Raw genomic sequence first — 57,671 nt, forward strand, 5'->3', positions numbered from 1 at the left:
CGTTAACCCGATTAATCCGTTAATGAATCGAACTGCCTTCTTGCTTTACTTACCGTAACGCCATGCTGACTCACGCGCCTACCGCAAGTAAGCCAACCAGATAAGGGCTTAATCCCCACTAACATGACACTTGAACATTAAGCATGGCATTGGGATCGTTAATGCTAAAGTAAGCCGCTCACCACAGCATTCACGGTTCATAACACAAGGTCACATTAAGGGGAAAGGATAAATACAAAAAAACCCTAAGCTAAAAGCCTAGGGATTTGTGTATAAAAGACCGATTATCGCTTCCCTTTATTCGTCATCACTTTTTAGTAAAGATCTCGGACGCATATAGATTGTATGAGAATCACTCTTACCTTGATATGTACCCGTTATACTCACCTGAGCATTTTCGTGATCTGCACCGTCAATTTGAGACGTCACTAGTCCACAATTCGATACCGTCGCCCTGACAGTGTTACCTGATCGCCATTGAGCATCACACGTGTTTGACAGCCCTGTGAATGTCCCATCAGTAAACCATATGGTCATGTATAACTGTGCAGTACTTCCCTTACCAAAAATCTCAGTAGGACCGTTAACGACAACACGCTCAACTACTTTATTTACTTCTTTAACCGTTACGTTATGGAATGCGATTTTTTGATCATATACACTAGAAATAGTGGCCGTTCCCTTTTTAACTCCTGTCACTTCACCTGATTGATCAACCGTTGCATAACTAGGGTCCTCAGATGTCCAGACTGGTCCCTCTTCGATGGGATGAACTTCTCCCGACGCCATATTCAACTCTGTTTGAAGCTGAATTGTCTTTTTTTCATCAACAGATGTTGCTCCAGAGATAGTGATCGAGTTGATATAATCTTCAAAAAATTCAACTGTCGTTTGTAGTGTTTGGTTGTAGTAATTCGCCATAACATTGAATACACCGACCTCGCTTGAGGAAACCTGCACTGTCGCTTGGCCGTTTTCATCGGTTAACGCTGCATTTTGTGTAAAGGTTAACGCTTCAGCATCAGAATAGAATGCCACGTATTGAGCAGGCAGCGGCACACCATCCGTCTCATAAACCGTTGCTACAACAGAATGAAGATTGCTCTCAGATGTACCGGCAAATATAGCGTCTCCCGCCGTACTATTAACGAGACTGCTGAGGAAGCCCGGATACACACACGTCGCGTAGGATGGCGTATTTGTATCGACATCTTCCTGATAGATTCCTGTTGCTAAATCAACCTGATTACCTTCACTATTGGACCAAAATGCCCGTTCAGCAGGCCAGTTATCTGAAATATTAACATTACCTCGTTCTTGGTATAGTCTATTCAATTGGTCAATGGTCGGTGTCAACATGCCATATGAGCGGCACAGCGCATCCGTACCGAGCTGGTTAAAAGCAGCAATTGCATACTCTTCACCGTCGACATCTTCATAGTTGATACCTTGATAAGGTTTACTTTGTTCCTGTGCATCTTCTATTGTCAATGGTGCGGTATAGACGGTACCATCAGCTAGTACAATATCATCCCAAGGTCCTTTACCTGATACGTTAATGCGAACCACACCCAAAGCATAGCCACCTTGATGATCCGATATATAATACGTCACATCATGGACTCCTGATGTATCTGAGACGAAATCAAAAGACAAGTTATTAATATCTTCAGGGTCCGATACCGTCGCTAAACTGTTGTAACTGACAACGCCCAACAACTGAATAGGGTCGATCTCTCCATCACCGTCATCATCTGATGAGGCTACGTGACAAAAATCGCTAGTTTCAGTCCCCACCACTCCAGGCATTTGACCATCAGCTGCCGTACAGACATTAATTGTTATCGACTTACCCGTTTGGATGGTTGGGCCTAAGAAGTTTTCAGCCACTGGTGCGGAATTATGCAAAGAAGAGGTCGCAATACTAATATTGCCCTGCAGAATATCCGTGCTATCTTCTTCAGCATTATAACGCTCTAGCGTATAGATCACATTTGCGGTACCCGCATCGTCGCTACAGTAGTTGATCATACCTGTCGAAGGTTCGTTAGCTTTTGCATTACCAACACCAATCACCGCGAGGTTGTCATGCAGTGTAAAACCAGAAACATCGTAGCCAAACTCATTCCCTACAATGTCCATTACCGCAAAGTCTTGACACTCACCAATGGCGTTCGTCGCACTGACCGGAGGTACAATATAGCTGCTTGAGAGCGCATCCGATACCAACACGCGAGCCAGTGAATTGGCACTTGTTATCGATGTAGTTTGATTCGCTGCTTCACCCTCGGTCATTGTATTTAAATTTGTAGCTGCATTGACATCTGTTTTGACATTTTTATCAAGTTCGGCTAGCGCAACTTGCACATCGAAAACACAAGATGCCGGGTTTCTTGTATCAACTACAAAACCCTGTGAGTCTATGTCTGTGATGATGCAGTTGTCACTGTCCACAAGCGGTGTGACAGAAACAACTTCAGCTTGGCGATCTTTTGATGACACATGCATACGACTACTCATATCTACATAGCCGTCTGTATTAAGTTCCATTCGAGACAAGGCATGTTCAACAACGACTGAGGCTTGTTGTGGCACAACCGGCTCAGAAGTATCAACTTGAGTCGCCTCTTCATTACATCCCGACAAACCGATTAAACCGCTAATGGCTAGTAAAGCCAACCTCTTTTTAAACAGCTTGGTTCTTATATATATATTCATAAACATCACTTATTATTTCTTTTCTCTACTCATGACTTCCCAGTGCAGAAGTCAAAGGGCCATCACCCGTTCCCGTTAAAACAAATAGCGCTACCCCTTCAGCGTAAATGAACTTAGAACTTAGCTCATTGCCCCTCCTCCCGTAAGCAGAAAGAGCATTATTCGCTGAACCCTCTGCCTGACATCATTTGATGTGTAAGTAAAATGAGATAAACAAACAGAACTGTTCTAGATTAACCTCCACCCACAACAAATTCCGTTAACAATGATGAATCGAAATGAAAAATACTTAGACCCAAATGACTTCAAGATGCAAGATTCAGAGCATTATCATTGGTATGAGTTCAGGCCCCTATTTGTCAAAGACCTGCGCGTGAAATAGCGAACTCCATTCCAAGTTGTTTTCTCTAGACCTTGCGTTTCGAGGCGCATTAACCTTAAAAAAGGCAGCAGGGATAAACACCATTGCTGGATCTTTTATTATATTTAACGTTTCAACACAGGAATTAGCTTATGTTTAACGTATAAAACGATAAGGATTGATTCGATAGTGTTCTAATGTTAATCACACTGTCTCGGAAGCTTAATCGAGTCACCAGGGTAGACCAAACTCCAACCTCTGTCTGAGCCGTTCAATTCAAGGAATGTGTTATAAGAATCCATTTCTTCGATTAGGATCTGTCTTACTCATTGTCTAGGCTTAATCATATATTCGTATGGCTCACTGGCACTACATTTGTCTACTTGGACTTCCTTTATAACTTCCTTTTCTTTTACAACCTCTTTTACAATCACCTCAAGCTCTGATTGTGAATAGTATTCGTATAATTCTTCGATCTTCTCTTTCTCAATTGGGTCAAATAATGAACAGCATCTTTGAAGAACAATGTTCCTGCTCAGCTCGCCCTATCAAAATAGCGTCATTATTTTCACCAAAAAGAGAAAACACCAATCAATAAGCATTAAATCATATAATCTTTTATTTTATAAAAATTAAACCAAAAAAAGTGAATACTAATAAAAATACAACTGATATATATCACTAGGCTTTACAGATCTTATATAATCGTTCATATTCAACAACAATATATCTTCTCAGTTTTTTTCAAGATCGATAGAAAATAAAAAAGCCAAGTAATGAATTACTCAGCTTAAATTTCAAAACGAGATATAACACTTGCAATAATTTAAATTTCGCTACATTTTAAGTAATTAAATAGCAGGAATCAGCATAGGAAAACGTGCATAAAAATACCCATTATTATAACTATCCCCACCGGAGATATTAACTCTTCCACTTCTAGCACCTTCTGATAGATGTACTTTACAAGATAATCGATACCAACCTGTGTTTAACAACTCTAATTTCGTTGTGTCACCATCGGTATTAGTTGTATTTTCGGCACTACAAGTTTTCGAACTATCCATATCCAAATACTTGACTCTAATCGTACGGTTCTTAAACGGATCAATCCCCGCACTAACTAAGTCATCATCTAGCCTAAAATCTATGGACACCCAATAATCACCATCATAGGGTATATCAAATTCATATTGGCTATTATCATTTGTTGCCAAATAAAGATACATGTTGTCTGCAGAATAATGGCCGACATTTCCAGCTTTTAATTGCATATATAGCAATGGCTCACCATTAGCAGTTTGTAAATCCTCTGAGCTACAGTTTTGTAATAGGTAAGAGCGGACTTTACCCCCGGAGGCATAATAATAATCGGTACCTTTAAGATCTATGCCCGTGGCAAAAGAGATTTTGTCATCACTAAGAGTGATTTGTTCACAAGCGCTGGCTGTGGGATCATTCGCCGACAAAAAATTAGGATCTGCACCGCCAGAAGCAAATAAATTATATAGCACCTCTATGTCTTTCTCTGTACTCAAGTCACCTAGGGGCGTTTCTGCTTTAATGTGAATAAACCCTTCTTCGGTAGCATAAAAATCACCAGAATATTTATTCAACTGCACATTGTTTTCAATATCTGGCATTGCTTCTAATGTGTCATCTTCAGGCTCAGATGCATACCAATATAAAGGCTTTGTATAAGGAAAGCTAACACCCGAAGCGGTCGCAAAAGTTGCAGATAGAGTTTGATCTACCTCCATCAACAATATTTCATTTTCTATTGATAAACTCTTAGGTGTTTTGTCAATACAAGTTAAGTATCCTAAATAAGGTTCAGACACTCCATCAATACCCGAACTCACATAATCAAAATAACTGTAGCCATTTTCCGGATCAACCTTCATAACCCACACTTGATTTGGGTCATCTGTATTAAAGTCGCTGGTAAAATACGCTCTTGCTATCGGCCAACCTGAAGCCATCTCATGTTCATTACCATCGCCCTCTAGAAATGGGTTTTGTTCTTGAGTTATAAAATTGCTCAGTTGTTCATAAGTCGGCAACGAACCACCACGCGCCTTACATATACTATTTGCCGCATCCCACGTGTAGGTTGGTACATTGCTATAGCCATTACCATTAGGAGCACTCGCTTCTGCAGCAATGCCTGCGACATCATAGCTAGCAATGGTTGCCGCTTCTAGGCTGAGCGGAGCTGCAAACACATCTCCGGTTGAATCAACAATCACATCTGGCCATGTGCCCTGTACATGGAACTCTACAATACCTGACGCATATCCGCCTTTATGATCGCTGACAGTGTAAGTGACATAATAATTACCAGCACGTGATGCAGTAAAAGTGAAGCTTTTGTTATCCATGTCAGCTTTATCTACAAAACCGACATCAGCATTAAATACTTGTAAGTTGATCAGTTGTAATTGATCTTCTGAATCCTCGTCAGAAATTAAGCTTCCTTGAATATCTTGAGCTAAGTAGACTTGCTCTAGATCAACCGTCACTTCTTCCTGCTCTTTAATCGCGGTATAAGATTGGCCAAGCGCTAAGTCTTCGTTTACAACATAAGTCCAATCATTCGCTTCTGGAGCTTGGTTATACGTATCCGTTGAAACCGCAACATCAATATTGCCCATTCGAACGAAATCGTCCTCATCGTAATAGCTGTAGAAAATACGAGTAATCCCCGCATCCAATTCGCTACTGCCTGCTGTGTAAGTAATGCTGTTTGCATTCACATCAACATCAGAAACCACTCCAGCACCCAAGACCGTTGTGCTTGTAGATAAGGTCATTTTATCAACCCCATTGGTAGCGGTTGGCGGAGTTAGTTGAATAGTGATTGATTCGCCAACCTGAGCGACAGCACTTAAGGTTGGTAAATTATTGTTCGAAACTAATGGCGCATCAGACCCAGAAATAGCAACTTGTGCGTAAGCGTGTGCCGAAGTAGAAGCATCAACATCTTCTACCTCATATTCATAAATACAAACCCCTGCTGCTTGCCCATTAACGGTAAAGTTCATATTGCCCACAGTATAATTATTACATTGTGAATCTTCTGTAACTGGGGTAACTGAAGCGAGTACAGCAGGAGAGTTATCACTCGTCATAACGGAAGATTTTAGATTCACAACAGCAGGCTCTTCTACATACACGGCCGTCGATACATCGAGAGCCGATATTGCTACTGTGGGGGTCGGTTTGTTCTCTGTTGGACTATTTGAGGTAGATTCGTTAGAGCTTCCTTCTCCGCATCCTACCATTAACAACAAAGTGAAGGCAGTAAAGGTATAGTTAAATAATTTCATTTCTATCTCATCACACAGTTAAACCGCATTGCGGCTTCCTCTCCAATTAGGTTGCTTTTATAACTCAAATACAAAAGAAGGAAGAAGGAGATTAATCAGATTAATATAACAGCACCAAAACCCAAAATTAAAAAAAATTAAAAAAGAAAAACCCAACAAAAACAGAAACTTACAGCCAAAAAAAGAACCAAAATTAATACACATTAACAATACATTAGCCCGAACGAAGCTTGCTTCCAATAAGATAAGAGCTGACAGTGAATCCGTCTCTAATTTTAGTAGGCTACTACAACACTATCTCCTCTCACCACATAAGAGAAACGGCCCAAGTTATGGACCGTTTAAATCAGATGAAGGCTTGCCACGTAGCTCGTTAAATTATAGAGGTTGTAAATGGCAGGATTGAAAAGCTAAACAAGTAACTATTCACATTTTCTAGGAAGCTTGATTGAGTCACCTGGATATACTAAACTCCAGTCTTTATCCCCACCGTTAAGTTCGATAAATTTGTTATAAGAAACGTTTTCTTTAATCAAAATTTTTCTTATCCATTCGTCTGGCTGAATAACATACTCATAAGGTTCACTGGCACTGCATTTATCTACTCGAACTTCCTTGATGACTTCTTTTTCCTTTACAACTTCTTTAACAATAATTTCAGGTTCAGGTTGAACATAAGGCTCATATTCCTCTTCGACTTCTTCGACTATTGGATTAAAGAAGTAAGATAGCCCTAACTGGAATTGCCCTATTGAGTTGTCCCAAGAATCATTACCCTGATAAAATTTATAGCCACCGTTTAAACGAACACTTGAATTTAACGAGATAGATAGTCCTACTTTACCAGCCAAACTATAAGCGTCATCAAAATAACTTGCCCCCACTCCCAAATAAAGGTCAACATAATCAGAAATTGGGATGTCTGCAGTGCTCATAATTTCAGAGTATGAGAGATCATCTCCATCTAATAGGTTTTGGACAACACCGTGTGATGCCTCCAAGGCAAAAGTGTCAGTAAAAAAGTAACCTATCGTGCCCTCTGCACCGTAGCCAGTTAAAGTGGTAATTTTTTCATTAGTGTTCGATAACTTGCCTTCGGTAATGGCAGAGTTTCCAGTAAAGCCGACGTATAAGCCTTCGTATTCTTGCGCTTGTAGTGTAGAAGACACTAATAGTAAGCTACCAATAAGTGTTGTTTTACCTAGTCTTAGGTTCATAAATTTTCCTTAAATATAACTACAATATCCCCGCTATAAGCGCCACTTTCTATATCTTCGGCGCTGATGTTGTCGTATCCAACATCGAATGAAAATAAAATTTCATTGCTAGAGGCTCCTGTATCAACCACTGTGTCAGATACTAGCCGTTCGCCGTTTTGCGCAATTTCAACATCGTTACAGAGATCACAAGTGATGTTTAGTGGGATGGATACGTCAAATTGTGAATGTGTTAACTCAAATGTCTCTTGTGGAAATTCGACACTTAACCCATTAGAAAATGACCCTAATGCCGTCACATCGAACCGTGTTGTACCAGAAACTGTTCTTTCTGTGGTGTTATATTCTGGTTCAATAAATCCATCCCCATCGATCTCTACATCACTCAAGAAGCTACTGATGTAGTTAATACCAATAGAGAACGACATACTAAATAATCGGTAAGTTTGTACACCACTGCCCGTTTTGTAGTAATACCCCATTGGCAGAGTAATGGAACCACTATAGTTGCCTGAATCTGCATCAGCGAAAGCTTCAACAAACGCAGTATCATCGATAGAAACTATAGGCCGAACAAAATAAAACGGCGTAAAGTTACCATTTTGCACTAAGGAATAAGGATACACACATTGGTTAGTGGTGCTATCAGCTAAACTGATCACTGAACCATAATTTTGATATTGAGAACAACTTGTTGCCGCAATGTTATTTTCTGCTGATTCAGTCGGAATCTCATTACCACCAATATTGTAACTTAGCCCTACCACCTTTATAGGTACCGTCACTTCACCAGAGGTTCCATTTAATGTCATTTGTTCTGGAAGCGCAGAAGTGAAAGTGCCCGGTACCCATTCAACCGTCGTTGGCATGTTGGCAATCGGCTGCCAAGTGGATAAAGTCAAAAACTCTCCTTCAGGCATTGCATTGGCCCATTGAAGATCACCACCAGTGATTTTGCCATTAAGTGTGTTTGCTTGAGCAATAAAGGCAGGAAAAGCCAAAAGCCCAAATAACTTTATCCACAATTTCATATTAGCGCCCTACTTCGATTGTCTTTCTGTATGAATCGTCATAATTCACTACGCGTACTTTCAACGTGTTTTTACGCAGTTTCTCTGGTATATCAAATGTTCGAGTACGACCTGCTAAAGAGGTAAAACTTGCTTGGCATTGTGTTTTTACCTCATCCGTACAACCATCGATTGCAAAACGAATAAAACTATTACCAGTGTTCTCAACAAGAATTCGATCACCAAGATTTTTCATCTCGTAACTAATTTTTGGCTCTGGTGCAGGGATAATAAACAGCGGTGCATAACCAAAGTTGATGTTTACTGATGTCTCTTTTTCTTCTGGGTTATATGGTACCGGAGAGAAGATAATCTGATAAACTCTATCCTGCTCTGTCTTACAGTCATTACCACATAAATCACGTACACCGACTTGTTTTACTTTGTCCGATTCCAAAATAACTTTAGGGTGTGTTAACGTAATATCCCAATCATCTAAATTACTTTCTGTGTATGGAATACGCTTGAGCTTACCGTCTTCTGTAGTTTCTAGCTTTGTTATTTCACCAGAGATAAATGAGGTTTCCGCTAACTCATTTGTTAACGTGTAAACACCATTCCCTTGCTCATCCGCAATCAATAACATTGTATCAATCTTCAACGCTAAGCTTGGGGTTGAATAAGCCAGACATAAAGCTGGGGTTAAGTATTTAATTTTGTTCAGTTTCATCATCATTACCTATTACTCATTAACTGCAAATGATTCATCTTTTTGTCGAAGATCAATTGCGAATTTCGAAGCATCTTCAATTTGTTCGAACACAGCTTCAGAAATATTTATTTCGCTGTCTAACTCCAAGTACAACAGTGTATTTCGACCTAACTGCTTTTCATTTAGTTGAGCTTTGCCATTTAGTGCAATTAACATGTTGTTCTTAATGTTATCCATCACTAAAGGTTCATTAAACAGACCGACAATAATGATCTTCTTTCCATCTTTAGATACTTCTGTGTCAGCCAATTGCGTGCCAGGTTCCAAGTTTGGAAGGCAATAGTTCATACCTAAATTAAAGGCTGACGCATCAATAATACTTGGTACGAAACAACGCTGTCCGGCAGCACTCAAATCAAACGATTTACCTTCTTCAACCGAGATTTTGTATATCCCTTTTTGAATTTCACTAACATCAACACAAGCATCACCGTTACATTCCAACTCTTCTATTCGTTTATCGTCAAAGTTTTTAAAGCCAGAAATAAAAGTCACTACTTTCGTCAAGTTTGTATTCAATTTCATCACCGTTCCCGGGTAGCTATAACCACCAACTGATGATGAGCCTGAGTTCGCAATATCCACACTATCGGTATCAAGCATAACTTCGTAGTTTTGGTACTTTTTCAGGGCGAGCAATTCTGTATCTTTATAGATAATTTTCTTGCTGCCAACGCTACCGTTCGCTTTTACTACCGCTAACCCTCGGCTTGAGTTCTCTCGTTCAAACTTAATATTGTTGTCTGAGTCGATAACTGCGTACGATTTTTGGTTATATCTTGTACCGTACACTTCACCTTGCGACACAACTTGTGTGCTATCGAATGTTAGGTTGTAATTTCGCTTTCCTGATGTATCCGCATACAAATACCCAGAAGTACTGTAAGCATCTTCATTAGCCTGTGCTGATAAACTAGCCGATGAATAATTCGGATTCGCATCTGAGTCCTGATACGTATTGCCCACAGTTGCATAAAGTGATTTGTTACGTTGCTTCGTAAGCAGATCGTTAGACTCTAAGTAGTTACTAAACTGAGAGACTCCTTGCTGACTCATACCGATGGAAGTTCGGCTATTAAGTAGTTCGCTTAATGGAACTCGCCAAACAAGGTTTACACTCACCTCTTCACCATCATCAAAGTTGTAATCAACCGACAAATCAAAGTTTGAGCTAAACTTACCAGGGAAACTTAATCCCATAGTTAAGTACGTGGAATCGTAACCGCTGTAGACAAGATCATTTACCGATTCGCTCGCATTTTTGTTCAAGCTGGCATAGGCATAACCCACGTTATCAATGACAGTACTGTAGGTCAGGTTGTATCTTTCGTAATCGTCAATGTCGTACAAAAATGTTGCAAGATGCGAATCTAGATCAGCCCGAAATACTTCCATATCGAATGAAATATTCCCGTACCCCGCAAACAACTCATATTTTTTCGCGTCACCATCGAACTTTTGAATCAAACCTTGGAAGTTAAAATCGTCATAGAAAAATTTGCTACCAATTGAATACGAGTGGCCTTCAGCTGATCCTGTTAAGCCCGCCCCCAAGCTCCAGTTACTGTTCACACGGTAGTTAAACAATGCACGTCCAAAACCACTGCCATCAACATCCTCCATGATGCTCTCTTGAATAGGGTTGCTATATTCGACATCACTGTCCTGTACCAGAGTACCAGCTGTTAAGTGGTAATCGACACCTTTTACGCGCAATGTATCGTCATTACTATTGAAAACTGAGCGTGTTTCTTTTGAGACAACTTCACCTGCGACCTTAATTTCTAATTCAATATTATATCGGCCACGAGGCAAGTCATCCTGCGTAATAAATCCTTGACCTTCTTTCACTTGACGCTGAAATAATATTTTTTCGTCACGGTAAACTGTTAATATTGCATCTCTTGGTGCAAAGAAAAATATTTTTTGTAATGTTTTTGCTCCACCGATAATCGCATCCGTTGATGTGCCGTACTCAAGTGAAAGCTCATTATTATTTGCGCTGCCAAGCAAATAGTCTGTAGTGTTAAATGTCTGGTTTTGGCTTTCATAGCCTAAACGAAATTTCTTTTCGTCAACATCGATAGAGTATTTTGCTTTATCTACATCAAAATCATCGTCGTTTGACTGATACAAAAGTTCACTTTCAAAATAGCCATACTTAAAGCCGATGGTTGTATCATCATAAAAACTCAAATCAGGATTATTAGTGTCACTACCCCCCAAATAGGCAGTTGTATGGTTAATAATACCACCATGTTCATTTGATACTGGCGCATACCTTACGTCATCTGCGGCATATTCTTTTTCTATAAACTCTTCGTTGACCCAGAAGTACAAAGTATTTGTATAATAATCGTAGTAGAACTCAAACTCTGTCGGAAAAACAATACACTCATCTGCACGACCATTACATTGTTCAGTATTGACGGTACCTTGCTGTAAAGTAACAAGTACATTTTCTATAATATTCTTATCAATATTATTGCTTTCTAAAGCTAAACGTATCTTATCGAGTTCAGATTGTTCAGTAACACGAACAAGATCGTAACTTGCCATCGCCTTTACAGGGTACGAGAAGCCATCACTCATCTTGAATTGGACAACTTGTTTATCCAATTGAAATAGATCCTCAAACCCTTCTGGCACACTAGATGCCATTGATATAAAAGGGAAAAAAGCTAATAAAACAAATGATTTATTCATATCGTTAACTCTATACTGATATTCACCTGACCAGCACAGCGCGTAGCACTAGTTGGTACTTTCGGAAAAGCAAAATTTGCATCTAATTTGGCCCCTTTTAAACCGTTGTCATCAATTAAGTTAAAATTAAAGTCAACAGGCTCGCCAATTTCCATAGCGTTATTTTCAATATTGAACGTAATCATGTCGTCTGTGCTTTCAATTATTTCGTCATTCGCCTTTGTACAAATGAATTGGTTTGAATCCAAGATCAATGAAAATAACAAATCTGGCTCAGTCTCTGGTATATCTGTTTCGATCTCTATAGTCGACGACTCTTGTCTGAATGTATTTTCTTGAGTTAAGTACTCCAAGGTAAGTTGATCAGGAACGAACTCGAATCGCGTTATTTCATTCGAGAAAAATGCGTTTTTGTCCAACTCTGTATATACAGGTAACACCTTGGTTATTGGGTCTGAAAAAGCAGCAGAGTGAAAGGTCGCTAGCAAGAGCAAAACGATTAACCGCATTAATCCTCCAAAGAAGAATTTGCAAGGAAGGCAGGCCTTCCTTGCAAATTATCAACTATCTTGTTAAAACAAATTAAAGACCAGAAAGGCCTGCCGTCATAGATACTGATACATGCGCCATGCCCTCAACGGCAATGTCGGTAATTGGTGACGTATTTTCAAGCTCTAGATTGATAGTCCCTACTTGTTGCTCAGTCGCAGTTACCACCCCATTTGTGTAAGTAGCAAGTTCATTACCAGTGAATGCATCACTAATGGTGATCTCTGAGGTTTTAGTAGTGTAACCTCCAATTTGATAAGCCACATCTGTGATTGTCCAGATAGCACTGTCGTTGATTTCCCCGATCTCTTCTTCTAACGCATTATCGATATCTTCTGGAGTGTAATCACGCGCCTCTAAAATAACGCGGTCTGCTGTAGTAAACTTACCATCGCTTTCAACATCTAGGGTACCGCGAGCAGGGTCAACACGAAGATCGCGCCCTCCCTCACCTGTGATTATCATGTTTTCACCTGGCATGTTTGATTCAATCAAACCAGAAAAAATGACCGTGGTGTTTGCATCTTCTGCGACATCGCTTTCAGCCGAGATTGCCGGCATCGAGATAAATGCACAAGCTAAGCTCGCTAAAACTGTTTTCTTAAACATTGTAATAACCCACTTCATGTATAATTAAATAGCTAACAACCACTATTAGCTCTAAATTTATTGATGGTCTAACGGTTAGGGGCTCCCTAAGCTTTGGTTTATAAAACATCAAAAACCAGTGACTTGTTTATGTGGGAACCTAGTCAATCCGAGACTCAAAAATTATTAACAATAATGCGATTACAAACCAATGAATAAAGATTAATTGAAATTTAAAACCATTAGGTAAGTGAAATAAACGTCTTTATGTAAAGCAGCGGCTGTTCAACACCAACGTTAAAGCCGCCATAGAAGCGTAAAGTAAACCGCTTAACTGCAGACTAATGATAGTAATGACCTTTGATTGTATAGATCTTTTCATCCGCAGGGTTTTTTATATCTATTTCGTAAATATCGTTGTCGCTGTCTAGAGCTTTACCGACTGAGAAATAGACGCGCTCTTCAGCGTATACCTTGATCTCTTCTTTGAAGCTTGCTTTGTTTCTTTCGTCGAATTCTTTGATTAGGTAATCTTTATTGGTTGAAAACAGGTAAAAATTACCAAAAAGCTTCGCGTATATCCCTTCACTGGTCATAACCGAACCGTTGTCGAAATAGATATACAACTTGAATTTCATATCAGCTAGTTGAGCAACGACTTGTCGACCGGGGTTAGGTAAACGAGTATCAATGTGGACGTCATCGCCAATTGCAGACAAAAAGGGAAGAGCTAAAATAGCGACAGAAATAAGAATGTGTTTAATCATGTTCAATTACCAGAAAAATGGACCACCGTATAAAAAAACAAAAAAAATCGCTGTAGATGCATACAAAGCGATCACCTTTCGCTTTCTATTCAGTGTCCTAACTTTTCCAAACAAGGGTTTATTCTTTGTTATTTCATTAGAAATACGTTTATCAATGTTCTCGTCATCTGCCGGAGAGTCACCATTTAGAAGCTCATTGGAAGTCACACTTAACGAGTCTTGAGTTGAATCATTTGTATAATGACTACCATTGTCACCTTTGTTGGTGTGTTTATCGCAGATGACAACGTCACTATCAAAGTCAGCACGATTCTTGTGATCCTGCGATAACTTATCCACGGTCTGTTCACGAGGTTCTTTAGAAACTCCCCCCTCATCTGGCACTTCACTGTTCTTTTTCTGGCTTTGTAAAAATGCCGATTCGGACTCAACGTCTAAAATCAACGTTGACTCAGACACAAGTTTATAACCTTGACCGGGTACCGTTTTAATTTCTAACTCGACGCCCGCTTCAGAAAGCTTCTTGCGCAATTTCATCATTGCAACATTTAAAGACGTTTCCGACACGACTCTTCCGGGCCAACAAATTTCAAACAGAGTTTTACGTTCAACGAGCTTAAATTGCTCTTGAAAAAAAACGCCCAGTAAGACCGCCTCTTTGTGCACGAGATCAATTTCATTAACGAGATTCGAATGCTCATAGATGCATAGTTTCTCGGGCAAAACATAAAGAACGACAGCCTGCTCTACACTTGTTATTTTCAACTCAGAACTCAAAGTCTTTACCTATCTTCGCTACTAAACTCAACCTCGTAACTATAACGCCAATTAAAAAAAATTGGTTCAGAAACTCTTACAACGGCAGAAATAGAGGAAAATTCCTACAGCGACAGTTAATTCTGTTAGCACACCATTAGAGACTCCCATTCCACGAGTCTTATTTGCTCAAATGAAACTGTCAGTACTTTCGTCCATTCTGGCTTGTAATAAAACGCAGCTTCTCTCATAACAAAAGTTGACATGTTCACAAATCAAACAAACAACGCATCAAACATGTGACCCTAAGTCGCATTTCTCCGCATTAATATTTATTAATTAGATTAATTAATCTAATTTAACGACTTGATAGAAGGATTCGAAGGATTGAATTTATGAAGTTGATTAGAATTGTCGTGTTGGCTTGTCTTTTTTGCGTTGTTTTTTCTGCGAATGCACAACAAGTCATCTTCTCGGGAAAAGTGAAGTCACCCGTGCCAATTCTTAACCACTTTGAGATTGCAGAGCAATGGATAACCGTTAAGCAGAACCCTCGCGAAATTGTGCACCGTATAAAAGGTGGTAACTCCACATTTGAAGTACTGACTTCTGCTCAATACAAAAGCAAAGCTATTGGGTTTTCTTTATGAAAACGTAGGAACGAAAGCTTGAAGCACTCAATAAACATCGAAGCGGACCTTTTGCCCCTTATCCACAAAGTAGCGACGTAATACATTTAATTGATTTTTCATGCTTGCATTAGCTATCTGACGTAACTCTACTTTAATGACCAATGGCAGTTGATCTAACTGGACAGGACGCCAAAGACACTGAGTCAAACTCAACCTGTCGCAATTTTGCAGAATAATATCCGCCTCGCTCATGTAATCATTCTCATAAATTAAATTGGCCACATTTATATAATAGGCAATAGGCTTCCCATTTTTATGCAACTTAAAAGCACGGTAATAATCCTTCACGATGCAAGATTTCTTACATTGTCGACATGATTGCGCAACACGAGTTCCATAATGCAATCGTCGCACTATGCTGGGCATAATTTGTATCGTGGTTGGATGTAAGTTGTTCATTGACATAAAAAGGCACTATTGGGGTTCAATAGCGCCTTTTTAACAAAGATTGGGCTTAAGTGATGTTATTTGTGCTTTATTTAACAATTTGTGATGACTATCGCCACCTTATTCCCCAAAACACAACGATTAAAATCAAAGCAACTAGAGGAATGTATGCGTACAATGGCATTGGCTTGTTTACTCTTTATGTTGAAGAATCAATTTTGTACTTGCCTAGATAACAGGAGGTCACGTGTTTTTTTGAAGTAAAACCATGTTACTCTGTTAACTTCTACCAATTTCTATATCACTGAAGAGGGTCTAATTAGCTAGCGGCCCCTCTCCTATTGACTAGTATCGGTTCGCGTATTTCCCAAAGTAGGTAATGTTTTCTGACATTATTTGCACTACTTGAATTTTCAATATGGATATTCGATATAGGTAAACAGCCATCATAAACTTGACTTACTAAAGACTCTAAAAAACAACATCTCGATTTCTTCGCTGGAGAACGAAGCTGAAGAGACTTTAGCAGTTAAGGTATTTTACTGTCATAATTTATATAAGATTTTATTAAAATCGATTAATCGTCGTGTTGACTAGAAAAACTCTCATAAAAAAACTAAGTTTTCGCAATTAACTCAACGATATTTTTGACCGCTAACTTGCTCATAATTCGTTTCTTATACGTACTTATCGTTTTCTCGCTGAGCATTAGCTTTTTTGATATTTCTTTGTTTTTTAATCCTTTTTTTAAATAACTGAGCACCGTTAGCTCACGCTGTGAAAGCGCCTTATCTTCGTTATGCACACTAATAAATTCTCGGAATGCGTTAAAGCCAGATAAAATACTAACAACCGCTTGGTCGAAGGAAGTCAAAGGTTCAAAACGAGAAATATATCCGTTAGCCCCAACCTCTAATGCAGTCTTGGCATGCTGTTCATTATCACTTGCAGCGTAAAATAGAACCTTTGTTTTGTAGTCATGACATTTGATTCGGTTGACTAATTCAAAGTTACAGCCATCGCTCGCTTCCAAGTCGACAATAAGTAGGTGTACATCGTTATTTCGAATGTATTTCAGTGCTGTTGAAACTTTTTCTAGCGTAATTACTCGACTATTAGTCAATACTTGCTTTACTCGCAAGCTAATAGCTTCTGCAACCAAAGGCTGTGGCTCGATAATAACAACGTTCAAACTTAAAAGACTTTGCATAACTTTCCCCAAAAGACTCAGAACCAATGAGGGAATTTTCCTACATAACAAATAATTTACTAGTTAAGTATTACTTTCCATTTTGGAAAGTATGGCTTAAGCTTTTGCTAATTAAAAGGATTTGCTAATAGATTTTTTTACACTTGGAGAGCGAGTTACATGCATCATAAAGTCGATTTGAACCTACTAAGGCCTTTTGTAATCTTAGCGAAAGCTTCTTCACTGAAAAAAGCGGCTGAAGTGTTAGGTGTTTCGGAGAGCGCGGTCAGTAAAAAAATCAACAAGCTCTCCTCTCAACTCGGACAACCATTATTCGAACGCACCGGGTATGGTCTAAAACAAACGACTTATGCTGCCCATATACTACCCACGGTGTCTGAGCTTCTCGACCGGATGGATATGGCATTAGCCCCAGAGACATTCCAATCTATCAATTACTCTGGAAGCGTAGTTATCGCTCTAAATTCTCCGTTGATGGAGGCACACGGAGCGACCATTTTGTCGACGCTAGAAAAAGCATTTCCCCTTGCTCAATTCAGCCTCGTGACTTGGAATCATTCAACAGCGGAAAGGATCATCGATGGTTCAATTACGATTGGCGTTAACCTGTGGCACAACAATTTTGATAGCAATATCCATCAAACAAAACTTCACGAGTGTAACGTCGGACTTATCAATTCAAAGCCAGATTTGTCGTTGGATGAGTTGCTTAATACACCCTTTATTCATGTTCAGGTTGCAAGTTGGAACGACAACAAGGCACCGATACTCGACGCAATAATGAAATTACCATCGGCGCCTAACAATATCCATTTGAAGTACCACACTGACGACTTGTCACTTTGCTGGAAGTTAGCAAGCAGTCAAGATCTAACCTTTATATTACCGGATTGCTGCGTGCACCCTGACTTCTATTTCTACTCGCTAAGTAATGTGGTGGATCTAAAACCTTCCATGGCGGCTTATATCAAAATAACTAATAGAACTACACCATTTCACAAAATTCTTATTCAAGAGCTACAGACATTTTTCTCTGACAATTTCAATATGCTTGATTGTAACCATAAATAAAGGTATAGCTGTTTAATATTTATTTAATACAGAATCTCTTAAGCCCATCAGTTCGACGATAGACTTGACTTTAAATTTGTCTAAAATGCGCGTTTTGTAAGTACTGATCGTTTTTTGGCTAAGAAACATCAGTTCGGCAATTTCCTTATTACTTTTTCCTTCTGTAAGATACTGAAAAACAATGGCTTCTCGGTTAGACAGTTTGACATCTGTCCCCCTATCCGTCGGATCTACTTGGCTAACAAATTTAAAGAAATGATAGCCGCTAATCACCGCTTCAACAGCGTCTAGAATCAAGCCCATACGGTCAGATTTACATACATAACCGTCAGCCCCTATATTAAAAGCCGTTTCTGAGTAAAAACGAGCATTATTAGCGGAAACGTACAGCACTTTTCCTTTATAGCCATAGATTCTTGCACGCTTGAGAAACTCAAAACCATCGCTAGTCTCTAAGTTTACATCAAGTATTAACAGATCAACTTGATTACTCTTCAGATAAGTATGAGCTTCTGTGGTATCACATGCACTTTCAACAACAGAAAACAGTTCGCTCTTCTTTAACAAGCTTTCGATCGCAGCACATATTAAGGGATGATCATCAACGACAAAACATCTTAATTGATTGGTGTTTTTCATAACTAACTATTATTTAAATGTTGAACGAAATCTTGGATTGGCATTGGCTTTCCAAACAAATAGCCTTGGCATATATCAACACCTGATTTTTTCAAAAAGTCCATCGTTTCAATATCTTCGACACCTTCGGCGACAGTTTTTGCATTTAGGCTTTCGGACAGTTGAATTGTTGTTAATATGATGTTCTTACAACGTTCATCAACTAAGCAATTTTTAACAAATTGAAGGTCTATCTTTAGCTCATTAAATGGCAAGCTTGCCAACTTAAGCAGCGAAGAATGGCCAGTTCCGAAATCATCGATAGATAGTTGAACTCCTTGAAGGCGCAATCTCGCGAAGTTTTCAAGCATATAGGGGGATTGTTTAAACTCACTTGTCTCTACAATCTCTATAGTCAATTGATTTGCAGGAACTCTATATTCATGACACTTATCCAAAACTCCAATTGAGAAGTCTCTTTTGTCAAAACTTAAATGACTTGCATTAACAGAGATATTTGTGCTTATGTCGTATTTTTTGATATCACTTAGCGCCTGCCTTAACACGTTGTCAAAGACTTCATCTGCCATTATTGGCGTTTCCATAAAGTGCATAAAATCAAACGGTGTCAATATTCCAAACCTTGGGTGATTCCATCTCACCAAGACTTCACAGCCTATCACTTTATTCTGCTTTACATCGAGTTTAGGTTGATAAAAATTTATTAATTCACCATTTTTAACTCCGCGAGAAAAATCTGACATGGTTAGTTTTTTTCTTACCCCCCTAGAACTTGTGTTTAGATCAGAATTGAAAAGGTGATTAAGCACTTTGACTAATTGCTCAGCCCCTAAAGGCTTACAAAAATAAGTAATAAAACCAAAATTAAAAGCATTACACATGGTTGAAGCTAGGCTAATAACTTGCTCATCCTTACCACTCAAGATACATACGCCTCCGATGTAGTTTTGTTCGTGGAGGTAACGTAAGAAAGATAATCCATCGTATGATGGCATTTCTAAATCACAAAAAATCAAGTCAAACTGATCTGACTCAAAACTTTTTTGCGCCTCACGCCCATCTTTGGCAACTTCAACGCTCTCAACCCCCAAAGCCAATAGCTTGCTCTTTAGTGCAAACAACTCTATCGGTTGATCATCGACCAGTAACACCTTTTTAGTTTTCATTTTTTCGCAACCATTTTCTAACTAATTCAAGTTCGTACTCCATTGCATGCGTTAGTTCTGTTATTAATTGAACATGCTGTTGCTGATCATCACTTGATAATGATTCAACATCCTTAGCTGCTCGAAGTATATTTTCAGCGCCGACAACTGCAGCCCCACCTTTCACCCTATGGGCAATAGACTTAGCCCTAATTAGGTCTGTATTAGAAGTTTCAATCGTCGCACTCAACTTGCTTAAATCACTCTCTATGGAATCAATAAATACCTTTGCCATGAAAACTTGCTCGCTATTATCTATGTTTAGCAACCAACCCGGCCCATCACTCAACTCACCTTTTAGAGCTTTACCTCTTTTCTCTGAATTAGATGTCATATTCGACTCAAGATGTTTACTCACAATACGAGTCAGCATGTCCAAGCCATAGGGTTTAAACAATAAGTCATCAAACAGTGCGTCATTTTGTTGCATTTCCGAGCGAGCATCTGCTGCTGTGCAACCGATAATCGCCTTGCTGTCGAAAACCGAAATTTCGTTTCTTATTGTTCGTGCCAATTCAAAACCATCGACAAAAGGCATGTGGCAATCGGTGATCAATAAGTCAAAATCTGACGCTCTTTCTCTTATTGCTTCTAACGCTGCTCTACCATCATTGACAATTTCTGCACTGATCCCGAGTTCTCGTAACTGCTTTTCAATCAAAAGTCGGTTGATGGGGTTGTCTTCCGCAACTAACACATGCCCTTTCATTTTTCTGGTTTCCGTCCCACCTAACTGTTTTGCACCTTCGCGATGGCTAAGCAAGGCATCAAAAATCAAATCTGGATAAATCGGATTAGAGCTAACTTCAATAACCTCACCTGTTCGGTGAACAAAATCTTGCACCGAAGGACAAAGAACAATCGCTTTACTCTCTACAGCTGAAGCTTTCGTGGCATACTTGCGGTCATAAATCACAATCAAAGGCTCTTCGCTTTCTATTTGTTCGCCACTCACCCACGAACGCACCAGGCGGTTATCCCCAACATATTTGACATTTTGTAGCGGAAGCATTTCTTTACGCCCTTGGTCCTTTTCTACCGGAAACCAAAAGCTTACCTTTGTTCCCAAGCCAAGAGCAGAATGAATCGTCAGCTCCCCATTCATCATTTCAACGAGCTTTTTGACTATCGTTAAGCCTAACCCAGTGCCACCGAATCGCCTTGCAGTACTGGAGTCGGCCTGAACAAACGGATCGAAAACTTTTTGTCTCTGTTCTTCAGTCATCCCCTCCCCAGTATCAGTGACAGATACTTCCAGTTTTTCAGCCTGTAGTTCAATCGATACGCGAATACTTCCTTTAGCGGTAAACTTAATTGCATTCGATAGCAAGTTGTTCATTATTTGTGATAGGCGCAAACTATCAACAAAATACTCACAGCAGTCAGAAAACTCCCAGTCAATATCAAAATTTAACCCTTTATCTTTGGCTGCGATACTGTGATTACGTATTACTTTTCCAAGCTCTCTAAATATATTGGTTGGGTTAATATCGATCTGTAATTGTTCTGCCTCAAGTTTAGAGAAGTCGAGAATATCATTAACTAATAGATGCAGGTTTTGTGTCGATGACTCTATATTCTCAATAATCACTACTGACTCATCATCATTGGCTTTCAATTTAAGCATTTCCAGTAAACCCGACATGCCAGCAATTGGAGTCCTAAGTTCATGGCTCATACTCGCTAAAAAACGCTCGCGAGCGATCACAGACTCGTTCGCTTTCTGACTCGCATCTATAAGTTTCAGCTCTTGCTCACGCTGAGTTGTAATGTCATTAATGGCAGTTAACACCAATTGTTTATTGCTATTTTTGTGTGAGATTTTTTTTCTAAAGTAATGAACGGACGACATATCAAGATTGCAGTTATTAATATCAACAATCCGACTAACCGTTTCATCACATTCAAAAACTCGTTTAATCTCAGCAAAGTTTTCAACCAGTACATCGTCATCATCACTTTTCATTTTGCATTGTGAGCACTTTCCTAAACGAAATTCTTCGCAGTTCGTTAGAATAAGTTTTTGATCATGGTCATGGATGAAAACTTGAACAGGCAAACCATTTATAATGCTTTGTAAAAACTCTAGCTCCTTTTGAGTATGCTTGGCTTCGGTAGTCGAGAGCGTCACTTCCCCTTTCAAACGGATCCAAGCAAAACAAACTACCACCGCAAGCGATAACAAAACAATTAGGCCAATATAAGCAATAGTTTCAACACCTTGTTTATCATAACCATAATTGACATTAAACATGGTGTAGTTGCGCTTAAGTTTGTTGAGTTCAAATTCATCAAAGGTAGCTAAAGTACTGTTTAAAACACGTAAAAGCATTGGGTCGTCACTAGAAACACCCATCGAAATATTAATAGTTCGGTAAATTTTATTATTTATTTTGAATCGTTCATCAACTTGCTGTGCTATGATCAAGTCAACCAAGTGCTCGCTCACAAAAGCACGACCAATTTCATGATTATCAAGAGCTTCCACAACATCATTGAAATCAAAATAATAACTGGCATTTGGGCCAAAACTGGACTCATTTAAAGAGTCCATGTACTTCTTTTCATGCTCATCGGCTAGCAATACACCGACCTTCTCTTTGCTCACATCATCAGAGTCCTTCAACTCCATCGCGAGATACTTTAATCGAATATATGGCTTACTAAGTTGAATTAAGTTGATATCTTTCGTTTCGTTTACAATTAGTGGCAAGAGATCAATACTACCTTCTTTGAGCATCTGCTCACTTGTCATGCCGTCCTTTCTTGGCACATATTCGAATTTTAAATTAGTTCGATCTTCAACTAACTCTATAATATCTTTAACGAAACCAGTGTAGTGACCGGAGCTTGTCTTATAGAACATCGGATAGATGTCGTCTTCGATGGTATACTTCAACGGCTTTAAAAATTTCTTTTCGTTCTTAAGGTAAACGCTAAGCTTGTCGGTCGCATGGTATGGACTTGGCGATGTAATGGGAAACTTGTTTTTTCCAGCCAGCTCGTTCGCGATAATTTTATTGATGATTGAAACAATTTGAGGGTTATCAGTTGCAGTAAAAGCAGCCACATCAAGAGGTTCGCTCCAAAAGGGGATAGTTAACTTATCCAATTGCACGTTACTGTCTTTCATATATTCAATTAACGAGACGTAGCTTTCATATATTGCATCTGCTTCGCCTTTATTTAACGTTTGAACTGCATTAAAAAACGAAGATTCTTTTTTTATTTTAGCAAAACCATTTTTCTCTAATATTGAACAGTACACCGTGCCCTCAACGCAAACCCAGTGTAAATTTGCTGGATCGCGGCGTGCCTTGTCCTTACTAACATAGCCTGCTGCAGCTGAACTCTGGAATAAAGGGGCTGTAAATACAAAGCGCCGACTTCTATCCAAGGTTGGTGTAAAACCCGCGGCTAAATCGACCTCTTTATTTTCAACGGCATCGTACACCGCGCTAACAGACTGATAATTGACGATATCAAGGTTAATGCCTAGCACATTAGCAATACCACGCATGTAATCTATGGTGATATCAAAAAACTCATCGTTTCGATCTACCGTTTCACGCTCATCATTGTTTTCTGACAACACCGCTACTTTCAAAACTTTTGTATTGCTCAGATACTGGACCTCCCCTTCGGTTAGTCCTTTCGTCTCCAGAGAAAGAGAAAATGAAGAGTAGAGTAATAGTAAGGTAGTGACTATGAGTTTTTTCATTCGGCAGTGCTGTTTCGAACATTGATAAGTCAAGGATATTTCAATTGAGATAAGAGTCAAAAAGCAGAATATTTCACAACTCAAGCAACTCGTTGTTTTGTAGGGAAAAATAAAGACAACTTAAAGCAAACCTACAGGTTAAATGGAAAATTCCTACAAACCAATAGGCTTCTGGTAGCTAAATGAGGGCTATTCATCACGAGCGCTTCTAGGTTTTTCAGGTCATACCTAAGTGTTATGCGGACAACAATAAAGAGCTACTATGTTTTTAAGCTCTAATATCCTGATTTCAGTGTTTCTATTGCTTTTAATAATTCACAAAAGCTGACACAGTCACTTGAGCTAGAAATTTCATAATCAATATCGTTGTTATTCACACCAACACTAACTCTCAAGCTTCTCACTCTAGGATCTAGCTGTATGTTTATACCATCCTTTATAAACCCAAACTTCGAGTTCATATAACCACACTCGTAGATATAGTCGACAATTAATCGAGACCAAAGGTCAAGGCGAGGTGCTTTGCTTTGCATATAACTATCCTAGTTAAGAACATATAAAAAAATAATATGTACTATCAGGCATAACATCACTTTAACCTAATTAATTAACGTTAACGTAAATGAATTTTGTTTGAGCGTTGTAGAAGAACAAAGATTTCAACCTTAATTTTCGCTCTATTTTGGGTGACAACACTTTGAACACCTTTGTCGAACACAAAAATCAAACAAAAAATTCAAGAGAAAACTAGTTTAGACCCCGGGCCCCTATAGAGTTACAGCCACCATCCAACCCTCAAATGTCGAGTTTGCAAGGGTCTGCAAACTTATGCAACCTGGTTAGTGACACTCTCCCCAAAATCCGCAATATGAATAAGTGTCAGCGCTGGCGTTTTTCCATATGAAGAAGAGATTTATTATGAGTGAAACTATACAAAGCAAACCACTTCCCTCCTTTATCGAGGAACGCCTAGATTTTTATATTCAAGATCTAATCGAACCGAATGAGAACAAAAAACACCTTGTTCTTGGTAAACGCCCACCGTGTAATGCCGTTGTCCTGCAAAGCAATGATTACCTTGCACTGTCTCATAACAAGGAGATTCAAAGTGCGCATCGTGATGCGATTTCCCAGCACGATGACAACGTCGTGATGTCCGCGATTTTCTTACAAGACGATGAATCGAAACCTGTATTTGAAACGCAACTAGCCAGTTTCGTTGGTATGCCTAGTTGTCTACTTTCTCAATCTGGTTGGGCTGCGAATCTCGGTTTATTGCAGACTATTTGTGCACCGAACATACCTGTGTACATTGATTTCTTTGCACATATGTCTTTGTGGGAAGGCGCACGTATTGCCGGAGCACAAATTCATCCGTTCATGCATAACAACACCAGTCACCTAAGAAAGCAGATTTCACGTCACGGTTCAGGGATCATTGTTGTGGATTCGGTTTACAGCACTATCGGGACCATCGCTCCTCTACGTGATATCTACGAAATAGCACAGGAGTTTGACTGCGGCCTGGTTGTAGATGAATCACACTCTTTAGGTACACACGGTCCACAAGGTGCGGGGATACTGCAGGGTCTTGGCTTAACTCATAAGGTAGATTTTATTACCGTTAGTCTTGCCAAGACATTTGCTTATCGTGCTGGCGCGATTTTAGGCCCAGAAAAACTGGCGAAGACGCTTCCGTTTGTGGCGTACCCTGCAATATTTAGTTCTACTGTATTACCGCAAGAGATCATTCGGCTAGAGAAAACACTGGACGTCATAAGAAAATCAGATGATAAGCGAGATATTCTGTTTGAAAGAGCCAAGTCTTTAGCCGTTGGTTTAAAACGCATTGGATTTACTATTCGCAGTGAATCACAAATTATCTCATTAGAATGCGGCAACGAGAGAAACACTGAGCGAGTCCGCGATTTTCTCGAAGAGCGAAATGTTTACGGCGCAGTGTTTTGCCGCCCTGCAACTGGAAGGAACAAAAACATCATCCGTTTTTCAGTCAATGCCGACATGACAGCTGCTGAAGTTGATCATGTACTCACTGTCTGCCAACAAGCATTCGCACACCCTGACTTAGAGTTTGTGTAAGTTAATGTGTAGATAAAACTAAAGAGCTCAACAGTTTTGCTGAGCTCTTTATTCGTGTTATTCGTTGTGAGCAACTCGCCTCAAGAAAACAAGTCGCGAATGATTAGATCCAGTTTGCGATTTTATCGAACAAGCGATTTTTATCCGCCGGTTTTACGATGAAGTCAGACATACCCGAAGACCCAATTTTGTCCAACGTGACAGGTGAACTATCCCCTGTATGTGCAATAATAGGTACCGACGCATAGTTTTTATCCGAGCTTCTAATTCGCCTAGACGCTTCTACACCATCCATAATTGGCATTTCGATATCCATCAGAATGAGATCAACATCTTCTTGCTCTAGTGTATCCAGAGCCTGCTGCCCGTCTTCTTTCTGAATCACTTCAAAGCCTTGCTTTTCAAGTAACATTGCCGTGAATTTACGCAAAGATTCATTATCATCCACGACCATAATTGTGCGCTTATTTGAATTATCTAACGTCACCGAGGCCGTTGGTGTCGATACATAGCTTGAATCATATAAGAGACGCTCAATAGTTGGTTTAGTATTCAATAACCAGGCTTGCGTTTCGATCCAAATAGGTTCATATGCAGCCTTGCGTGCTCTCTGAGTCGGATGATGCTCAAAAAGATAAACGATGCGTGCTTCAGTGAAAGACAAGAGAGATTCTAATCTATCCAATTGGTTTGCTCTTGGATCTAAGCTCTCAAGATCGATAAAAATCAGATCGAATTCGAACTCGTATTCTTTCTTTTTAAGTACTTGGTTGGCATCTAAAATCGTCGAGTCAAAGCCCATAAAACGGCTAATATCTGTTACTTTAGACACCAAGATATCTTGGCTAGTCACCGTTAGAATGGTTTTGAGTTTAGTCAGATCGTTTTTGATTTCAGTAACGGTATCAGATGTCGTTAGTGGGAAAGTTAACGTAAATTGAGACCACTCCCCTAACTGAGATTGACACTCAATGTTCCCCCCAAATGAACGCATGACTTTTTTACAAAACGGTAGGCCCAAACCATAACTTCCTGATTTGCCGGTGGTGTAAAAGTCTTGAAAGATATTGCGTAGAACATCATGAGCAATGCCAGCACCATTATCGGTTACAACAATTTGATTAAAGCGTTCTGAACTTATCATGGATACATATATGTGAAAATCTTCAGATTTACGGTGATGGAAGGCATTCTTGAAAAGGTTATACATAACGTATTTAAGTAACGTATCACTACCTAGAAACTCAAACTCACTTCCCGCATCCAGCGATATGGCAAATCGATCAGTGGCACGTTTATAACTGAAGCTTTCAATTGCCTGTTCAACGACCGAGTGAGCTGAATATTTTTTGAAGCTAGAACGAGAAACTCGATTTTCATCAATCGAAGTCAGCAATAAATCGATGGTTTCATTACCCGATTGGATAATATTCATTGCATCCTGACTCACTTCACGTAATAAGGTGACATCTTCTACACTCATGACGTACTGCTCTTTTCCTGCCTCTTTCATGTTGGGCAAGATCGACTGGATAACATCTATTGAAGTGCAAAGCCCACTCAACGGGTTACGCATTTCATGTGCAATCCCTGCCCCGAATGATTTTGCCAGCGAGACTTTTGCTTCATGTTCAACTTGGTTACGAAAATAGAACAAATTACCGAAGACGTAAATAAACAGAAAGATTGGCACATGAGTCCAATCCATGGTCAGGTCCAGATGGAACCCTTTTGCAACCCAAGCGAAGAATGTGGCCAAGCCTATCCCAGCAAAGGTTTGAGCAAACATGACCCTAGTAACATGAACCAGTAAAATGTGTAAGAAAATTGCAGACATAAACGACATAACCCATACATTGGACCAGTCATTCATCAGTAACATATAAAAAAAGAAAAACGGTAAGCACAGCGTTATCGTCACTTGGTAGTAAATAGGAACATAATCTCTCCAAGTCGATGATAAGCGGTTTCTAAAAATGATTCCGAAAAACAATAACGAACAAAACAATCTAAGGGGTAAATTTTCATAAGCCTGTGGAAAGGCAAACTCCCAGACAAAGTAGTACAGCGGAAAGCCAAGAAACCCCATCCAGCCAACGAGAGTTAGGTTTGGTTCTGCATATTGATAAACCTTACGTATCGAGTCCATATAATCTGTTTTGCTTACTCCGCCTGACGCACAACAATGTGATTTTGATTCACTTTTATCGTTTTATTATTAACTAATTATATATTAATTATCATTTATAAGCAGCGCGAAATGACGTAAACAGCTCGCAATACTTATCTTTAGTTTCAATCTTTTAAGACAGCTACACTTGATTTACAACCAAATAAACAAAGTTGCATATAGTTTAGTGTAATTTTGCGATAATCGCTCTGTATCCAATTGGATGTTAATCTCATTTTGTGCAAGAAACTTAAGTCGCGCCTTTGGCACGACTTTCCAACGATTCAAAAACAGTACTCACCGCATATAGCGTGGTGAAGAACAATTGGCTTGGGATGTGTTATGAATTCTGTCCAGATAAAAAATGTCATTTTTGATGTAGGTAATGTATTGGTACGCTGGTCTCCAGTAGAAATCGTTCGCTTAACATTTGGTGGTTCCGTAGAGTCAGAGAAAATGGCTCAGATGCTATTTTCATCACAAATCTGGAAAGATTTAAATAAAGGGACGATCTCCGAAAGGGAAGCAAAACAGCGTTATCAACGTGAACACCGAGTAACGACGGAAGAAATGGACCGCTTCTTTTATTATGTAAAACACACTCAAATATTACTTTACGGCAGTATAGAGCTGTTAAAACGAGTAAAAAGAGCCGGATATGGCGTATATGCGCTCACAGACAACATCAACGAAATTGTGGAACATCTTCGTACTACCTATGAGTTTTGGCCACTGTTTGATGGAGCAATCATCTCTTCTGAAGTTCAATTACTAAAACCACAAGCGGAGATCTACCAAACTCTACTTTCAAAGTATCAGCTTAACCCCGAAGAGACAGTATTTCTTGATGACATGCCTTACAATGTTGAAGGTGCCCGAGCAGTTGGCATGGCTGCTATTCAGTTTGAAAATGCTCAGCAATGTGAGCTCGAACTAAAAGCCATGGGGGTTAACTTCTAGAAAGCTTGTAATAAAACATAACGTTAGGGTGCATAAACAAAAAAGAGCAGTGTTGAGACTGCTCTTATCTAATGTTTTAGAACGCTAGGTTAGGAGTAAATCACGTTTTCCTCAATCCCACTAACTAATGACTGGGCGTTCTTCCAACGGAATACTTTTTCTAACACCTCTTTGCCATCAGGTGCGCACCAAGTTCGCTCTTGATCCTCTTGTCCACCAATGTGGCGATAGAATTCAATCGCAGAAATGTTTTGCGACACAACTTCTAAATAAAGACCTGTGTCTTTAAAGTACTGCTGTTGCCATTCTGCGACAGCAAGTAATAGCTGCTTACCAATCCCACGACCACGGTAACTGTCATCAACATGCAATGCGTCAATAAAGGTTCCACGCTCGAAATCATGGTTGCCGAACACACAAACAAAACCAAGTAGCAAACCTCCCTCCTCCGCCAAGACAATGTGCTGATTGAATGGTGGGTTGGTCAAACGGGTTTGCCAAATCAGCAGTTTGTCGTCAATCGCTTCTTTCTCAAGATAGTTATCACTAAGAATGCCACGGTAATGACGCTTCCAGCTATCCGCATGAAGATGCGCAATGCGCTCGTAGTCCTTATATTCCGCTAATCGTAAATCCATTACGTATTCCTATTTTCTTACATTTTTGCTTCTTTATAGAGTATCGGTATATTCCACCTTTATAACACTTGTTTCTTGGCAGATTTTATACACCTTAAGCCAGAGCTCATTTTTTAATACTACTCATTATTCAATTAAAAGCAAAATATCCCATCAAGTTCCTTAATCTACACCCAAAGGAATAGTCACATTTGTCTAACTTTAATTTGACTTACATGTGTACGCTGATATTCTGGCGAACAGTTGTTAGCTCAAAGTTAGGGATACACCTGTGACTCAAAACAAACCACCTGTTATCTGGTTGAATACATTAATATTTTCTGCCAGTTTTGTTCTGACTTTTATTGTAATGCCTTGGTATGCATATCATTTTGGACTGGGTTGGGAACATCTAATTTGGGGAGTGATTGCATTTAGTTTTACTAACCTTTCTATTACAGCAGGCTATCATCGTCTCTGGAGCCACAAAACATACGAAGCTCATCCTATTTTGCGCGCCATTTTTGCGATTGGAGGAGCATTTTCTTTGCAAAATAGTGCATTACATTGGTCTTCTGATCATCGTGTGCATCACAAACATGTCGACAATAACGATAAAGATCCGTACTCAGCCAAGCGGGGTTTTTGGTATTCTCACATTGGGTGGATGTTACGTGATTACAATAAATCAAAGGAAAACGAATATACAAACTGCCGTGACCTAAAGCGCGACAAAATCGTCATGTGGCAGCATAAGTATTATGTTCCACTTGCCCTACTGACTAATATTGGTTTCCCAGTCATGCTCGGACTGATCTACGGTGATATCTGGGGGATGTTATTGGTCGTTGGTGCGGCTCGACTATTTATGAGTCACCATACAACTTTTTTCATTAACTCCCTCGCACATATTTGGGGTAAGCAAACTTTCACAGACAAAAACACTGCTCGCGATAATGGTGTACTCGCCTTTTTCACATTTGGAGAGGGTTACCATAATTTCCATCATATTTTCGAGAATGACTATCGCAATGGCGTGTATTGGTGGCATTACGACCCAACGAAGTGGTTGATAAAGTCATGTTCTTGGCTAGGACTCACATCTAAGTTGCGCACAACGCCTACATTTAGAATTGAAAAAGCCCGTGCGAGTCAACTTTTGAAGAAAGCAAGAGAAAAGCTAGAATCGAAACCGAACACGCAAACAATCCTCGATCAACTACAGCACGAGTTTGATACTCTAGTTCATCACATGCAGGAATACTACGAGATGCGCAAAGAAGTACTCGGTGCCAAAACTGCCAGTGTGGTAAAAAAATACGAATGTTCTGTAACGAAAATGAAGTACCAGCAAATTAAAGCAGAGTTCGAACGGCAGCAACGTAGTTGGAACCTTATGGTTCGTCGATACGCATAGTTTATCCTCATTCTTACGATTACTTAGCTTCGCTTCGGCGAAGCTTTTTTGTGGTGAAGAGTGTTTTCCAACAATTGCTTATTGAGTAAAGTCTTTTTCCTATTGTGAATCAATTCACTCATTATTCATTCACTTTCCTAGTCATATTTTCCTTCCTATAAATAGCTTCAAACCAGCACATAACACTTAGAAAACCAAATTCCAACAATACAATCTAACGAAATTATTTATTAAATTATTATTTGTCTCAGATCATGCAAGCCCCATATTTGTCTCGTGCCACAGCTAAGAATTCTGTAAATTCCTTGTCATAAACTGAAACAGTTTCTTTCTTTTTTTACATAACATTCGGAGATCCCTATGTTAGAGCTCTTAATTGGCTTAGTGGTTACCATTGCGGTGGGTTACTTTATTGTCAAAGGCTATAAAGCTGCGGGCGTGTTACTGACCGCTGGTATTGCTTTGCTTCTTATGACTGGCGTTTTGGGGCACGACGTGCTGCCGTCAAAAATCACCTCAACTGGTAACATGGTGACAGATGCGCTGGAATACGTGAAATACATGCTTCAATACCGCGGTGGCGGTCTTGGTATGCAAATCATGCTGCTTTGTGGTTTTGCGTCATACATGACTCATATCGGCGCGAACAACGTGGTAGTGAAACAGTTCTCTAAACCGCTTTCTGTCATCAAGTCTCCTTACGTCCTTTTGGTAGCGGCTTACATTGTGGCGTGTTTAATGTCTCTTGCGGTAAGTTCTGCAACAGGCCTTGGCGTACTATTAATGGCGACACTATTCCCTATGATGGTCGCGATGGGCATTTCTCGTCCAGCAGCCGTTGCAGTGTGTGCCTCTCCAGCGGCAATCATTCTTTCTCCTACTTCTGGTGATGTTGTTATCGCAGCAGAAAAGTCTGGTTTAGAGCTTGATGTGTTTGCGGTACAAACTGTGTTGCCTGTTTCTATTTGCGCAATCATCGTCATGGCAGCGGCAGCGTTCTTCTGGAACAAATACTTAGATAAGAAAGAAAATACACCAATGGAAAAAATTGATGTATCAGAGATCAAAGCTGACGCACCAGCGTTTTATGCAGCTCTTCCATTTCTACCTATCATCGGCGTTTTCCTATTCAACGGTCGTACCATTCCAGGACTTAGTCTAGACATCTACACTATTGTGGTTGGTTCGATTTTCCTTGGAGCTCTGATCCATTATGTTGTAAATAAGTTCGATGGTAAGAAGTCACTAGAAGATTTAGATTCTTGTTACGCAGGCATGGCTGACGCGTTTAAAGGCGTTGTGATGCTTTTGGTTGCCGCAGGGGTTTTTGCACAAGGTCTGATGTCTATCGGCGCTATCGATAACCTACTTCATCTCGCAGATAATGCTGGTGCAGGCGGCGTTGCTTTAATGCTTATTCTAACTGCATTGACAGTTGCAGCAGCAATTGCAACGGGTTCGGGTAACGCGCCTTTCTATGCGTTCGTGGAGTTAGCACCATCTTTAGCTGCTAAAATGGGATTAAACCCTGCGTTCCTAATTATCCCGATGCTTCAAGCATCAAACCTAGGCCGTACTATCTCACCGGTATCTGGCGTAATCGTTGCGACATCAGGTATGGCAAACATCAGCCCGTTTGAGGTTGTAAAACGCACATCCGTTCCAGTTCTAGCAGGCCTTATCACGGTGATTATTGGTACTATGGTGCTTGTTCCAATGAGTGCCTAACGGTATTGCCACGATCAAACCAAAAGCAATATCCGAACAAAATTACATTTAATTAAAAACGCCAGCAAATGTGCTGGCGTTTTTTTATTCTAATGTGATGATTTACGCTGACTTAAATCGGTCAGGAATCTTAGTGATGCTCTCTCTGTAGCTAAACCATAAGTAGGTAACGGCAAGCGAAAAGAATAAATATGACAGTGCGAATACGATTGGAGACGTGATTAATTCCGCGGACATTCCCCACAAAACACCGAGTACGGTTATCGTCAACTTAGAAAGCATACCGCAAATGAGTAAGAATAAAGCAAGCTGTGGAAAGCGCGAGCTGCGAAATGCGAAGAAATAACAACTACCTACCGCTAAAGAAGCAATAGATAAGCCCAACATAAATGAATGGATGTGGTCTGCTGATGCGATACCAGCGGATACCGAAGCCATGAGTAATAGGAACAGTTTCATAAGTCACCTCACAACAAATCTAAAAAGCATCCCTTCATAAATGAAAACTCATTTTTCACTATATTTTGCGCCTAAAATCAGCAATTACAAGTTACTTTTTTGCTCGCTTAATGAACATAAAAGCTAATCAGCTTCAATTATTACAAAAGGTTAACAATTAAAAATTAAGAAACCCTTTGCATCTGACACTTACGACACTCAGATGATAAATTCGCCATTTTTGTTACAGATGGTTAACATGGAAACATTTTGAAATTTTTTATTTGAAATGTGAACTGTGTACTCAACAGCGTAAAACCTCTCTGTCTTGACTCATCATTCGTTATTAGTGAACAAAAGATGTCACTTTTCTACAACGTTCTTACTACATACAAAACCATGAATTCACATCCACTTTTAATGTTGCAAATTATTTTATCAGTAACCGTAAAAAGAGATTCCAATCACATATTTATTGGTTATAATCCGCGCTCATTGCGTTAAACGTTGAAAAACGCAAACTAATTTTGAGAAAAAACATCTTTAAACTAACCTTCTTTGCGGCATTGCCAATAAGAGGAAAAACTGAGAATAAAAATGAGCAAGATTGATAAAGCTATGCGCATCCTGTTAGCAGGGTTCTGTATCAACCTTTGTCTTGGCATCCTGTATGCTTGGAGTGTATTCAACAAGGCACTGGTAACTGAATCAGGCTGGAGTGCTGCAGAAGCTTCTGCACCTTACGCAACTGCAACCATCACTTTCTCTATCTGTCTTCTTATTGCAGGTATTCTTCAAGACCGCATGGGCCCTCGAATGATCCTTATCCTAGGTACTGTTCTTACAGGTCTGGGCATGATCGCTTCTGGCTTTGTGAACTCTCCACTAATGCTGAACATTACATTCGGTGTGATCACAGGTGCAGGTATCGGTTTTGGTTACGCATGCCTATCACCTTCTGCGATGAAGTGGTTCCACGCTTCGAAGAAAGGTATGGTTAACGGCATTATTGCGGCAGGTTTCGGTCTAGCGGCTATTTACCTTGCGCCAGTAACTTCTGCGCTAATAGACAGCATGGGCATTCAAACTAGCTTTATGGTTCTTGGTGTTGGTATCCTAGCGATTGCAGTTCCTCTTGCAGCAACCATCAACAACCCACCAGCAGACTACACACCTGCGGAGCCTAAAGTAAAAGAAGGCCAAGCACCTAAAGCGGTGAAAAAGTCAGATGACTTAACTTGGAAAGCAATGTTGAAAACGCCACAGTTCTACTCTCTATGGATCATGTACGCGTTTGCAGCTTCTGTTGGTCTAATGATCATTGGTAACATCACGACAATCGCAAGCGTTCAAGCAAACTTGCCAAACGCGGTTTACCTAGCGTCTATTCTTGCTGTATTTAACTCTGGCGGTCGTGTTGCGGCGGGTATGCTTGCAGATAAAATCGGCGGTGTTCGTACGCTTCTACTCGCGTTCGTTCTACAAGGCGTAAACATGGTGCTGTTCGCGACGTTCGACTCTGAGTTTACACTGATCATCGGTACAGCAATCGCAGCGGTAGGTTACGGCACACTTCTAGCGGTATTCCCTACTCTAACGGCTGAGTTCTACGGTCTGAAAAACTACGGCACTAACTACGGCGTGCTTTACACAGCATGGGGTATCGGTGGTGCAATCGGCGCAGCGGTTGTTGGTTTCTCGATGACAAATGGCGACGGCTACACCTTGGCTTACACAATTTCTTCTGCAATGATGGCAGTATGTATCGTACTTGCGTTCATCACTAAGCCATTGTCTGAAGCGAAAGTAGCACAGCTAAAAAACGCATAATTGCGAATTGATTTGATAGCAAAAAGGCTTAACCTATGGGTTAAGCCTTTTTTTGTTATCGGTCGTTTATGGAAAGCCCTATCAAACTTGCGCCAGACTACTATCTAGAGAACTTCTTCAAGCTGACTCATCACGCAGTAACTTGGTACAGCGATTTACTGACCAAGGAAGAACACGCATGGCTTTGCTCGTTTGATTCTTTGAGCAAACACGCCCAGTGCCTTTTGGTGCGTTTATACAGCCGAAAGGGATGTTGGTTTCGAAGTGATAAGCTGAGTTATCCAGAAATACCTTCTATCAATGAAGCACTGGCAGAATTGAGTCAGCATCAGTTTGTAGCCCTTTCCCCACCCCTTTCTCATCAAGAGTTAGCGGCTAATTTACTAACCAAGCCAGAAATCTCCACGCTTTATCCCGAACTGCCGAAATCACTCAAGAAAGACGCCCTTGTCGAACGTTTGAGTAATGCGGAATTTGATCGTATAGAGAAGCTTGAGTTTACGATCGTCAAACTCAATTCAGCTCATATGATCGACGTGTTGCTCACTCTGTTTTTTGCCAACACCCATCAAGACTTAAGTCAGTTTGTGCTTGATGACTTAGGTTTGCATCAGTTCGAGCAATATCAATTGAGTAAAGTGCGCCGTTTCTTTGATTCACGTGAGCAAATAGACCGTTTAATTGAACTGAGCCAGTTGGCCAACCTGTACTGGCAATTTGACCGAAAAGACAAAGCCAATCTCGACTTATTAATTGAGGCAATGCCTCAGCCCGTTAAACACCGTTACGTAGATCGTAAACGCGAGCACATGTTGAATGACATAGCACGTGATTACGAACGGCTTAATGATCTAGAGACCGCCCTATCTTTATTTAGGCAAACTCAACTCACACCGAGCCGAGAACGACGCGCACGTATCTATGACAAATTAAACCATGATGATTTATTTGGTGACATTGTCACAGGTATGCTTCACTCACCGATCGATGTGTCTGAGCTCGAAGTTGCACAAAAACTTGAGCAACGGTTAAAACGAAAACAAGGCGAGAAAGTGCCAAGAGTGACGAAGCCAACCTGTACGGAATACCGCCTTGAACTGGATTTATCTCAACAGAGAGTCGAACTCGCCAGCAAAGCGTATTTTGAGTCCTTAGGCTGGACAGTATTTTACACCGAAAATGCACTGCTTAATGCATTACTTGGTCTCACTTTTTGGGATGCGATTTTCGCTCCCATCGAAGGCGCATTCATCAATGCCTATCAACATCGTCCTCTGGATTTGTACCATTCTGATTTTGTTACCAAACGCCAAGCTTTGATAGATGCGACGTTTGACGAATTGGAAACGGGCAATACTCATACGTTGTTAACTAGGTACGATGAGAAGTTTGGTATCAGCAATCCATTTGTGCATTGGAGCTTAATAAGTAAAGAGCTACTCGAAATGGCACTCGATACAATCCCAACTAACATGTTGATGGCGCTATTTAAAATACAATTGAGTGACCTAAAGCTTTACCGCAATGGGATGCCTGATCTGATTGCTTTTAAAGGAAACGAGTTCGAATGGATTGAAGTAAAAGGGCCAGGCGATAAACTCCAAGACAACCAATGGCGTTGGATTAAAGAGTTTACTCGCCTTAATGTGCCATTTGCGGTGTGTTACGTCGCCGCAAGTTAACTCTCTTTATATAAAGAGCTTGGCGCATATTCATTAAAACAATTTCTTTTTTACCGCACCTTGCTCTTTTTCTGAAATATTTTTGTTTCTTCACGATCACTTCACGCTTCATCACACACAATGCGCTTCTACTCATTAAGTTGATTTGAAGAGGCAAAATAAAATGAACAAAACACTTCTTGCGTTACTTGTTACCTGCTCAGTTTCGGTATCTGCGGCTCCTTATGTAGGTCTGGAATATGGACTAGGCACCACTGACCATGATTTGGAACCTCACTTTTCAACTGACAACGTAACACTCAACCCTGAGCTTGAAGACGGTATTTTCTCAGGCTTTGTCGGTTACGCATTTAATGACAACTGGGCATTGGAACTGGGTTACAGCCAGTTTGACCTTGATGATAGTCGTTCAAAAAACCTAGGTATCAAGTCAATCGATGGCAAAGATTACCATCATGAAATGGATTGGGATGCGTCAATCAAAGCCAAGCAAGTGTCGTTGGCTCCTGTGTTTAACTATGCATTAAATGATAAATGGACAACAAAATTCAAAGCGGGTTTAACTTACACACAATACAACGCCAAGGTTGCTCAACATCAAGAATACGAACTTGTCACGAACGACGATGTGGAAATGACCAACACGCTTTTCCATAGCTCGGAGAAAAGCAACGAGTTAGGCGCAATGTTCTCTGTGGGCGCGGAATACCAAGTGTTGCCAAAGCTCACCATTGGCGCAAACGCTAAATACCAACTAGACAGCTACGCAAACACTGCATCCTTTAACGTAGGCACAACTTATTACTTCTAATATAAGGAGATGATAATGAAAAGAGTATTTTTAACATCCATGCTTGCCCTACTTTCAAGCTCGGCTTTCGCCGCGTTTAATGGTCCAGAAGTCAGTGCAATCAATACGGTGAAAGAGGCGCGCAACGCAACCGACGACAGCGCTGTAGTGCTAACCGGGCATATTGTTCAATCATTTGGTAACGAGACTTACTTGTTCAAAGACAACACTGGTGAGATCGAAGTAGAGATCGATAACGAAGATTGGATGGGTCAAGAAGTGACACCAAAAGATACCGTAATGATTCGAGGAGAGGTTGACGCAGATTGGACAACTACGCAGATAGACGTTGAGACAATTCAAAAACGTTAAGAAGCTGACTGATACCTCAACACAAATAACACAGCCACATTTTAGTGGCTGTGTTACGCAATAATCATGGAAAACGCTCGTTTAGCTAGTCAAGCAAGGGCAATCTTGCGGTACGACTAACCGTATACTCTTAGGCTGAACATCAAATCTAATGGTTCTCGAATGAAAAGGTTCTCCATCTAAATTAAGAGGCAATGGATTCGGAAAATCTATCTCCAACCAGCTTGCTTTAGTGTACTTCACAAACTCTCCTTTCTCACTCGGGTTATTGATCTCGTCGATTACTTTAGGCAGCTCATGAGGTAAAAATGGGCGTACCAATGTTAGATCCATCAGCCCATCATTAATCATCGCTTTTGGAGCTAACTCTTGCCCACCTCCAGCAAGGCGCCCATTACAAAACGCACCGAGCAACATTTCTCCCTGATACGCACCACCTTCAATCGTTATTGTTCCGTCATATGGTTTAAAGCCAAGTGCTTTTACAACACCAGTTAGCGTGTAAGCTCCGCCGCCAAGAAAGTTTTTGAGTTCAACAGGCGTTTCTGCTGTAACTTCTGCGCCAAACCCTGCTGTTGCCACGTTAATAAAGCAGCGATCGTTCGCTTTGACGCAATCGACCAAAGCGGACTGCCCCTCAACAGCAAGAGATAAAGACGCCTTAATGGAATTAGGTACTTGAATAGCGGTAGCAAAGTCATTGGCGGTACCAAGGGGAATAATGGCTAACTCAGGGCGTTTTTCTTCGTCAATTTGAATAATCGCAGAAGCCGCCTCATTGACGGTCCCATCGCCACCAGCGACAACAATACGTTCAATGCCTTCATCAACCGCTTCTTTTACTAGCCGCGGCATGTCTTGAGATTCCCACGTCACACGCACCTGTACGTCGATGCCTTTTTCTCTCATTTTCATGATTGCATCTCTTAACTCTGGATTCCCAGCTTTTTTTCCGTTAAGGATGGCACGTATTGTCTTTTTCATTGCACTTCCTATTGGTTGATGACTTTTCCTGCTTGCTTAATCTGTGAACGCAACCACTGATGGGCGCTGTCGTTTGTGCGATTAGGATGCCAGATTGTACAAAGCTCATACATTTGTTCATCAAATGGCATTGATAAAGATTTAACATGATAGGTGTTATTGAACAAGTTGATCATCGACTCTGGCATTAAACCAATGTATTCACTACCACAAATAATTGGGAGCATTTCTAGTACGCCTGAGGCTCGATACTTAATCTTTCTCTTATCCAAGTTGACAATGTCATCGGCGTTTAACAAGCTCTTACGACTCTGCCACTGCGAAACCACTACGTGTTCTTCTTCAAAAAATTGTTCAGCCGTAATCTCGTCATTCAGGCGTGGATGCGCTTCGCTACATACCACCACCAAACGCTCCGTAAGTACAGTTTCCAGTTTTAGCACCGTTCTTGCTCTTGGTGTGATATCAATGATCAAATCGTATCGTTGTAACCGCAGATCACTTTCAAAATCTTCCGTAAAAAGCGGATGTACTTCTAATGCAACATTTGGCGCCGACACACGGATTTGTTTCATGACTTGAGGTAGCAACTCAAAGCTTGCAACGGACACACAGGCAATAGAAAACACTCTATTCGACACTTTAGGGTCAAACTCACTAGAGGCTGATAATGTCGAAGTGAAATTTTGTACTGAAGCAAGAAGAGCAGGATAAATATCCATCGCGAACGAGGTTGGTTCGACACCTTTAACGCAACGATGAAACAATGGATCATCGTAGATATCACGTAGCCTTGATAGAGCTTTACTCACCGCAGGTTGGGTGATGTTTAAACGCGCCGCCGCCCGAGACAAGTTACGCTCTTCATAGATGGCAGTGAAAATAGGAATAAGATTAAGGTCAGTCGGTTTCATGCTATTAAATTTTCGAAAGTCATTTCTCTATCTTATCTCTAACAACATGATTTTTCGCGTAACAACGTATGAAAAATGAGCGGGATGGCTTATTTTAATGAGTTTTAACTCAATTTTGACGCATTTCATTCACCACATAGACTGGCATCACTGTGCAACATAAAGCTTGGATTAGGCTTTGCCTAAGTAAGGGGTAAGAAACTCGCAGACTTCCTCTCCACATAAACCCGTTTCTACCTCTATACCTGCTTGTTTTAGAATCTCGATACCTCGGCCACTGTTGCGGGGGTCGGGGTCCAATATGGCTACGACGACTTTGCTTATGCCGGATTTGACTAATGTCACCGCGCAAGCTGGCGTGCGACCAACAAACGAACACGGTTCCAGCGTAACGTATGCCGTCACCGATTCTAACGAGCCTTGATACGCATTCAGCGCTTCCACTTCCGCGTGATTGCCACCAATCGCTTGAGTATGACCTTCAGAAACGATTTGATTGTCTTTCACTAACACGCAACCAACCGGCGGGTTGGGTTGACACTCAGGAAGCGCATTTTTGGACACTTCCAATGCGCGGCGCATAAACTCTTGGCTCATTTGAACTCTATTCTCTAATAAAACGAGGCGCTATATTAGCGCCCCGTTTTATTCATTGCCATCTCTTCCAATGACTTTGTCCAGTTCTGGTAACGCTCGCGGAATACGGAATTTAAAGCGTTTTTGTTTGGTCTGGATTTTGCGCCACATCGACTTCATTAAATAAGCGCTATTTTCACCACTTTGCATTCGCGACGCACTTTTTTGCCACGATTCACTCGTATCGGCTTTGCTCATTTCCAGCTCTGCCGTATTTAAACGCAATTGTTTGTACAATATGGTCCTTGCTTCAGACCAACGTTTAGCCTTTAAGAAACGGTGGAACGTCAACCATGCTGGTGTCGGTCTGTTGCGGTAGTAACGTTTAATGGCTACCAATGAAATAATCACAAAACCCAGCAATACAAGCGTGGAAACAATCCATGCAAAGTACGTTCTGATGAAGGACTTCAACGTGTGCTTCGCGGCAAAAGTTTTGCCCTCTAACATCACCGTTTCCACTTGCTGAGTCTTACTGTTCCACCAACGGAACTCATAATCTGGCAGGGTTAATTCACCACCTTGTTGAATCACGTACACGCTCTCTTCTGTGCGTGTTGACTGGTAATCACCACGTGTTTGCGTATCTGTCAAACGGTAGGGTTGAGGATACGCTTGATAACGGGTTGTTGATTCTCCTTTCAACAAGTCTGGTAGCAATACAGATAGTGAATCTTGAGCCGAAATGGTGATTTTACGCGTGATTGCATCCCCAACTTTGAGTGACTCAGTGGAGGTATCCCACTCTTGCTTTACCTCTACATCTGTTGCAGCAAACCAAGGTGTCTCACCACTCAGCAGGCCCGATGGCAAGACGGTTTTGAACTTAATCGGCTGCGTGTAAAGTGTGCCTGACACCTTCTCGCCGTCCGGCGCAGACACCTGAACGCCCACTGCGACAGGTGGAATCACAAAATCACCAGAAGCTTGAGGATACAAAGTCACTTCCCAGCGTTGACGCGACCAAGTTTGCCCCTCTTTTTGCTCAGTAAAGTTGGTTGCTAGTTGATTACGCTGTTTGGCGATAACATTGGGTATTTCAATATTGCCAATTCTCGTACCACCCGTAAACCAACGCGGCGTTGCCACTTCGATGGTTAAAATAACTTGCTCATTGACGCTAAAACTTGGTGTTTTCCGCTTCTCTCCAGCCGTTGGTTGTTGACCAACCCACGCTTGTAACTCAACACCATGCTCTCGTTGAACGTCACGAATATCTTGAGCCAACACACTACTGCTCAGGAGGGAACCGAAACAGATAACTAACCACAAGGGTAAAGCAAAGGGCGTAAAACGGTGGCTTTTCATCATTGCACCGCCTCCTCTGTATTTTCGTTCGCAGTAGAGGTTGATTCTCCGGTTTCTATTGAACGCAATTGAATCTGAAACTTCGCATTTAAGAAGTATTTAGGATCCGCTTCGACTCGCTTTAACCATTTGTCGGCTAATTCTTGGCTACCTAAGATGTCGTCTGCACTTAACGTCTCTTTAATCATCAACTCCGCTGACGTTTTTTCATCCGCCCCTTCTGCGGTTTGAGGGTTATCGCCTAGCTCGGTTGATGCTTCTTGCTCTGTTCCTGCCTGACTCTCACTCATCCGGTTGATGTCCTCTACAATACCACCAATCACTTTCAAGTTATGCTCAACATCCGGTCTTAGCCTCTCGCTCAACGTTGGCTTGTTGGCTAGGGATTTTAACAAGTCACGTGCAGCCAAATATTCACGCTGACGCGCCAATGCACTCGCCGCATTATAAAGACCGTAATCTCGAACCTCTTCGGACGGGTCGTTTTGCATCTCCAAAAACGCACTGTGCGCGAGTTCAAACTCGCTAGCGTAGTAGTAAGCCGTACCTTTGCGTAATGGATCGACAAAGTGTTTCGCGGCTTCTAAATACGCTTGTTTGTTGAACAAACGCTGTCCTTGTTGATCTGGCGTTAGCCACAAATCCCACCACCATTGCGCCACCTTGTCGAAAGCCGTCACTTTTTGCACAACTTGTGGCTGCTCGGCTTTAACTGAAATGTTCTCGGCCATTGCACTGGTTGGCATCAATAACGTGCCGCTCACCATTACAATCACGCACCACTGCACTAACCACCCTTTTCTAAACCACAGCATCATGATCAGCGCGATTGGGAACAGAAGTTGATACCCCATGTCTTTCCAAGGCATTGAAGATTCGCCATTAAGCTGCATATTGCGCTCAACGTATCGGTTCAGTTGCTCGATATCACTGTTATCGACGGTCACTTCCACCAATCGACCGTTGGTCTGGCTGGCCAGTTTTTGTAGAGAATCCAAATCCATTGGGTTGTTACTCACAATGCCAGCGTTCCCTGCCGCAAGAATTAACAGTTGATAAGGTTTGCCCGAGAAATACGCTTGGTATTGCTCAATCGTGGCCGGGTTCACACCGTCGCTCACCAACAGAACGGTGGAGCCTGGTTGACCTTGCAATTGTTGATCAATTAACGGCAAGGCTTTTTCGGCAAGCTTACCTTGCACGGGCATAATTTCTGGCGTAATGGCCGCCAAAAATGGGTCAAATACTTTGCTGTCTTGAGTTATAGGCATCGCGACATGAGCACTGCCCGCGAACACGACTAAACCCGTTTTTCCGCCTTTTCGCGCGGCTAGCAAATCGCGTATTTTCTGTTTGGAACGCTCAAGGCGGCTTGGTGGGAGATCTTTTTGCAGCATCGAGTCGCTGTTATCAAGCACCACAAGCATAGAGGCTTTATCTTCGCCAAAGGGAGAAGATTCTCGTTGCCACGTTGGGCCTGCACAAATCACAATGGCGATGAACACAATCAGCATCAAGAGCTTAAGCGGCAGTTGCTTACGCCAGCCTCGCTCACCTATCGTCAAAGCATTGCGTAAATGTTCGGGCAGAATATCCTTCCAGCTTGGCTTGCTTTCTTCTCGCCAGCGTAACCACACCAAGAAAAACATGGGGACCAAAGCCAGTAACCACAGTGGTCGAATAAAATGAAACTGCGTAAAGAATTGCGTCCAACTAAGAGAATCAAACATCGCTCTCTCCTAATGATGATCGTGTAACAGCCCTTCTTTTAAGTGTTGCGACGCTGAACGCGAGCAAATGCATGATGACCACTAACACCATCAAGTAATGATGAAGGCTTTGTTTTGGGCGGTATGTGGTGCTTTCGTAAAGTTGAGGTTCCAGTTTGCCAATTTCGTCGTAGGCAACCGATAGTTCATCACGGTTGAGTGCTTCAAACGCTTCACCGCCGGATTCTTTCGCAATGCGATGAATCGTGTCCATATCCAACGCGGTTTCACCTATCGTTTCCGGATCACCCATCGCAATCACGTGCACTCGCACGCCTTTGGCTTTCGCAACTTTCGCCGCATCAATCGGTTCAACAAAACTGCCCGTGTCGTTACCATCGGTTAATACAATCGCGACTTTTTCACGGTTTTGATCTTGTTCTAAAGCACCACGCGACTTATCGCTTTGCTCAAAAACTTTAATCGCTAAGCCAATCGCATCACCAAGATGGGTACTCTGCCCTGCCATTGCCACATCGGTTTGGTTAAGCAGTTCGAGCCACACTTTTTGGTCTGCGGTAAATGGCGTTTGCACGAAAGCAGCATCACCAAAAAGCACCAAGCCTAATCGGTCACCTTTACGAGACTGAACAAACTCCGACAGCACTTCTTTTGCCGCATCAAGACGAGAAATTTTTTCGCCTGTACGTGAGGTGAAATCTGGCTCGGCCATGGAGCCCGAAAGATCCACCACCACCATCACATCGCGCCCTAAACTCTCGCGAACTTGAGGTTCGCCTAACACGGTGGGTTTTGCCATCGCACACACCACCAAAAGCCATGAGAGAATTAACGTTGCTCGTTGCCACCAACTCGGGATCAACTGGCTTGCACCTTCTGATGGCGTCTCGCCAATCGCTTCCACCAGCTGACTAAAAAACGGCACTTTGATCGCCATTTGCTTAGTGCGATATGCAGGCACCAAGTAGTACACCACCAACGGCAAGGGCAAAACCAGAAACCACATTGGGTGAGCAAATTCAAAACCAGACAAACCAGTTATCGATGCAAGAAGATCATTCATGTTGACCTCCCTGATGTGCTTTGCGTTTCAATCGTGGTGATTTATTTGCCGCGCTTTTTTGAGCATCACAACGGTGCTCACTCACCCAGTTTTTCGCACGAGCAATAAGCGTTACTCGCTCTTCGTTGGTTAGCGTAACGCTTGGGTCAACAATACTTTGTAGCCAGCACTTTGAAAGCTCATCGTTAAAAACCATTTGCGAGTTTGCTTGAGAATCTTCGGTTTGCGGATACAGCGCATCGAGCTTGCGCAGAAAGGCGGTATCAAACAATTTCGCGTTGCGGCTATCAATATGAATCAGCACTACTTTAAGCACCGAGAACAATGCTTTAGGCATATCTTTGTCGCTCGATTTGATTTGCGAAATCGCCATTAGAGCTTCTTTTCGGTAACGATTATGCCACCATTGCCGAGCCAATCGATATACGACATACACCAATGCAATGAGCACAACCGCCGCTAAAATTTTCCAGCCAATAGTTTGCGGGTACCAACTCACGCTGGGTGGTACAGCCACATCATGCAGCTCTCTGAGTATGTAGGTACTCGGAGGCGTAGGAAGATCACTCATTTAACGCCCTCCTACCAGTTTTTGGAATTGTTTAATGTGCTCACCTGTCGTATCGAGTTCGATGTGTGGAAGGTGTTTCATCGCCATAAGTTGAGAGAGTGATTGACGCTGTAAGCTAGTTCGAGCCTCAAGCTTTGCGCTCGCAGCTTCTACCTTTGCTTTGCTGTCTAAGTTGAGTTGATACTGCCCATCACCAACCACCCATTTCGATTTTGCCAAATCGTCTGGTAACGTTTGTTCTAATGGGTCACTAACCATCACTGCGAGAACATCATTGTGCTGTTGCAGCTGTTTAAGGTGATCAAGATGGTGCTCCTCGCAGTCGCTCCAGTCGCTGATAAAAATCAAAGTGGATTGCTTGAGCTTCATGCGTTTAATGAGCTCAATCCATTGACTGAACGTTACTTTTTCGGAATTGCGGGAGTCCACATTGAGCGATTGATTGGCTCTAGCGAGACGCTTAAGCTGCGCCAGAAGATCGTTTTGCGAACGCTGTGCCTTGCTGTGAAACAACGCCTGCTGGGATGCGATGACAAAACCGACTCGGTCGCCATCTTTTAATACTCGCCACCCACACATCGCTGCGATCTCTGCCGCGACAACCGATTTCATTACTTGCGTCGAAGCAAAAAACATTGTGCTTCTCTGGTCGACACACACGATTACGTTGCGATCTTTTTCTTCTGTATAACTGCGTACGTGCGGCTTACCTGTACGCATCGTAACTTTCCAATCAAGGTTACGAATATCGTCACCCAATTGGTAATGGCGCAGCTCTTCGAAGTTCAATCCACGACCGCGAAACAACGAATTGTGTCGGCCAGAGAGTACGCTACCCGCCTTTAGGTGAGGAAGTAAACTGAATGATTCTGCTTGTGCTTGCAGACGTACTAAACGAGCGTAATCGCAGTACAAACGGGGATCCATCCCCTGTGATTTTGGCGCAAGAGTTGGCTTAGCCATAATGCCTCCCACTTACCCAATTTCTACACAATCTAGCAGCTCTTGTACGACTCGTTGGTGATCGACTCCGTCTGCTAGTGCATCGTAGGTCAAAGAAAAACGGTGGCCCAATACAGACGGAACCATGGCACGCACATCGTCAGGAGTAACGTGGTCACGTCCTTGCATCCACGCATACGCACGAGCGCATTTGTCGAGAGCGATGGAAGCACGAGGACTAGAGCCAATCTCAATCCATTTTGCTAAGTTTGAATCGGCATAACGCTCTGGCTTACGAGTCGCCATCACTAACGCAACGATGTAGTTTTCCACTAGGTCTGATACCACGATGTTTGGTAACTGACGACGCGCTTCTAGCACCACGTCTGGCTCGATGTGTTTTGGCGTAATAATTTCGCTGCTGGTTTCCGCACCCAATTCTTCACTGCGCACCAAACGAATGATGTCACGTTCTGCATCATCTTCTGGATAATCGACGGTAACCTTCATGATAAAGCGGTCCATTTGCGCTTCTGGCAGCGGGTACGTGCCCTCTTGCTCTACAGGGTTTTGCGTTGCAAGCACCATAAATAAGTCCGGCAATACGTGAGTTTTATCGCCTACCGTGATTGTGCCTTCGGCCATGGCTTCAAGCAGTGCGGCTTGTACTTTGGCTGGTGCACGGTTGACCTCATCAGCGAGTACAATGCTGTTAAAAATTGGCCCTGGCTGAAAGTGCAGTTGCGGCTTGCCATCCAGCTCTTGATAAACCTCAGTGCCCGTCACGTCAGATGGTAAAAGATCCGGCGTAAACTGGATTCGACCAAAACTGGTGTTTAACAAGTTCGCCAAGGATTTTACGGAACGTGTTTTTGCCGTTCCCGGTAAACCTTCTAGCAGAATGTGCCCGTTCGTTAATAACCCGATAACTAAAGCTCGAACCACGTGGCTTTGTCCAATAACGCTTTTTTCTGCTTGTTCGATGAGTTCATTTATCGCTTGTTGTGCGTGATTCATAGGGTACCTTTTCAATGGTTTAAGCCGCCTTTTTCAATAGTTAAGTATAAGAACAAATAAAATAACTTGAGGTTATATTCGCTATATTATTTTTGCGGCTCGTCAGACTTGAGGAGCTGTGCAAGACCAACCAACATTGGTAACGCATAATCGAAGAACATTTTGATTCCCACACACAGATAGTTTAGACCACTCTCACCATTCGGCGTTTTGATCAAACGATTTTTGGGGCACTCACCCCAACAATAAGGCAGGTAAGGGCATTGCTTACAATACGTCGGCAATGAATCGCGTTTTGCCATGCCAAAAGTATATTGTCTTGTAGAGAAGGCCATTTCATTCAGTGAGTGTTCATGAATGTTGGCGAGTTTGTATTCTGGATACACATAGTGGTCGCAACTGAACACGTCGCCATTGTGCTCAATCGCCAACCCTTTGCCACAAAACTCCGCCGTCACGCAAAGCTGAGACGGTTTCCCCATTACTTGCGCCACCGCGGTTTCAAACAGATTAACCAGCACACGGCCAAGATCGTTATTCACCCACTCTTCAAAGGTCGCCATTAAAAAGCGTCCCCAGTCTTCAGGACCGACTGACCAATCCGTTACAACAGACATAGGATGCCCCGGTTTAGCCAGATCACTGCCTTTGGTTGGGATCATCTGTTCGTTCCAAAACTGCGGCGCGGTTGTTTGGAAGTTGTTGGCTTCTACCACCGGCGCAAACTGAATATAAGTCACACCCAATTCTTGGGTTAAAAATCGATATACTTCGAGCGGGTATTTCGCATTGTGACGATTCACCGTGACCAACGCGTTGAATTTCACGCCATGCGCTTTGAGCTTATCTACCGCTTTCATCACGAGATCAAACGTTGGCTTACCGCTGCGGGTTTTGCGATATTTGTCGTGCAGCTCTCGTGGTCCATCAATCGACAAGCCAACTAGGAAGTTGTGCTCTTTTAAAAACGCACACCACTCATCGTTTAGCAAAATGCCGTTGGTCTGAAGGTCGTTTTCAATGCGAACGCCTTTCGGCTGATATTTCTTTTGCAAAGCTACGACATTGCGGAAATAGTCCAACCCAAGCAGCGTCGGCTCCCCGCCCTGCCATGAGAATACAATTTCTTCGCCATCCTGACTTTCGATATAGCTTTTCACGAACGCTTCCAGTGTTGCGTCGTCCATTTTTGGCTGCTTTTCTTGGTGCAGTAGATTTTCTTTATGCAGATAAAAGCAGTACTGACAATCGATGTTGCACTTTGCTCCGCCTGGCTTCGCCATCACATGGAATCGACGGTCATACGCGCCCAGAACCGGCGCTTTAGACGCCGTTTTAAGAGGAACAATAGGCATAGTAGTAGAATGGCGAGGGGAAATCTTACTCATACGTTTCTCACTATTACATATACCCAAATAACCTCGTGAGCGCTGTACAGCAAAAGTGAAGCTATTTGGGTATATAGCGCTCCAAAAAGCGCTATATAATCTTAATTTACTTAGAAGACTTAGGTACGAACGAACCTGCTTCCATACGAGGAGGGAATTCTTTGAATGTACCCATCACCTCTTTCACTGTATCCATTGCTGGCATCATTAAGAATGAACGCTCGTACATCCAACGAGAATAACCCATGCCTTGATCGCCTCGTTCAAATGGATCAATGCTCAAGTCAAAGATCAGTGGCACACGAAGTTTAGTGAACGGCTTACGCCATACATCCATACCCGTTTCATTCTCTTGAATCATAAAGTGGAACTTGTACTTTCCTTGGCGCAATGCCACAAGATCGCCGTCGTCGCTCCAGTAAACGAACTCATTTCGTGCGGATTTGTCTGACTTACCCGTTAAATATGGCAATTGGTTGTAACCGTCTAGGTGAACTTTGTAGTCCATATCGCCAACTTTTTTGCCTTTTAGCAGTTCGTCTTTAACTTTGGTATCACCTGCCGCAGCAACTAGTGTCGGGAAAAAGTCCTCTAATGACATCATGCCGTTGAATGTTTTACCTGCCTCAATTTTTCCAGGCCATTTAATCAACATTGGCACACGGAAACTCCCTTCCCAGCCAGTGTTTTTCTCTGAGCGGAACGGTGTCATCCCTGCATCCGGCCACAAATCCACCATAGGGCCGTTGTCAGTGGTGTAAACAATGATTGTATTGTCATCCACACCTAACTCTTTGATCTTGTTAAGTAGCTGACCGATTTGATCATCGTGCTGCTTAACACCATCCGCGTAGAAACCGGCACCTGTTTTACCTTGGTATTCTTCAGGAACATGCGTGAAGTTGTGCATGCGAGTGGTGTTAAACCAAGTAAAGAACGGCTTGTCCGCTTTTACTTGTTTTTCTATGAAGCTTTCTGCGGCATCAAGAAACTCACCATCAACATTTTCCATACGCTTACGCGTAAGTGGACCGGTATCTTCGATTTTGCCGTCAGCGTAAGAATGGATAACGCCACGAGGGCCAAATTTCTTCTTGAACTCCGGATCTTTAGGGTAATCCACGTTCTCTGGCTCTTCTTCTGCGTTCAAGTGGTATAGGTTGCCGAAGAATTCATCAAAACCGTGGTTGGTAGGAAGATGCTCGTCTCGGTCACCTAAATGGTTCTTACCAAATTGTCCGGTTGCGTAACCCATTTGCTTAAGCACGGTTGCAATCGTCGGATCTTTTTCCGAGATACCTTCCGGAGCGCCTGGTAAGCCCACTTTTGATAGACCTGTACGTTTTGGCATTTGACCAGTGATGAATGCAGAACGGCCTGCTGTCGAGCTTTGCTGCGCGTAGAAGTTAGTGAACTTCGCACCTTCTTTAGCAATGCTATCAATGTTTGGCGTGTTGTACGCCATCATGCCTTGGTTGTAGGTACTAAGGTTCCAGTAACCAACATCATCACCAAAGATGACAAGAATGTTGGGTTTGTCCGCTGCATGTGCAACTGCAGATGCAGCGCCCAAAGCTAACGTACATGCGTTAAGTACGAGTTTTTTACTGCTCGTTTTGGTCGCATTTTTCATATTATCTCCAAGAGTTCGCTAGTGCGTAAAAATGGTATTCGCTTTTCAATACCATTGTTGATATAAGATAAAGCACTAGTTTCAGGCGATAAATGCAGTCAAAATTAGTTAACCTATAAATTAAATTTATGAGTGACGTTATGGACTTGAATTTGATCCAAACTTTTCTTGTTGTTGCGGAGTTTCAATCTTATACAAAAGCCGCGGAACAATTGGGGCTTACACAACCTGCTGTGAGCGCTGCAATAAAGCGTTTAGAGCAAGTCGTCGATAAGCAATTATTCGTTAAAAAAGGACGAGGTATCGCACTAACCTCCACCGCTTATCAATTACTGCCGCAATTCCAGCAAGCGGTTAATATTATTGACAATGCGATATCTGATAGAAATCATTTTGAAGTGTGTTGTTCGGAAATTTTGCTGCACATTATGGATCCGATAAAGAACACTATTTTTTATGAATCACCACCCGAAAAATTCCTACTATTTGAGCTGTTAAGACAACAAAAAGTCGATCTAGTAATCGATACGGTGATCACGAAAGATGCAGCATTTATTATTGAAGATGCCTATGAAGAAGAAGCAGTGGTTATCTGTCGTGAGAACCACCCTCGTGTGCAAGGCACGCTCACAAAAGAGCAATTTTATGAGGAAACTCACTGTTTATTTTCAGGAAAGTGGAACAACATGTCGGGGTTCGAGCAACTAGCAAAGGAAACGATTCAAGAAAGAAAAGTCGACTTGATCACATCTTCGCTAGCGGGCATGGCGCTGTATGTCGCCCAAAGAGACAGTTTAGGGATCGTGTCTCAATCTTTTGCAAACAAGTGGAGCAAAGCGCTCAAACTTCAAATTTTGCCCTGCCCCATTTCGATACGCTCTATCCCTTACAAGTTCGTCTACCATAAGCGAGAAGTAAACAACCCAGCCCACATCGCTCTACGTGAAAAAATCAAAATATGCTTAACAACAGCACATTACGAGCCTATCTCTCTGTAGTTCTGGCGCTAAAAGTAATCTAGAAATAAAAAAGAGGCTCCTATAGGAGCCTCATGTAACGTTTCTTATCGTGTTATTCGTTATGGCTTTCTTGAAGCTTTTCCATAACTTGGTCGAGAGAGAAACTCGCAGCTTTTTGCCTTGGAGGGTACTCTTTGAACGTTTCAAGGAATTTACCCACGTAAGCCTGGGCTGGTACCAACATATACAATCTATCTATCATCCAATCATAATAGGTATTCGAGGTAATATCCGCTACTTCATACGGGTCCATACGCAAGTTGAAGATCTTAGGTACTCGCAGAGTCGTAAATGGTTCAGACCAAATACGTAAGGTTCCTTTTGCGCGTTGCTCCATGAAGACCAACTTCCAGTTATTGTAGCGGAGAGCAGTTAAATCACCATCGTCCGAAAAATAAAAGATCTCCTCACGAGGACCTTTCTCCTCTTTACCCGTTAGGTAAGGTAAGAAGTTGTAACCATCGAGATGCAACTTGTAGGTTCTATCACCCGCCTTGTATCCATCAAGTAGCTTTTCTTTGATTTTATTATCACCGGCAGCCGCTACAAAAGTTGGTAACCAATCCATGTGATGCATAATTTCATTGGAAACCGAACCTGGTTTAATTTTTCCTGGCCAACGTACCATCGCAGGAACTCGGTACGCACCTTCCCAGTTAGTATTTTTCTCACCACGGAAAGGAGTTAAACCAGCATCCGGCCAAGTATTCATGTGAGGACCATTATCGGTGGAGTAAAAGACGATGGTGTTGTCTTTTATACCCAAATCATCCACTTTTTTCAGTAGTTGACCGACGTGATTATCATGCTCGACCATACCATCCGCATACTCGCTAATACCAGTTTTACCTGAATTGTCGTCTTTAACGTGGGTACGGAAGTGCATACGAGTTGCGTTCCACCAAACAAAGAAAGGCTTGTCAGCTTTCACTGAACGATCAATGAAATCAAGGGCCGCATCTAACGTTTCTTCATCCACAGTTTCCATACGTTTACGAGTTAATGGCCCTGTATCTTCAATTTTACCGTCAGCAAATGACTTGATTACGCCTCTTGGTCCAAATTTTTTACGAAATTCAGGATCTTTAGGATAATCGACGTTTTCTGGTTCCTCCTCGGCGTTCAAGTGATAAAGGTTGCCAAAAAATTCATCGAAGCCGTGATTAGTAGGAAGGTGTTCATCTTTATCACCTAAGTGGTTTTTACCAAACTGTCCAGTAGCGTAACCTAAAGGTTTGAGCATCTCCGCTATCGTTGCATCTTCTTCCTTCAGGCCTAAATCAGCACCTGGCAAGCCTACCTTACTTAACCCAGTCCTCAAGACAGACTGCCCAGTTATAAACGTCGATCGGCCAGCTGTACAAGATTGCTCACCGTAATAGTCAGTGAACATCATGCCTTCTTTGGCGATACTGTCTATATTTGGTGTTTTGTACCCCATCAAACCAAACGTATAAGCACTGAGATTGGACTGACCAATATCATCGCCCCAAATGACGAGGATATTCGGTTTTTCTGCCGCTATACTATTACTCGTAGCGCCAATAAAAGCAGCAGCAAGAATGGCTAACCGACGTTTAACGCCATATTTCACTGTCATATAAACCCCTGTGTGTATTAGAAAATGCTTCTTGCATCAAAATGTATAGTAGAGAAACAAAAAATAAGCTAGCTCCCATGTGGAAATTTTCTTTATTTTTTCGAACTTTGACTCCCTTTATGACAAGGTTCTCCCCTTCTACATCCTCTTGCTTACGTCGTTGTAGACTCTCCTCAAGTTCCAAACATTTAAATTATCTACGCACCTCACAATACGAATTAAAAGTACCTGATTGCTTTTATATAAATATTAATGATAATACGTTTTACTACTATTAATAATTAAGGTGTCCGTGTGCTTGACTCCAAGGTTTCAAATGGAAAAACTTCCCAATGCCAACACAACGGCGTTCACCATAATGATGAGGAGCTATTACTAGATAAGCGCACTCACTCTGTGGTACTCAATTACTTGCCAAACAAGAAATCTGTTCAGTTAACAAGCATTCAATTTAAGCTGCTACAAACTCTCACTCACCATCAAGATCAAGTACTTAGTAAGCCTTTTCTTTACGAAACAGTATTAAAACGTGAATTTACTGAACATGATCGGGCACTCGATATGCACATGAGCAGAATGAGAAAGCGTCTAGTTCACGAAGGCGTTCCGACAGACAGAATTCAGACAGTCCACCGCCAGGGTTACATTTTCAAGCGCTCAGACAATCAATAGAAAAATTAACGCTAATTGACCCAACGTTTGGTAATTGACCGCTTATTTTGCTTTAATTAATGCAAATTCTAATCACGTAAAATAACTCAATGAATTTGCGCTTAATTTTTACACTTTGCATTGCTACTTTGTTTACCGGCTGTGCAACCTATGCTGGTCTTAACTATGACCAACTGTTTGGTCCACAGCTCGTGCGTGAACGCACAGTTGACGTGGAAACCCCTCAAGCAAACTTCTTCCAAAGCGAAGTTAAACCCATTATGGATAACCGCTGTGTCGTCTGCCACGCGTGCTACGATGCACCATGTCAGCTTAAGCTCTCTTCTGTTGAGGGCATTGACCGTGGTGCGAGTAAAGCACTGGTATATGAAGGAACAAGACTCACAGCCGCAGCACCAACACGCTTATTCGAAGATGCAGAAACAACCCAAGAGTGGCGCGATGCGGGTTTTCATCCGGTTCTCAACGAACGTGATCAAAGCATGGCAGCCAACATTGATGCAGGCCTTATCGCACGTTTGCTACAACAAAAAGAGCGCCACCCATTGCCTGACCAAGTCCAGTTAGAAGGCTTTGACTTTTCGATAGACCGAGAGCAAACCTGTCCGACGATTGAAGAATACGAGCAATACGAAAAGGATAACCCGACCTGGGGAATGCCTTTTGGTATGCCAAACCTATCAAACAGTGAATACCACACACTCATGACTTGGTTGGAAAACGGCGCAATAATGAACGTTCACCGACCTGTTAGTGAGAAAGAGCAAGCGCAAATAGATAAGTACGAAGCATTACTTAACCACTCTGATTTGAAAAATCAGCTGATGGCTAGGTATATATATGAGCATTTATTTTTATCTCATCTCTACTTTTCGGAACTCGATGAAGATCCCCGATTCTTCACGCTCGTCCGCTCTGCTACACCACCAGGACAGCCCGTCAAACGTATTTCAACGCGTCGCCCGTACGATGATCCAGGGGTTGAACGTGTGTTTTATCGAATTATTCCAGAGCAAGGGACCATAGTAGATAAAACTCACATGCCATTCGCGTTAAACAAGCAACGCATCGAGAACTGGAAAACTTGGTTTATTAATGCTGATTACACGGTTAGCCAGCTACCGAGTTATGAACCAGAAGTTGCTGCAAACCCGATGACATCATTCATCGACCTTCCAGTGAAATCGCGCTTTAAGTTCATGCTAGATAATGCGCAAAATACAATAATGGCATACATCAAAGGCCCAGTTTGTCGTGGACAACTGGCATTGAATGTTATCAATGATCGCTTTTGGGTGTTTTTCCTTGATCCAGATAAAGCAGACATCCCAGAAGTAAATGAGTTTTACCGATCTCAGGCTGATAATCTAAAACTACCGGCAGAACAAGAAAGTAACACGCTACCTGTTACCAACTGGGTCAAGTACGCGCGTCAACAAGCTCGCTACCTAGAGGCTAAATCTGAGTTCACTAATAACTGGTTTAAAGAAGGTGAAAACCTATCCACCGATGTAATTTGGGATGGTAATGGCACCAACCATAATGCGGCATTAACGATATTCCGCCATTTTGATAGTGCTTCTGTTGTTCAAGGGTTAGTTGGTGAGCAGCCTAAAACAGTGTGGATTCTTGACTACGCGCTCCTAGAGCGTATCCACTATCTGCTTGTTGCTGGGTTTGACGTTTACGGTAACTTCGGCCACCAGCTCATGACACGAATGTTTATGGACTTCTTGCGTCTAGAAGGCGAAAGTAACTTTATCTCGTTGTTACCCGCCGATATGCGCCATGAACTTCAATCTAGCTGGTATAAAGATCAAAGCCCGCAGTTGAGTGACTTTTTACAACGAAATGTGAAGCCGTTTAACCAACCAACCAGCGTTCAGTATAAGAGTGACGATCCAAAAACGGAGTTGGTGGAGTTGTTGAGAGAACATGTCTCAGATGTGCTTCTGCCTCGCTACGAAATTCAAAACACGGCTCTTTCTGCGAGTAGTGAAAAGCAACTAAAACGTATTGACCACGTTCGTGGTGAAGGCCTAAAAACCGTTCCGCAAATCACTATGCTTATGGTGAGAAGTCAATCAGGGGAAGATGAACTGTTCACCTTACTTCACAACAATGCACACACAAACATCTCTAGCTTGTTTGATGAAGAAAGTAACCGTGACTTTGCTAACGATGATATGACCATTGTACGCGGCGTTGTGGGAAGCTACCCTGCGGCATTTTTCTCGATCAACGAAAACCAAGTAAAAGATTTTGTCGATCAATTTAGTGCCATCCAAAACGAGTCCGATTACGTTAAGTTATTGGATAATTTTGCGATTCGTAGAAGCTCAGAAAAATTCTGGTCATTTAGCGATCGTTTACACAATTGGTACCGTACAAAACAACCGATCGAATTTGGATTACTTGACTATAATCGTTTTGAGAATCGATGATGATTTAAGGGGGTTCTCATGGGTATCCGAGATAACATTGCCGCTCTTGAACAACAGATTTATGTTGCTTGTTCTGAGGGAGACTACGAAACGGTCAATATGCTTGAGCATCAACTCGAATACTTGCGTGGCAAAGTGGAACATCCTTTTGATGATGACCCTTATGCCCTAGACACTCGATTCGAGTGGGAAGATGACATGACCGAATAGAAAAAACCTCCGGAAAGCCGGAGGTTTTTTTATTTTCAAAGCTCGATGGATTACTTCGCCATTAACTCATCCAGAGCTTGAATTGATGCAGACACTTGAGAAACTAAATCATCTTTAGTCGCATTATAGGTATCTAGAGGTTGAGGTGCGGCTTCAATTGCTTGGCAAGCGTTCATTAACGCAGTTAGTCCTAAACTTCCTGCACTGCCCTTTAATTTATGGGCAAGGTTCTTTACTTCTTTACTATCATTGTCCTCAGCAGACGCTTGCAGCTTGCTTAATACATCGGTGCTGGTGGCTCTAAACAGATTAATAATGTGCAACATCTTATCTCTGCCCAAGATTTTCATATCGGACTCAATCACGCTCGGATTAATGATAACCACATCGGGTTCCTTTGTTTTAGGTGCTTGAACGACCTTTGATTGTAGCTCTTGTTCTTGAGGCGAAATTTGATCAAACGGGGTACAGTCGGCATTTTGTGGCAACAACAACGGCTTTCCGTCTAGCGCATCCTGAATCAATGCCGCGAGTGCCTCTTTTGCCAATGGCTTAGGCAAGTATCCGTCAAAACCAGCGGCTAGATAGCGCTCAACTTCTTCCGCAAAAACGTGCGCAGACACTGCAATCATTGGCGTGACGGCAAGCGCTTTATTGGCCGGCTTATCACACTCAATCCGCTTTAAGCGTTGGATCAACTCAGTTCCATCACAATCAGGGAGGTTGATGTCGACTAAAGCGATATCAAAATCTTGTGTGCTGATCAGTTGCTCTGCTTGTGAGCCGTTTTCTGCCATCACGACTTGATGCCCCATGCTTTCTAGAAAACCTTCCGCGACCACTCGGTTGACTTCATTATCTTCTACCAGCAAGACCTTTGCTTTCACTTTGCAACGTGCGGTTGCCACGGTTCCTGTTTCAATAGGTTCGCTTTCCTCTAACGGAATAGAGAACCAGAATCGGCTACCATTTCCCTCTTCGGAATCGACTTCTAAAACACCGCCCATCGCTTCAATGATTCGCTTACTGATAGCAAGTCCAAGCCCCGTGCCTCCAGTTTGGCTCATCCCACCTTCAGCTTGCGTGAAGGCATCAAACAACGTTCTCTGGTATTTTTTGGCAATTCCTATTCCAGTGTCTGATACTTCAATCAGGACTTGCGACTCGTCCTCTGGGTTCAGGCTAACGTAGATATCAATTTCTCCTTCGTCAGTGAACTTAATCGCGTTACCAACAAGATTGTTCAGCACCTGACTGATTCTGGTGACATCCCCTTTCCAGTAGCGACTAACATCACTTTCAATATGGTAGGAGAACAGCAGCTTGTTCTCTTGTGCTCGACTGTTCATTAACTGGAAAGTGTCCTCCACCATTTGGTGTAAATCGAAGCCCATGTGACGAATTTCTAAATGCCCCGCTTCAATCTTGGAGTAATCCAGTACATCATTAAGGATCGCGAGCAACGTTTTACCACTACGATTAATGATTTCCGCATAACGCTTTTGAATTGGGTTGAGGCCTGAGTCAATCAACAAGCGTGCTGTCCCCAACACTCCGTTCATTGGCGTTCTTATCTCATGGCTCATCGTCGCCAAGAATGCCGATTTTGCTCGGCTCGCTTGCTCTGCTTGCTTGCGAGCTTTAGCGTGATTCAAAACCTCTTCATTCAAACGGCGGTTTGCTTGTTTTAACTGCGAAGTGCGCTGCTCAACGAGCTCTTCTAAATGCTCTTTATGCT

The 57,671-nt window shown here is 41.9% G+C and carries 45 protein-coding genes (1 of these 45 running past the window's edge); 14 read left to right on the top strand and 31 right to left on the bottom strand.

What is annotated here, in order from left to right; translation table 11 throughout:
• Window positions 1-297 precede the first annotated feature (297 nt).
• The 10 genes from L3V37_RS10925 to L3V37_RS10970 form a co-directional block, all read right to left on the bottom strand.
• Window positions 298-2,718 (bottom strand): Ig-like domain-containing protein, encoded by a 2,421-nt coding sequence (locus L3V37_RS10925; protein WP_237306308.1) that lies wholly within the window; start codon window positions 2,716-2,718, stop codon window positions 298-300.
• Between the two features lie 1,212 nt (window positions 2,719-3,930).
• Window positions 3,931-6,408 (bottom strand): hypothetical protein, encoded by a 2,478-nt coding sequence (locus L3V37_RS10930; protein ID WP_237306309.1) that lies wholly within the window; start codon window positions 6,406-6,408, stop codon window positions 3,931-3,933.
• A gap of 422 nt (window positions 6,409-6,830) precedes the next feature.
• Window positions 6,831-7,625 carry a porin family protein gene (locus L3V37_RS10935; protein WP_130546237.1) on the bottom strand — a complete coding sequence of 265 codons (795 nt, stop codon included), beginning with the start codon at window positions 7,623-7,625 and terminating at the stop codon, window positions 6,831-6,833.
• On the bottom strand, window positions 7,622-8,656 hold the full coding sequence (locus tag L3V37_RS10940) for a hypothetical protein (protein ID WP_130546238.1): 1,035 nt from the start codon (window positions 8,654-8,656) through the stop codon (window positions 7,622-7,624). Before L3V37_RS10940 ends, L3V37_RS10935 begins: the two co-directional genes overlap by 4 nt.
• Before the next feature lies 1 nt (window position 8,657).
• A complete protein-coding gene (locus L3V37_RS10945; RefSeq protein WP_237306310.1) occupies window positions 8,658-9,371 on the bottom strand; it encodes a hypothetical protein in 714 nt (237 codons plus the stop codon).
• A gap of 6 nt (window positions 9,372-9,377) precedes the next feature.
• The gene (locus tag L3V37_RS10950) at window positions 9,378-12,113 is read right to left on the bottom strand and encodes a CS1-pili formation C-terminal domain-containing protein (RefSeq protein ID WP_130546240.1); all 2,736 of its coding nucleotides are present in this window, start codon (window positions 12,111-12,113) and stop codon (window positions 9,378-9,380) included.
• Window positions 12,110-12,622 (bottom strand): hypothetical protein, encoded by a 513-nt coding sequence (locus tag L3V37_RS10955; RefSeq protein WP_130546241.1) that lies wholly within the window; start codon window positions 12,620-12,622, stop codon window positions 12,110-12,112. The genes L3V37_RS10950 and L3V37_RS10955 overlap by 4 nt, the downstream gene beginning before the upstream one ends.
• A gap of 73 nt (window positions 12,623-12,695) precedes the next feature.
• Window positions 12,696-13,271: a hypothetical protein gene (locus tag L3V37_RS10960; RefSeq protein WP_130546242.1), complete on the bottom strand. Its 576-nt coding sequence runs from the start codon at window positions 13,269-13,271 to the stop codon at window positions 12,696-12,698.
• A 320-nt stretch (window positions 13,272-13,591) separates the two neighbouring features.
• On the bottom strand, window positions 13,592-14,017 hold the full coding sequence (locus L3V37_RS10965; protein ID WP_130546243.1) for a hypothetical protein: 426 nt from the start codon (window positions 14,015-14,017) through the stop codon (window positions 13,592-13,594).
• A gap of 6 nt (window positions 14,018-14,023) precedes the next feature.
• Window positions 14,024-14,794 carry a helix-turn-helix domain-containing protein gene (locus L3V37_RS10970; RefSeq protein WP_130546244.1) on the bottom strand — a complete coding sequence of 257 codons (771 nt, stop codon included), beginning with the start codon at window positions 14,792-14,794 and terminating at the stop codon, window positions 14,024-14,026.
• A gap of 374 nt (window positions 14,795-15,168) precedes the next feature.
• Between L3V37_RS10970 and L3V37_RS10975 the strand changes: the two genes are divergently transcribed.
• Window positions 15,169-15,423, top strand: coding sequence for a hypothetical protein (locus tag L3V37_RS10975; protein ID WP_130546245.1), 255 nt, complete (start codon window positions 15,169-15,171; stop codon window positions 15,421-15,423).
• A gap of 27 nt (window positions 15,424-15,450) precedes the next feature.
• Here the strand turns inward: L3V37_RS10975 and L3V37_RS10980 are convergent, their stop codons facing one another.
• Entirely contained in the window at window positions 15,451-15,753 is a 303-nt protein-coding gene (locus L3V37_RS10980) for a hypothetical protein (RefSeq protein ID WP_237306311.1), read from the bottom strand.
• 715 nt (window positions 15,754-16,468) lie between these two features.
• A complete protein-coding gene (locus tag L3V37_RS10985) occupies window positions 16,469-17,089 on the bottom strand; it encodes a response regulator transcription factor (RefSeq protein ID WP_237306312.1) in 621 nt (206 codons plus the stop codon).
• Between the two features lie 132 nt (window positions 17,090-17,221).
• On the opposite strand from L3V37_RS10985, the gene L3V37_RS10990 reads away from it, so the two are divergent.
• Window positions 17,222-18,133 carry a LysR family transcriptional regulator gene (locus L3V37_RS10990; protein WP_237306313.1) on the top strand — a complete coding sequence of 304 codons (912 nt, stop codon included), beginning with the start codon at window positions 17,222-17,224 and terminating at the stop codon, window positions 18,131-18,133.
• A 12-nt stretch (window positions 18,134-18,145) separates the two neighbouring features.
• Here L3V37_RS10990 and L3V37_RS10995 read toward each other — a convergent pair whose 3' ends face one another.
• From L3V37_RS10995 to L3V37_RS11005, 3 genes are read right to left on the bottom strand one after another with little or no spacing between them, the layout of a single operon-like run.
• On the bottom strand, window positions 18,146-18,772 hold the full coding sequence (locus tag L3V37_RS10995; RefSeq protein ID WP_130546248.1) for a response regulator transcription factor: 627 nt from the start codon (window positions 18,770-18,772) through the stop codon (window positions 18,146-18,148).
• Between the two features lie 2 nt (window positions 18,773-18,774).
• Entirely contained in the window at window positions 18,775-19,938 is a 1,164-nt protein-coding gene (locus L3V37_RS11000) for an EAL domain-containing protein (protein WP_130546249.1), read from the bottom strand.
• A complete protein-coding gene (locus tag L3V37_RS11005) occupies window positions 19,928-23,698 on the bottom strand; it encodes a transporter substrate-binding domain-containing protein (RefSeq protein WP_237306314.1) in 3,771 nt (1,256 codons plus the stop codon). The genes L3V37_RS11000 and L3V37_RS11005 overlap by 11 nt, the downstream gene beginning before the upstream one ends.
• Window positions 23,699-24,616: 918 nt before the next feature.
• On the opposite strand from L3V37_RS11005, the gene cqsA reads away from it, so the two are divergent.
• Window positions 24,617-25,798 (top strand): alpha-hydroxyketone-type quorum-sensing autoinducer synthase, encoded by a 1,182-nt coding sequence (cqsA, locus tag L3V37_RS11010; RefSeq protein WP_237306315.1) that lies wholly within the window; start codon window positions 24,617-24,619, stop codon window positions 25,796-25,798.
• Between the two features lie 103 nt (window positions 25,799-25,901).
• On the opposite strand, the gene L3V37_RS11015 is transcribed toward cqsA, so the two are convergent.
• Window positions 25,902-27,947 carry a response regulator gene (locus tag L3V37_RS11015; RefSeq protein ID WP_237306316.1) on the bottom strand — a complete coding sequence of 682 codons (2,046 nt, stop codon included), beginning with the start codon at window positions 27,945-27,947 and terminating at the stop codon, window positions 25,902-25,904.
• 363 nt (window positions 27,948-28,310) lie between these two features.
• Between L3V37_RS11015 and L3V37_RS11020 the strand changes: the two genes are divergently transcribed.
• Window positions 28,311-28,928: an HAD family phosphatase gene (locus L3V37_RS11020; protein WP_237306317.1), complete on the top strand. Its 618-nt coding sequence runs from the start codon at window positions 28,311-28,313 to the stop codon at window positions 28,926-28,928.
• 89 nt (window positions 28,929-29,017) lie between these two features.
• On the opposite strand, the gene L3V37_RS11025 is transcribed toward L3V37_RS11020, so the two are convergent.
• Complete coding sequence (locus L3V37_RS11025) at window positions 29,018-29,566, bottom strand: GNAT family N-acetyltransferase (RefSeq protein WP_237306318.1); 549 nt, start codon at window positions 29,564-29,566, stop codon at window positions 29,018-29,020.
• A gap of 271 nt (window positions 29,567-29,837) precedes the next feature.
• On the opposite strand from L3V37_RS11025, the gene L3V37_RS11030 reads away from it, so the two are divergent.
• Together L3V37_RS11030 and dcuC are read left to right on the top strand one after the other, a co-directional pair.
• Window positions 29,838-30,962 (top strand): fatty acid desaturase, encoded by a 1,125-nt coding sequence (locus L3V37_RS11030; RefSeq protein WP_017821552.1) that lies wholly within the window; start codon window positions 29,838-29,840, stop codon window positions 30,960-30,962.
• Between the two features lie 360 nt (window positions 30,963-31,322).
• Window positions 31,323-32,690 carry an anaerobic C4-dicarboxylate transporter DcuC gene (gene dcuC / locus L3V37_RS11035; RefSeq protein ID WP_005376528.1) on the top strand — a complete coding sequence of 456 codons (1,368 nt, stop codon included), beginning with the start codon at window positions 31,323-31,325 and terminating at the stop codon, window positions 32,688-32,690.
• Window positions 32,691-32,792: 102 nt separating this feature from the next.
• Here the strand turns inward: dcuC and L3V37_RS11040 are convergent, their stop codons facing one another.
• On the bottom strand, window positions 32,793-33,149 hold the full coding sequence (locus tag L3V37_RS11040; RefSeq protein WP_130546254.1) for an NADH:ubiquinone oxidoreductase: 357 nt from the start codon (window positions 33,147-33,149) through the stop codon (window positions 32,793-32,795).
• A 576-nt stretch (window positions 33,150-33,725) separates the two neighbouring features.
• Here L3V37_RS11040 and L3V37_RS11045 point away from each other — a divergent pair.
• The 4 genes from L3V37_RS11045 to L3V37_RS11060 all read left to right on the top strand — a co-directional run bounded on the left by L3V37_RS11045 (window position 33,726) and on the right by L3V37_RS11060 (window position 37,802).
• Window positions 33,726-34,958, top strand: a complete 1,233-nt coding sequence (locus tag L3V37_RS11045) for an OFA family MFS transporter (RefSeq protein WP_005388232.1) — start codon at window positions 33,726-33,728, stop codon at window positions 34,956-34,958.
• A gap of 68 nt (window positions 34,959-35,026) precedes the next feature.
• Window positions 35,027-36,640: a VRR-NUC domain-containing protein gene (locus L3V37_RS11050; RefSeq protein WP_237306319.1), complete on the top strand. Its 1,614-nt coding sequence runs from the start codon at window positions 35,027-35,029 to the stop codon at window positions 36,638-36,640.
• Between the two features lie 163 nt (window positions 36,641-36,803).
• A complete protein-coding gene (locus tag L3V37_RS11055; protein WP_237306320.1) occupies window positions 36,804-37,451 on the top strand; it encodes an AcfA family outer membrane beta-barrel protein in 648 nt (215 codons plus the stop codon).
• 15 nt (window positions 37,452-37,466) lie between these two features.
• Window positions 37,467-37,802, top strand: coding sequence for a YgiW/YdeI family stress tolerance OB fold protein (locus tag L3V37_RS11060; RefSeq protein WP_086047454.1), 336 nt, complete (start codon window positions 37,467-37,469; stop codon window positions 37,800-37,802).
• Window positions 37,803-37,883: 81 nt separating this feature from the next.
• Here L3V37_RS11060 and yegS read toward each other — a convergent pair whose 3' ends face one another.
• The 11 genes from yegS to L3V37_RS11115 form a co-directional block, all read right to left on the bottom strand.
• Window positions 37,884-38,786 (bottom strand): lipid kinase YegS, encoded by a 903-nt coding sequence (gene yegS / locus L3V37_RS11065; RefSeq protein WP_237306321.1) that lies wholly within the window; start codon window positions 38,784-38,786, stop codon window positions 37,884-37,886.
• A gap of 8 nt (window positions 38,787-38,794) precedes the next feature.
• Window positions 38,795-39,700 carry a LysR family transcriptional regulator gene (locus L3V37_RS11070; RefSeq protein ID WP_130546259.1) on the bottom strand — a complete coding sequence of 302 codons (906 nt, stop codon included), beginning with the start codon at window positions 39,698-39,700 and terminating at the stop codon, window positions 38,795-38,797.
• 171 nt (window positions 39,701-39,871) lie between these two features.
• Window positions 39,872-40,297, bottom strand: a complete 426-nt coding sequence (locus tag L3V37_RS11075) for a bifunctional diaminohydroxyphosphoribosylaminopyrimidine deaminase/5-amino-6-(5-phosphoribosylamino)uracil reductase RibD (RefSeq protein WP_130546260.1) — start codon at window positions 40,295-40,297, stop codon at window positions 39,872-39,874.
• Between the two features lie 48 nt (window positions 40,298-40,345).
• Window positions 40,346-41,647 (bottom strand): BatD family protein, encoded by a 1,302-nt coding sequence (locus tag L3V37_RS11080; protein ID WP_237306322.1) that lies wholly within the window; start codon window positions 41,645-41,647, stop codon window positions 40,346-40,348.
• A complete protein-coding gene (locus L3V37_RS11085; RefSeq protein WP_130546262.1) occupies window positions 41,644-43,374 on the bottom strand; it encodes a VWA domain-containing protein in 1,731 nt (576 codons plus the stop codon). The genes L3V37_RS11080 and L3V37_RS11085 overlap by 4 nt, the downstream gene beginning before the upstream one ends.
• Window positions 43,367-44,437: a VWA domain-containing protein gene (locus L3V37_RS11090; RefSeq protein ID WP_237306323.1), complete on the bottom strand. Its 1,071-nt coding sequence runs from the start codon at window positions 44,435-44,437 to the stop codon at window positions 43,367-43,369. The genes L3V37_RS11085 and L3V37_RS11090 overlap by 8 nt, the downstream gene beginning before the upstream one ends.
• Entirely contained in the window at window positions 44,430-45,008 is a 579-nt protein-coding gene (locus L3V37_RS11095; RefSeq protein ID WP_237306324.1) for a DUF4381 domain-containing protein, read from the bottom strand. The genes L3V37_RS11090 and L3V37_RS11095 overlap by 8 nt, the downstream gene beginning before the upstream one ends.
• Window positions 45,009-45,971 carry a DUF58 domain-containing protein gene (locus tag L3V37_RS11100; protein WP_130546265.1) on the bottom strand — a complete coding sequence of 321 codons (963 nt, stop codon included), beginning with the start codon at window positions 45,969-45,971 and terminating at the stop codon, window positions 45,009-45,011.
• Window positions 45,972-45,983: 12 nt separating this feature from the next.
• Window positions 45,984-46,967, bottom strand: a complete 984-nt coding sequence (locus tag L3V37_RS11105) for a MoxR family ATPase (RefSeq protein ID WP_130546266.1) — start codon at window positions 46,965-46,967, stop codon at window positions 45,984-45,986.
• An 86-nt stretch (window positions 46,968-47,053) separates the two neighbouring features.
• Window positions 47,054-48,355, bottom strand: coding sequence for an anaerobic sulfatase maturase (locus tag L3V37_RS11110; protein WP_130546267.1), 1,302 nt, complete (start codon window positions 48,353-48,355; stop codon window positions 47,054-47,056).
• 106 nt (window positions 48,356-48,461) lie between these two features.
• Complete coding sequence (locus L3V37_RS11115; RefSeq protein ID WP_017635363.1) at window positions 48,462-49,988, bottom strand: arylsulfatase; 1,527 nt, start codon at window positions 49,986-49,988, stop codon at window positions 48,462-48,464.
• 140 nt (window positions 49,989-50,128) lie between these two features.
• On the opposite strand from L3V37_RS11115, the gene L3V37_RS11120 reads away from it, so the two are divergent.
• Window positions 50,129-50,986: a LysR family transcriptional regulator gene (locus tag L3V37_RS11120; RefSeq protein ID WP_207220439.1), complete on the top strand. Its 858-nt coding sequence runs from the start codon at window positions 50,129-50,131 to the stop codon at window positions 50,984-50,986.
• Between the two features lie 73 nt (window positions 50,987-51,059).
• Here the strand turns inward: L3V37_RS11120 and L3V37_RS11125 are convergent, their stop codons facing one another.
• Window positions 51,060-52,607 carry an arylsulfatase gene (locus tag L3V37_RS11125; protein WP_130546269.1) on the bottom strand — a complete coding sequence of 516 codons (1,548 nt, stop codon included), beginning with the start codon at window positions 52,605-52,607 and terminating at the stop codon, window positions 51,060-51,062.
• Window positions 52,608-52,901: 294 nt separating this feature from the next.
• On the opposite strand from L3V37_RS11125, the gene L3V37_RS11130 reads away from it, so the two are divergent.
• The 3 genes from L3V37_RS11130 to L3V37_RS11140 all read left to right on the top strand — a co-directional run bounded on the left by L3V37_RS11130 (window position 52,902) and on the right by L3V37_RS11140 (window position 55,933).
• Entirely contained in the window at window positions 52,902-53,279 is a 378-nt protein-coding gene (locus tag L3V37_RS11130; RefSeq protein WP_237306325.1) for a winged helix-turn-helix domain-containing protein, read from the top strand.
• Between the two features lie 89 nt (window positions 53,280-53,368).
• Entirely contained in the window at window positions 53,369-55,723 is a 2,355-nt protein-coding gene (locus tag L3V37_RS11135; protein WP_237306326.1) for a fatty acid cis/trans isomerase, read from the top strand.
• 18 nt (window positions 55,724-55,741) lie between these two features.
• A complete protein-coding gene (locus L3V37_RS11140; protein ID WP_005376565.1) occupies window positions 55,742-55,933 on the top strand; it encodes a hypothetical protein in 192 nt (63 codons plus the stop codon).
• A gap of 50 nt (window positions 55,934-55,983) precedes the next feature.
• Here the strand turns inward: L3V37_RS11140 and torS are convergent, their stop codons facing one another.
• On the bottom strand, window positions 55,984-57,671 hold the 3' portion of the coding sequence (torS, locus tag L3V37_RS11145; RefSeq protein WP_237306327.1) for a TMAO reductase system sensor histidine kinase/response regulator TorS. Its footprint extends 1,276 nt past the window's final position; 1,688 of the gene's 2,964 nt are visible here — the last part of the coding sequence; the start codon falls outside the window, past its right edge — the gene reads right to left on this strand; it ends in the stop codon at window positions 55,984-55,986.

The organism is Vibrio sp. D54, assembly GCF_021728075.1.
Classification (GTDB): domain Bacteria; phylum Pseudomonadota; class Gammaproteobacteria; order Enterobacterales; family Vibrionaceae; genus Vibrio; species Vibrio alginolyticus.

What these genes read in the sequence shown, in the direction of transcription:
- L3V37_RS11050 (WP_237306319.1), top strand. Translation starts at nt 35,027, where the DNA reads ATGGAAAGCCCTATCAAACTTGCGCCAGACTACTATCTAGAGAACTTC.
- L3V37_RS11075 (WP_130546260.1), bottom strand. Translation starts at nt 40,297, where the DNA reads ATGAGCCAAGAGTTTATGCGCCGCGCATTGGAAGTGTCCAAAAATGCG.
- L3V37_RS11020 (WP_237306317.1), top strand. Translation starts at nt 28,311, where the DNA reads ATGAATTCTGTCCAGATAAAAAATGTCATTTTTGATGTAGGTAATGTA.
- L3V37_RS11105 (WP_130546266.1), bottom strand. Translation starts at nt 46,967, where the DNA reads ATGAATCACGCACAACAAGCGATAAATGAACTCATCGAACAAGCAGAA.
- L3V37_RS10995 (WP_130546248.1), bottom strand. Translation starts at nt 18,772, where the DNA reads ATGAAAAACACCAATCAATTAAGATGTTTTGTCGTTGATGATCATCCC.
- L3V37_RS10925 (WP_237306308.1), bottom strand. Translation starts at nt 2,718, where the DNA reads ATGAATATATATATAAGAACCAAGCTGTTTAAAAAGAGGTTGGCTTTA.
- L3V37_RS11085 (WP_130546262.1), bottom strand. Translation starts at nt 43,374, where the DNA reads ATGTTTGATTCTCTTAGTTGGACGCAATTCTTTACGCAGTTTCATTTT.
- L3V37_RS11040 (WP_130546254.1), bottom strand. Translation starts at nt 33,149, where the DNA reads ATGAAACTGTTCCTATTACTCATGGCTTCGGTATCCGCTGGTATCGCA.
- L3V37_RS11045 (WP_005388232.1), top strand. Translation starts at nt 33,726, where the DNA reads ATGAGCAAGATTGATAAAGCTATGCGCATCCTGTTAGCAGGGTTCTGT.
- L3V37_RS10975 (WP_130546245.1), top strand. Translation starts at nt 15,169, where the DNA reads ATGAAGTTGATTAGAATTGTCGTGTTGGCTTGTCTTTTTTGCGTTGTT.
- L3V37_RS11135 (WP_237306326.1), top strand. Translation starts at nt 53,369, where the DNA reads ATGAATTTGCGCTTAATTTTTACACTTTGCATTGCTACTTTGTTTACC.
- L3V37_RS10965 (WP_130546243.1), bottom strand. Translation starts at nt 14,017, where the DNA reads ATGATTAAACACATTCTTATTTCTGTCGCTATTTTAGCTCTTCCCTTT.
- L3V37_RS10950 (WP_130546240.1), bottom strand. Translation starts at nt 12,113, where the DNA reads ATGAATAAATCATTTGTTTTATTAGCTTTTTTCCCTTTTATATCAATG.
- L3V37_RS10945 (WP_237306310.1), bottom strand. Translation starts at nt 9,371, where the DNA reads ATGATGATGAAACTGAACAAAATTAAATACTTAACCCCAGCTTTATGT.
- L3V37_RS11125 (WP_130546269.1), bottom strand. Translation starts at nt 52,607, where the DNA reads ATGACAGTGAAATATGGCGTTAAACGTCGGTTAGCCATTCTTGCTGCT.
- L3V37_RS11015 (WP_237306316.1), bottom strand. Translation starts at nt 27,947, where the DNA reads ATGGACTCGATACGTAAGGTTTATCAATATGCAGAACCAAACCTAACT.
- L3V37_RS11095 (WP_237306324.1), bottom strand. Translation starts at nt 45,008, where the DNA reads ATGAGTGATCTTCCTACGCCTCCGAGTACCTACATACTCAGAGAGCTG.
- L3V37_RS11060 (WP_086047454.1), top strand. Translation starts at nt 37,467, where the DNA reads ATGAAAAGAGTATTTTTAACATCCATGCTTGCCCTACTTTCAAGCTCG.
- L3V37_RS11110 (WP_130546267.1), bottom strand. Translation starts at nt 48,355, where the DNA reads ATGAGTAAGATTTCCCCTCGCCATTCTACTACTATGCCTATTGTTCCT.
- L3V37_RS11070 (WP_130546259.1), bottom strand. Translation starts at nt 39,700, where the DNA reads ATGAAACCGACTGACCTTAATCTTATTCCTATTTTCACTGCCATCTAT.
- L3V37_RS10935 (WP_130546237.1), bottom strand. Translation starts at nt 7,625, where the DNA reads ATGAACCTAAGACTAGGTAAAACAACACTTATTGGTAGCTTACTATTA.
- L3V37_RS11055 (WP_237306320.1), top strand. Translation starts at nt 36,804, where the DNA reads ATGAACAAAACACTTCTTGCGTTACTTGTTACCTGCTCAGTTTCGGTA.
- L3V37_RS11000 (WP_130546249.1), bottom strand. Translation starts at nt 19,938, where the DNA reads ATGAAAACTAAAAAGGTGTTACTGGTCGATGATCAACCGATAGAGTTG.
- L3V37_RS11140 (WP_005376565.1), top strand. Translation starts at nt 55,742, where the DNA reads ATGGGTATCCGAGATAACATTGCCGCTCTTGAACAACAGATTTATGTT.
- L3V37_RS10960 (WP_130546242.1), bottom strand. Translation starts at nt 13,271, where the DNA reads ATGTTTAAGAAAACAGTTTTAGCGAGCTTAGCTTGTGCATTTATCTCG.
- L3V37_RS11090 (WP_237306323.1), bottom strand. Translation starts at nt 44,437, where the DNA reads ATGAATGATCTTCTTGCATCGATAACTGGTTTGTCTGGTTTTGAATTT.
- L3V37_RS10990 (WP_237306313.1), top strand. Translation starts at nt 17,222, where the DNA reads ATGCATCATAAAGTCGATTTGAACCTACTAAGGCCTTTTGTAATCTTA.
- L3V37_RS11005 (WP_237306314.1), bottom strand. Translation starts at nt 23,698, where the DNA reads ATGAAAAAACTCATAGTCACTACCTTACTATTACTCTACTCTTCATTT.
- cqsA (WP_237306315.1), top strand. Translation starts at nt 24,617, where the DNA reads ATGAGTGAAACTATACAAAGCAAACCACTTCCCTCCTTTATCGAGGAA.
- L3V37_RS10930 (WP_237306309.1), bottom strand. Translation starts at nt 6,408, where the DNA reads ATGAAATTATTTAACTATACCTTTACTGCCTTCACTTTGTTGTTAATG.
- L3V37_RS11080 (WP_237306322.1), bottom strand. Translation starts at nt 41,647, where the DNA reads ATGATGAAAAGCCACCGTTTTACGCCCTTTGCTTTACCCTTGTGGTTA.
- L3V37_RS11025 (WP_237306318.1), bottom strand. Translation starts at nt 29,566, where the DNA reads ATGGATTTACGATTAGCGGAATATAAGGACTACGAGCGCATTGCGCAT.
- L3V37_RS10940 (WP_130546238.1), bottom strand. Translation starts at nt 8,656, where the DNA reads ATGAAATTGTGGATAAAGTTATTTGGGCTTTTGGCTTTTCCTGCCTTT.
- L3V37_RS11115 (WP_017635363.1), bottom strand. Translation starts at nt 49,988, where the DNA reads ATGAAAAATGCGACCAAAACGAGCAGTAAAAAACTCGTACTTAACGCA.
- yegS (WP_237306321.1), bottom strand. Translation starts at nt 38,786, where the DNA reads ATGAAAAAGACAATACGTGCCATCCTTAACGGAAAAAAAGCTGGGAAT.
- dcuC (WP_005376528.1), top strand. Translation starts at nt 31,323, where the DNA reads ATGTTAGAGCTCTTAATTGGCTTAGTGGTTACCATTGCGGTGGGTTAC.
- L3V37_RS11120 (WP_207220439.1), top strand. Translation starts at nt 50,129, where the DNA reads ATGGACTTGAATTTGATCCAAACTTTTCTTGTTGTTGCGGAGTTTCAA.
- L3V37_RS11100 (WP_130546265.1), bottom strand. Translation starts at nt 45,971, where the DNA reads ATGGCTAAGCCAACTCTTGCGCCAAAATCACAGGGGATGGATCCCCGT.
- L3V37_RS10955 (WP_130546241.1), bottom strand. Translation starts at nt 12,622, where the DNA reads ATGCGGTTAATCGTTTTGCTCTTGCTAGCGACCTTTCACTCTGCTGCT.